The 57,671-nt window shown below is 44.4% G+C and carries 48 protein-coding genes (2 of these 48 running past the window's edge); 26 read left to right on the plus strand and 22 right to left on the minus strand.

Annotation, left to right across the window (positions count from 1 at the left end; genetic code table 11):
* Together UQ64_RS26825 and UQ64_RS26830 are read right to left on the minus strand one after the other, a co-directional pair.
* A protein-coding gene (locus UQ64_RS26825) for a sensor histidine kinase (protein ID WP_082651340.1) crosses the window boundary here: on the minus strand, positions 1 to 157 show its beginning. It extends 1,256 nt beyond the left edge of the window; the window shows 157 of its 1,413 coding nt (coding positions 1-157); it begins with the start codon at positions 155 to 157; its stop codon lies off the left edge, out of view.
* Positions 135 to 875, minus strand: coding sequence for a response regulator transcription factor (locus UQ64_RS26830; protein WP_060626525.1), 741 nt, complete (start codon positions 873 to 875; stop codon positions 135 to 137). The genes UQ64_RS26825 and UQ64_RS26830 overlap by 23 nt, the downstream gene beginning before the upstream one ends.
* 158 nt (positions 876 to 1,033) lie before the next feature.
* On the opposite strand from UQ64_RS26830, the gene UQ64_RS26835 reads away from it, so the two are divergent.
* Positions 1,034 to 1,696, plus strand: coding sequence for a hypothetical protein (locus UQ64_RS26835; protein WP_060626526.1), 663 nt, complete (start codon positions 1,034 to 1,036; stop codon positions 1,694 to 1,696).
* Between the two features lie 94 nt (positions 1,697 to 1,790).
* Here the strand turns inward: UQ64_RS26835 and UQ64_RS26840 are convergent, their stop codons facing one another.
* Positions 1,791 to 2,729 (minus strand): DMT family transporter, encoded by a 939-nt coding sequence (locus UQ64_RS26840; RefSeq protein ID WP_060626527.1) that lies wholly within the window; start codon positions 2,727 to 2,729, stop codon positions 1,791 to 1,793.
* A gap of 140 nt (positions 2,730 to 2,869) precedes the next feature.
* Between UQ64_RS26840 and UQ64_RS26845 the strand changes: the two genes are divergently transcribed.
* Positions 2,870 to 4,213 carry an aminotransferase-like domain-containing protein gene (locus UQ64_RS26845; RefSeq protein WP_060626584.1) on the plus strand — a complete coding sequence of 448 codons (1,344 nt, stop codon included), beginning with the start codon at positions 2,870 to 2,872 and terminating at the stop codon, positions 4,211 to 4,213.
* A 182-nt stretch (positions 4,214 to 4,395) separates the two neighbouring features.
* On the opposite strand, the gene UQ64_RS26850 is transcribed toward UQ64_RS26845, so the two are convergent.
* The 7 genes from UQ64_RS26850 to UQ64_RS26880 form a co-directional block, all read right to left on the minus strand.
* Positions 4,396 to 5,493 carry a polysaccharide deacetylase family protein gene (locus UQ64_RS26850; RefSeq protein WP_060626528.1) on the minus strand — a complete coding sequence of 366 codons (1,098 nt, stop codon included), beginning with the start codon at positions 5,491 to 5,493 and terminating at the stop codon, positions 4,396 to 4,398.
* A gap of 22 nt (positions 5,494 to 5,515) precedes the next feature.
* On the minus strand, positions 5,516 to 6,820 hold the full coding sequence (locus tag UQ64_RS26855) for a 6-phospho-beta-glucosidase (RefSeq protein ID WP_060626529.1): 1,305 nt from the start codon (positions 6,818 to 6,820) through the stop codon (positions 5,516 to 5,518).
* The gene (locus UQ64_RS26860) at positions 6,810 to 7,823 is read right to left on the minus strand and encodes an N-acetylglucosamine kinase (protein ID WP_060626530.1); all 1,014 of its coding nucleotides are present in this window, start codon (positions 7,821 to 7,823) and stop codon (positions 6,810 to 6,812) included. The genes UQ64_RS26855 and UQ64_RS26860 overlap by 11 nt, the downstream gene beginning before the upstream one ends.
* 6 nt (positions 7,824 to 7,829) lie before the next feature.
* Positions 7,830 to 8,843 carry a LacI family DNA-binding transcriptional regulator gene (locus UQ64_RS26865; protein WP_060626531.1) on the minus strand — a complete coding sequence of 338 codons (1,014 nt, stop codon included), beginning with the start codon at positions 8,841 to 8,843 and terminating at the stop codon, positions 7,830 to 7,832.
* A gap of 133 nt (positions 8,844 to 8,976) precedes the next feature.
* Positions 8,977 to 10,362, minus strand: coding sequence for an ABC transporter substrate-binding protein (locus UQ64_RS26870; RefSeq protein ID WP_060626532.1), 1,386 nt, complete (start codon positions 10,360 to 10,362; stop codon positions 8,977 to 8,979).
* Positions 10,363 to 10,414: 52 nt separating this feature from the next.
* Positions 10,415 to 11,293, minus strand: a complete 879-nt coding sequence (locus tag UQ64_RS26875; RefSeq protein ID WP_060626533.1) for a carbohydrate ABC transporter permease — start codon at positions 11,291 to 11,293, stop codon at positions 10,415 to 10,417.
* On the minus strand, positions 11,290 to 12,183 hold the full coding sequence (locus UQ64_RS26880) for a carbohydrate ABC transporter permease (protein WP_060626534.1): 894 nt from the start codon (positions 12,181 to 12,183) through the stop codon (positions 11,290 to 11,292). The genes UQ64_RS26875 and UQ64_RS26880 overlap by 4 nt, the downstream gene beginning before the upstream one ends.
* Positions 12,184 to 12,544: 361 nt before the next feature.
* Here UQ64_RS26880 and UQ64_RS26885 point away from each other — a divergent pair, with 361 nt between their 5' ends.
* Complete coding sequence (locus UQ64_RS26885) at positions 12,545 to 13,342, plus strand: ATP-grasp domain-containing protein (protein ID WP_156417688.1); 798 nt, start codon at positions 12,545 to 12,547, stop codon at positions 13,340 to 13,342.
* Here UQ64_RS26885 and UQ64_RS26890 read toward each other — a convergent pair.
* The 3 genes from UQ64_RS26890 to UQ64_RS26900 are packed head-to-tail and all read right to left on the minus strand — an operon-like array spanning position 13,337 to position 16,468.
* Positions 13,337 to 14,689 carry a bifunctional folylpolyglutamate synthase/dihydrofolate synthase gene (locus tag UQ64_RS26890; protein ID WP_060626536.1) on the minus strand — a complete coding sequence of 451 codons (1,353 nt, stop codon included), beginning with the start codon at positions 14,687 to 14,689 and terminating at the stop codon, positions 13,337 to 13,339. The two genes, UQ64_RS26885 and UQ64_RS26890, sit on opposite strands and share 6 nt — an antisense overlap.
* A gap of 14 nt (positions 14,690 to 14,703) precedes the next feature.
* Positions 14,704 to 15,789 carry a hypothetical protein gene (locus UQ64_RS26895; RefSeq protein WP_209445890.1) on the minus strand — a complete coding sequence of 362 codons (1,086 nt, stop codon included), beginning with the start codon at positions 15,787 to 15,789 and terminating at the stop codon, positions 14,704 to 14,706.
* A gap of 28 nt (positions 15,790 to 15,817) precedes the next feature.
* Positions 15,818 to 16,468: a hypothetical protein gene (locus UQ64_RS26900; protein ID WP_060626538.1), complete on the minus strand. Its 651-nt coding sequence runs from the start codon at positions 16,466 to 16,468 to the stop codon at positions 15,818 to 15,820.
* A gap of 355 nt (positions 16,469 to 16,823) precedes the next feature.
* Between UQ64_RS26900 and UQ64_RS26905 the strand changes: the two genes are divergently transcribed.
* The 5 genes from UQ64_RS26905 to UQ64_RS33035 all read left to right on the plus strand — a co-directional run bounded on the left by UQ64_RS26905 (position 16,824) and on the right by UQ64_RS33035 (position 21,535).
* Complete coding sequence (locus UQ64_RS26905) at positions 16,824 to 18,206, plus strand: ABC transporter substrate-binding protein (protein ID WP_060626539.1); 1,383 nt, start codon at positions 16,824 to 16,826, stop codon at positions 18,204 to 18,206.
* A 156-nt stretch (positions 18,207 to 18,362) separates the two neighbouring features.
* A complete protein-coding gene (locus tag UQ64_RS26910; RefSeq protein WP_060626540.1) occupies positions 18,363 to 19,205 on the plus strand; it encodes a carbohydrate ABC transporter permease in 843 nt (280 codons plus the stop codon).
* Positions 19,205 to 20,038, plus strand: a complete 834-nt coding sequence (locus UQ64_RS26915) for a carbohydrate ABC transporter permease (protein ID WP_042184128.1) — start codon at positions 19,205 to 19,207, stop codon at positions 20,036 to 20,038. Before UQ64_RS26910 ends, UQ64_RS26915 begins: the two co-directional genes overlap by 1 nt.
* 101 nt (positions 20,039 to 20,139) lie before the next feature.
* The gene (locus UQ64_RS26920; RefSeq protein ID WP_060626541.1) at positions 20,140 to 21,171 is read left to right on the plus strand and encodes a LacI family DNA-binding transcriptional regulator; all 1,032 of its coding nucleotides are present in this window, start codon (positions 20,140 to 20,142) and stop codon (positions 21,169 to 21,171) included.
* Between the two features lie 88 nt (positions 21,172 to 21,259).
* Positions 21,260 to 21,535 (plus strand): ArsR/SmtB family transcription factor, encoded by a 276-nt coding sequence (locus UQ64_RS33035; protein ID WP_082651342.1) that lies wholly within the window; start codon positions 21,260 to 21,262, stop codon positions 21,533 to 21,535.
* A gap of 290 nt (positions 21,536 to 21,825) precedes the next feature.
* Here UQ64_RS33035 and udk read toward each other — a convergent pair whose 3' ends face one another.
* Positions 21,826 to 22,452, minus strand: a complete 627-nt coding sequence (gene udk / locus UQ64_RS26925) for a uridine kinase (RefSeq protein ID WP_060626542.1) — start codon at positions 22,450 to 22,452, stop codon at positions 21,826 to 21,828.
* 157 nt (positions 22,453 to 22,609) lie between these two features.
* On the opposite strand from udk, the gene UQ64_RS26930 reads away from it, so the two are divergent.
* Positions 22,610 to 23,722, plus strand: a complete 1,113-nt coding sequence (locus UQ64_RS26930) for a threonine aldolase family protein (protein ID WP_060626543.1) — start codon at positions 22,610 to 22,612, stop codon at positions 23,720 to 23,722.
* Here the strand turns inward: UQ64_RS26930 and UQ64_RS26935 are convergent.
* From UQ64_RS26935 to UQ64_RS26950, 4 genes are read right to left on the minus strand one after another with little or no spacing between them, the layout of a single operon-like run.
* Positions 23,696 to 25,012, minus strand: coding sequence for a glycosyltransferase family 2 protein (locus UQ64_RS26935; RefSeq protein WP_060626544.1), 1,317 nt, complete (start codon positions 25,010 to 25,012; stop codon positions 23,696 to 23,698). The genes UQ64_RS26930 and UQ64_RS26935 overlap by 27 nt on opposite strands.
* A gap of 25 nt (positions 25,013 to 25,037) precedes the next feature.
* On the minus strand, positions 25,038 to 26,585 hold the full coding sequence (locus UQ64_RS26940; protein ID WP_060626545.1) for an MATE family efflux transporter: 1,548 nt from the start codon (positions 26,583 to 26,585) through the stop codon (positions 25,038 to 25,040).
* Positions 26,560 to 27,687, minus strand: a complete 1,128-nt coding sequence (locus UQ64_RS26945) for a polysaccharide pyruvyl transferase family protein (RefSeq protein WP_060626546.1) — start codon at positions 27,685 to 27,687, stop codon at positions 26,560 to 26,562. The genes UQ64_RS26940 and UQ64_RS26945 overlap by 26 nt, the downstream gene beginning before the upstream one ends.
* Positions 27,684 to 28,715: a glycosyltransferase family 2 protein gene (locus UQ64_RS26950; RefSeq protein ID WP_060626547.1), complete on the minus strand. Its 1,032-nt coding sequence runs from the start codon at positions 28,713 to 28,715 to the stop codon at positions 27,684 to 27,686. Before UQ64_RS26950 ends, UQ64_RS26945 begins: the two co-directional genes overlap by 4 nt.
* 299 nt (positions 28,716 to 29,014) lie before the next feature.
* Here UQ64_RS26950 and UQ64_RS33040 point away from each other — a divergent pair, with 299 nt between their 5' ends.
* From UQ64_RS33040 to UQ64_RS26980, 8 genes are all read left to right on the plus strand, one after another.
* Entirely contained in the window at positions 29,015 to 29,191 is a 177-nt protein-coding gene (locus UQ64_RS33040; RefSeq protein ID WP_425339623.1) for a hypothetical protein, read from the plus strand.
* Positions 29,192 to 29,243: 52 nt separating this feature from the next.
* Entirely contained in the window at positions 29,244 to 29,396 is a 153-nt protein-coding gene (locus UQ64_RS33045; protein WP_425339624.1) for a hypothetical protein, read from the plus strand.
* The gene (locus tag UQ64_RS33050) at positions 29,393 to 29,692 is read left to right on the plus strand and encodes a M20/M25/M40 family metallo-hydrolase (protein ID WP_060626548.1); all 300 of its coding nucleotides are present in this window, start codon (positions 29,393 to 29,395) and stop codon (positions 29,690 to 29,692) included. Before UQ64_RS33045 ends, UQ64_RS33050 begins: the two co-directional genes overlap by 4 nt.
* 268 nt (positions 29,693 to 29,960) lie before the next feature.
* Positions 29,961 to 31,094 (plus strand): alanine dehydrogenase, encoded by a 1,134-nt coding sequence (gene ald / locus UQ64_RS26960; protein ID WP_060626549.1) that lies wholly within the window; start codon positions 29,961 to 29,963, stop codon positions 31,092 to 31,094.
* A gap of 15 nt (positions 31,095 to 31,109) precedes the next feature.
* Complete coding sequence (locus UQ64_RS26965) at positions 31,110 to 31,388, plus strand: hypothetical protein (protein WP_060626550.1); 279 nt, start codon at positions 31,110 to 31,112, stop codon at positions 31,386 to 31,388.
* Positions 31,389 to 31,928: 540 nt separating this feature from the next.
* Positions 31,929 to 33,188: a PucR family transcriptional regulator gene (locus UQ64_RS26970; RefSeq protein ID WP_060626551.1), complete on the plus strand. Its 1,260-nt coding sequence runs from the start codon at positions 31,929 to 31,931 to the stop codon at positions 33,186 to 33,188.
* Positions 33,189 to 33,266: 78 nt separating this feature from the next.
* A complete protein-coding gene (locus UQ64_RS26975) occupies positions 33,267 to 33,995 on the plus strand; it encodes a hypothetical protein (protein ID WP_060626552.1) in 729 nt (242 codons plus the stop codon).
* Between the two features lie 441 nt (positions 33,996 to 34,436).
* Positions 34,437 to 38,177: an S-layer homology domain-containing protein gene (locus UQ64_RS26980; protein WP_060626553.1), complete on the plus strand. Its 3,741-nt coding sequence runs from the start codon at positions 34,437 to 34,439 to the stop codon at positions 38,175 to 38,177.
* Positions 38,178 to 38,289: 112 nt separating this feature from the next.
* Here the strand turns inward: UQ64_RS26980 and hflX are convergent, their stop codons facing one another.
* On the minus strand, positions 38,290 to 39,555 hold the full coding sequence (gene hflX, locus UQ64_RS26985; RefSeq protein ID WP_060626554.1) for a GTPase HflX: 1,266 nt from the start codon (positions 39,553 to 39,555) through the stop codon (positions 38,290 to 38,292).
* Positions 39,556 to 40,142: 587 nt separating this feature from the next.
* On the opposite strand from hflX, the gene UQ64_RS26990 reads away from it, so the two are divergent.
* On the plus strand, positions 40,143 to 40,946 hold the full coding sequence (locus UQ64_RS26990) for a hypothetical protein (RefSeq protein ID WP_156417690.1): 804 nt from the start codon (positions 40,143 to 40,145) through the stop codon (positions 40,944 to 40,946).
* A gap of 103 nt (positions 40,947 to 41,049) precedes the next feature.
* Here UQ64_RS26990 and UQ64_RS26995 read toward each other — a convergent pair whose 3' ends face one another.
* Together UQ64_RS26995 and UQ64_RS27000 are read right to left on the minus strand one after the other, a co-directional pair.
* Positions 41,050 to 44,070 carry a DEAD/DEAH box helicase gene (locus UQ64_RS26995; protein WP_060626556.1) on the minus strand — a complete coding sequence of 1,007 codons (3,021 nt, stop codon included), beginning with the start codon at positions 44,068 to 44,070 and terminating at the stop codon, positions 41,050 to 41,052.
* Positions 44,067 to 45,710 (minus strand): SWIM zinc finger family protein, encoded by a 1,644-nt coding sequence (locus UQ64_RS27000; RefSeq protein ID WP_060626557.1) that lies wholly within the window; start codon positions 45,708 to 45,710, stop codon positions 44,067 to 44,069. The genes UQ64_RS26995 and UQ64_RS27000 overlap by 4 nt, the downstream gene beginning before the upstream one ends.
* 460 nt (positions 45,711 to 46,170) lie before the next feature.
* Between UQ64_RS27000 and UQ64_RS27005 the strand changes: the two genes are divergently transcribed.
* The 4 genes from UQ64_RS27005 (at position 46,171) to clpB (ending at position 51,137) form a co-directional block, all read left to right on the plus strand.
* On the plus strand, positions 46,171 to 46,638 hold the full coding sequence (locus tag UQ64_RS27005) for an Hsp20/alpha crystallin family protein (RefSeq protein WP_060626558.1): 468 nt from the start codon (positions 46,171 to 46,173) through the stop codon (positions 46,636 to 46,638).
* A gap of 175 nt (positions 46,639 to 46,813) precedes the next feature.
* Positions 46,814 to 47,821 carry a DnaJ C-terminal domain-containing protein gene (locus UQ64_RS27010; RefSeq protein ID WP_060626559.1) on the plus strand — a complete coding sequence of 336 codons (1,008 nt, stop codon included), beginning with the start codon at positions 46,814 to 46,816 and terminating at the stop codon, positions 47,819 to 47,821.
* 219 nt (positions 47,822 to 48,040) lie between these two features.
* Positions 48,041 to 48,487, plus strand: a complete 447-nt coding sequence (locus UQ64_RS27015; protein ID WP_060626560.1) for a hypothetical protein — start codon at positions 48,041 to 48,043, stop codon at positions 48,485 to 48,487.
* Positions 48,488 to 48,494: 7 nt separating this feature from the next.
* Entirely contained in the window at positions 48,495 to 51,137 is a 2,643-nt protein-coding gene (gene clpB, locus UQ64_RS27020; RefSeq protein WP_060626561.1) for an ATP-dependent chaperone ClpB, read from the plus strand.
* Between the two features lie 88 nt (positions 51,138 to 51,225).
* Here the strand turns inward: clpB and UQ64_RS27025 are convergent, their stop codons facing one another.
* Positions 51,226 to 52,866, minus strand: coding sequence for a glycosyltransferase family 2 protein (locus tag UQ64_RS27025; RefSeq protein ID WP_060626562.1), 1,641 nt, complete (start codon positions 52,864 to 52,866; stop codon positions 51,226 to 51,228).
* A gap of 334 nt (positions 52,867 to 53,200) precedes the next feature.
* On the opposite strand from UQ64_RS27025, the gene UQ64_RS27030 reads away from it, so the two are divergent.
* From UQ64_RS27030 to UQ64_RS27045, 4 genes are all read left to right on the plus strand, one after another.
* A complete protein-coding gene (locus UQ64_RS27030; protein WP_060626563.1) occupies positions 53,201 to 54,817 on the plus strand; it encodes an ABC transporter substrate-binding protein in 1,617 nt (538 codons plus the stop codon).
* Positions 54,818 to 54,886: 69 nt separating this feature from the next.
* Positions 54,887 to 55,837, plus strand: a complete 951-nt coding sequence (locus UQ64_RS27035) for an ABC transporter permease (protein WP_042123467.1) — start codon at positions 54,887 to 54,889, stop codon at positions 55,835 to 55,837.
* Between the two features lie 4 nt (positions 55,838 to 55,841).
* Positions 55,842 to 56,687: an ABC transporter permease gene (locus UQ64_RS27040; RefSeq protein WP_060626564.1), complete on the plus strand. Its 846-nt coding sequence runs from the start codon at positions 55,842 to 55,844 to the stop codon at positions 56,685 to 56,687.
* A gap of 15 nt (positions 56,688 to 56,702) precedes the next feature.
* Positions 56,703 to 57,671, plus strand: the 5' portion of a protein-coding gene (locus UQ64_RS27045; RefSeq protein ID WP_060626565.1) for an ABC transporter ATP-binding protein. The gene runs 51 nt beyond the window's last position; only the first 969 of its 1,020 coding nucleotides appear in the window; it begins with the start codon at positions 56,703 to 56,705; the stop codon falls past the right edge of the window.

Raw genomic sequence — 57,671 nt, forward strand, 5'->3', positions numbered from 1 at the left:
TAGTGGCTGACATGGCGGAACTAATGGTTCGTAATTCCGCCTTTTGTGTTCCGACAAAATGATTGAGTAGCACAAAGTGGATCACAACAGCAGTAATTGACAGGAGTAGTACTAAGGCGATACTAAAGGCTAAATTAATCTGATGTGCTAGCTTCATCGATCTCCACTCCCTCCTCAATACGCATACGATAGCCATGTCCCCATACGGCTTCAATCGGCAGAAGATCTAGCTTTTTTCGCATCCGTTTAATTAAATGGTCCACGGCACGGTCGCTCCCGAAATAGTCATCTCCCCACACATGGGTTAACAGCTCATCTCTTGTAAATGCGCGGTTGGGAGAAGCTGCGAATACTTTTAGAAGGGTGAATTCTTTACTGGTGAGTTCAATTTCCTTCCCATGCCAGAACACACGTCTTTCTTCCAGTAATAACTGTAAGTGGCTGATTTCAATATGCGTCAGTGTGTGGGGGTTGCTACTTGAGGGCTCCACTGGATTACTCATTTTATACCACCGTTGTAGCTGGCGTTTAATGCGAGCTACTAGCTCCCGAGGGCTGAATGGCTTGACTAGATAATCATCACTGCCAAGCTCTAAGCCTAATATTTTATCCACTTCATTATCTCTTGCAGAGATCATAATAATCGGTACCTCGGCTTCATTGCGAATGCGCCGACAGAACTCGTACCCGTCCATGCCGGGCAACATTACGTCGAGCACCCACATATCCGGCGGGCTTGTCTGCCATAAGGTCCATGCTTCCTCAGCGCTGCCAAGGCCGATTGTGCGGTAGTTTTCTTTTTGTAAATAAGCCTCTACAAGATTACGTATATGTTGATCATCGTCTACTACGGCAATGAGATAGTTGGTATTCATTTCGTTACCTCCAGATTATTCTTCTGTAATTATATCAATCCGCAGGTGGGTATAGGGGTCTGCCATCGTTTTTCCACAAATTAACCAATGTTATGCCACACCCATTTTGTAAGCTTGGACTTGTAAGATCATTCAAATCGACGAGGAGTGTTGTATTTATGAATCAACAGATGATATTTAAAAAGTTAGCATTGTCCGCCCTGCTAGTGTCCGCATTGTCCGCACCGACTGCAGTGAACGCAGCTAGTGGAGCTAACGATCAAAGTGCGAAAACAACAGTAGCAGCCGTGGTTACTCCAGCAAATAGTGGATCACTTTCTGCAAGCTTAATAAGCTTTGATTGGGTAGATCCCCTGGAACTGGCTAAAACATACGCACCTAATACCCTAGAAGACTGGAAGAAGACCTTGGATCAATATTATAAGGCTGCTGGATTTAGTATTACCGCAGTTTCCGAGCTTGTACCTTCTGAGCAGGTGGAGGGAGTTCAATTATCGAAAGAAATTATATCAGCTGAAGCTCTGCCCGTGAGTTACATTGAAGCGGGTCGCAGCGTTGATATCCAATTACCTGAAGCTCAGAAGATGGAGGGTTTTGCCCCTACTTCAATTAAAGGTGTAGCTGCAATTCCTACTGTAGAAGCGACTGAAGCTACGATTTCAATTCAAGAACTTAGTGAGGCGGATAAAGCCTTCTTCAAAGCCCAAGAGGATCTGAATAGTGCGGCTAAAACCAAAGATTCCACTGTGATTAAGGAAGCTTTAACTAAGCTGTTGGATCAATATAAAGAGAAGATTAAGGCGTTAGAAACGTCGAAGTAACAGTGATAATCGCAGCTTGATATAGAATAGAGAGATTGAAAAGGTAAAAGCAAAAAGGCACCCCACGGGGTGTCTTTTTGCTACGTAAATGTATCTAGTCCAATCCAATCTCGCCCTTTACTTGAAGCTTTTCCTTCTTGCGCCAATTTACTCCGATCACCCCGGCGACGATCATCACCGTGCCGGTCCAATGGTACCATTCCAGCTGTTCATTCAACAGGAGTACACCGCCAAGAATAGAGACAACCGTCGAAAGACTACCGAAGATGCTCACGCGTGAAGCCTCCATCCGTGATAAAGCGTAGTTGGAGAGGAAGGAAGTCACGAGGGATGACAGTACGCCGAGATAGATCATGGAGAATATGAATTTAGGCTCCTGAAAAGGTGTGAAATATTGATTCAAGGTTCCTGCCGAACCATGCTTAATGATCGATAGTCCATTGAAAAATATAAATCCGAATAATGTAATCATATATGTGAGTTCCTTGGGACTCCAGGTACGTGTTAACTTCCGCGCCGCGACATTATAACCGGCAAGGGATAGCGCTGAGATTAGGATGAGTAAGACGCCCCACAGACTAGAGGAAGAAATACTCACACCCGGAATGGCAAAGATAAGAATGATACCTGCAACCGAGATTAAGGTGGAGATCTTCTGGAAGCCGCTCGTAGTTTCCTTCAAGAACATCGCTGCCAAAATGATGGTGAAGATGGGCATAGTCGCCTGAATGATGCCCGCTACAGCAGATGTTGTATGCAGAAGTCCAAAGGCTTGAAGTGTAAAGTACAACGATGGGTATAGTAGAGCAAGTGGGATTACCACTGCTGCCTTGGACATTCCGAACTTCACCCGCCCCCACCCTGGAAAAGTAAATAATGAAGCGGCAAGGAAAGATAACGTGAAGCGGTGAGCTAATGTATCGAATGGGTCCGAGACGGATAAAGCCATTTTTACAAATATAAAAGAAAACCCGACAATAACAGCATTCAAGACAGCAGCTACTATCGCTTTTTGTGTAGAAGATGTATTCATCAATAAGACCTCCAAAGTGTTGCGCGCATTTAGGACCGGTCCTGTTATGCTCCTTATTCTAAGGCTAGAACAGCTGTGCTACAATGTAATTATTGTTCATCTGTACTGGTACAAAATAGACTCGGAGGTAGGTGAAGGGGATATATAAGTATTCGGAGTTAATCAACGATCTGGAATTACAAATCGCTGAAGATACATATCGTGAGGGCGACAAGTTACCTTCTATTCGAGAGCTAGCGCTACGTTATGATTGCAATAAGAGCACGGTTATTCGTGCACTCCAAGACCTTCAGGATAAACACTTAATCTACGCTGCTTCAAAGAGTGGATATTATGTTATGAAGCGCAGTGGGGAGCGAAAAGAGGAGGGGGCGCACTGGATTGATTTTACGGCATCTGCACCGGACCCGGATATTTTTCCGTATCTGGATTTTCAACATTGTATTAATAAAGCGATTGATATGTACCGTAAGGATTTGTTTATCTATGGAACACCGCAGGGGCTGCCGTCTCTAATCCGTGAAATGCAGCGACAACTGGCCTCTTATCAAGTATTTGCGGATCCGAAGCAGATTTTTATCACCTCTGGTGTGCAGCAGGCGCTTGGACTTCTAACTCGAATCCCCTTTCCGAATGGCAGGGAGCGTGTGCTAATTGAACAGCCGAGTTACCCACTGTTTATGGAATATTTGAAGACTTACGACATCGAGACAGAGGGGATACAGCGTTCGGATAATGGGGTGGATTTGAATGAATTAGAGCAGTTATTTAAAACGGGGGAGTTCAAGTTCTTCTATACCGTTCCACGGTTTCACAACCCGCTAGGTGTTTCCTATACCCGCAATCAGAAGAAGGCGATCGCCCAGCTTGCAGCAAAATACGATGTGTATATCGTAGAGGATGACTATATGGCAGATCTGGAGCAGGATGCGAAGCAAGATCCGATTTATGCCTATGACAATACTTCACACGTTATCTATTTAAAAAGCTTCTCCAAGATTATATTCCCGGGTCTGCGCGTAGGTGTGGCTGTACTTCCTGAGGTGCTCTGTGAGTCCTTTAACCGATTCAAAAGACTGATGGATATAGATAGCTCTATGCTGTCCCAAGCTGCCTTGGAGTTGTATTTGAAAAGTGGAATGTTCGAGCGTCACCGAAAAAAGATGCGTTCCTGCTACGGAAAAAGATCTATGCTCCTCCATGATTCGATCGAGAGGGAGGTAAACGCAGTGAGTGAACAGCATTATTCCTATCATCCTGCTAGCCAGCTAGGCGTGCATACGTATCTGAAATTGGCGGATAACATTAGAACAGACCAGATGATCAAACGACTGCAAAAAAAATCCATTCGAGTGGAGATGGCGGATAGCGGTTACCTTCCCTATTTTGCGAAAAAAGAGAGAATTCTAAAGCTCAATGTATCCAGTGTAAAAGAGCTTGATATTCCCTCTGGCATTGAACAAGTCATTCGAGAAATACGCTGAATTAGCAGGAATAGAAGTGGTATCCTTTAATATTCCTCTATACCATTACTCATTGCTTCCGCTAATATAATAGGACATGGATGACAGAGCTACAATGCAAAAAAGCGATCCGCTGATGATGACGGATCGCTTTTTTTACCACAAGACGCACTATCTATTCAGTAGGTATGAATTATACCGACTTATTGATCTTCTAGAATCTCTGACTGCCAGCCTAACTGTCTGCACATCTCGCTCATTTTACGAATATTCAGCCTAGCCTCGATCCGGGTTAAGCCCAGTCTGATCGAAGTATCCGCAGCCCAGCGAAGTAAGTACACCAAGGTATCAGCCTGCGCTTCTTTAGCTGCATAATCTAGTAATACAAGGGTATTGTCCACGACACCGGCGCGTACATATCCCCAATAGCTGCCATCAAATTGCCGTATGGTAAACAACTCACGGTCTTCTGTAACCCCAACCTCTTCTAATGGACTCTCCAGATGCTCCAGCCACTCCTTTTCAGAAGTGAAATGCAGTGTATATTGCGGAATGTTCCACTCAGTAGTCTGGGTCGCGAGATCGGCAAGCTGCTTACTATTTTCTAAAGATACCCATTTTTCCACGGGATGATCTAACTCGGTTGGAACGTCCACGACTATTTTCCAAGGTCTGTAGTTTATTTCTACGCCAATGGACCCTAGGATCTCAGGTATGCCGACGCTTTCCAAGCCTCTTTGCTTGGCGATCCGAATAAGTGCTCTCAAAGCATCCGGTGAACCCTTTGCAACATCATTACTATGCATGACCACAATGGCTCCATTTTCAAGCGTAGGTTCTACTCTGGCAACGATCTCTTCTGCAGAAATACCTGACCAATCTCCGCAATCAACGCCTTCAATATCTAGATAATCGCCCCATTCTGTCAGCCAATCGAGATTTTCTTCCCGGTAGGAGCAGTATGGAAAACGCATGAAATTGGGAGAAGGAAGACCCGTTGCGTCCTGATAGGCCAGCTCAGTCAGCTTCAACTGCTCTAAGAATACCGCTTTTGGTACTTGGGCCATTCGCCGATGATGATACGTATGCGGAGCAAGCACATGACCCCGGGACAGGATCGATCTCGCCTTCTCTGGATACCGATCCATCCATTCCCCAGTGAAGAAAAAGGTGCCGACAGCACCTTCCTCCTCCAAAACATCCAGCCATAATTCAACGGGAAGTTGGGAAGGCCCATCATCAAATGTAAACGCGCAGATTGCTTGGTTCACATCGCCTTTCCAAACCGCTTTAGCTGACATATTTGACGCCTCATTTCTATGGTTATTTAGTAAAAAAGTTCGGCAAGAACTCTTTATTGGCTTCCAGCATTTCATCCAGCATACGAACCGCCACATCTACAGATGGAACGAGTGGGTGATGTACCATTGCCTGAAGGGCAAGCGCGCGATCACCGGTTACAGCGGCATCAATGGCTAGCTGCTCGTAAGTTTTGACAGCATGAATAAGTCCTTTAGCCATCGGTGGAATCTTAGTCAGTGGTAGAGGTAGTGGTCCATTCTTGGTGACAACACAGTTAACTTCAATACTTGCATCATCTGGCAAGAAATTCAGTATGCCACGATTAGCAACATTCAAGGTCTGGATGTCGTTTGATCCGTTATGGAGCGATCTCATGAGATTAACGGCTGCTTCTGAATAGAAAGCACCACCGCGTTGTTCTAGCTGTTTTGGCTTCTCGCTTAACTCAAGATTCGCGTATAGCTCAAATAGCTCTTCTTCTACGCGTTTCACGACTTCCGCACGGTTGATACCTTGCTTAAACGATTCCATCTGCTCTTCGAGCATGGCATCTGTCATATAGAAATATTTCAAGTAGTAGGAAGGCACGGCGCGAAGCGATTGTATGAATTCTGGATTCCACTCTCTAGCTGGCACGTTCTTGGCACTATAGCCATCTGTGAGCATGTCATCCAGCTTATCTTCGCCTTCAACGTCAATTCGAGTAATCCAGTGTAAGTGATTAAGACCAACAAATTCGGCATAAACACGATCGGCTGCTACGTTATATTTGGCGGATACTTGCTTGATCAAGCCGATAGGTGCATTACAGAGACCGATACTCTTTACTTTGGAGTATTTCAGAACAGCCTCAGTGACCATCCCAGCAGGATTGGTGAAATTGAGCAGCCATGCGTTAGGAGCCAGCTCTTCAATATCACGGCACACATCCAGAATGACAGGGATCGTACGCAGTGCTTTCATCATTCCGCCAGGGCCCGTCGTTTCTTGACCAATAACACCATATTTAAGAGGAATCGATTCATCACGTGCGCGGGCATCAAGCATGCCGACACGCATTTGAGTGCTGACGAAGTCTGCGCCTTCGATAGCTTTACGGCGATCTGTAGTGAGGTGAACTTCAATAGGAAGTCCGGATTTCTCAACCATACGTTTAGCGAGATTGCCTACGATATTCAGCTTGCGAAGTCCAGGCTCAATGTCTACAAGCCATAGTTCACGAACAGGAAGCTCCTTGTAATGAAGAATAAATCCCTCTACCAATTCGGGTGTATACGAAGAACCCCCACCGATAACTGCGATCTTTAATCCTTGATTAGTTGCCAAGATCAATCACTCCTGCCTTTTTTGTTTGTTGGATCGATTCATAATCTTGAAATTGCCGCATGTTCTCATACGCTTCACTACTAAGGGTCAAACCGCCTTGATCCATCGCGGACCAGACAGCACCTACTACAGGCTCTGTGGCGAGAGTCACGACAGTTGCTTGTGGGGCTGCAGCTTGTACAGCCTTCACAATAGGTCCGCGAATCCAGCCGCGATCCCCACGGGTTAGCAGACTTCCCGCCAGAACCACATCGAAGGTATCCTGCTCCATCCCAAGCTTGTGGATGACCGCAGCAGCGGACTTCCCTAACTCAACGCCTTGCCGATTTAGAATCCCTAAGGCTACAGCATCTCCTTCAGCTGCTGCTTCGAAGAGCAAACGAGCAGCGTGCACAGGCACCCGTTTCCAGTGATCGAGGAAATCATTAAACATATCTGAAACTTCCTTATAACCTAGCAAGTTGAGTAGAAGTCCGGTCAAGAGGGTTGGTTGTTCCCGTCCATCCCAAGCTCTTATGACAGAGCGAAAGACTTCAATGTTGAGTGCACCGCCCCCGCCGAAATCACCATACATGTAGTCAAAACCACCACACTGATAGTGCTCTCCCTGCTGGTTCCTTCCTGCTGTGTTGGTGCCAGTTCCACAGATTAGTGCGACTCCATAAGGGCGAGTCGTTCCTGCTCGCAGTCCGATCATGGTGTCACAATTAATGGTGTAATTGGTGAAACCAATCTCGCGAATCATTGGATGTAGAATGGCATAATCGGCCTCACGATCAGCACCGGCAAGCCCAAGATAGGTATGTTGGATGTCCTCCAATCGGAGTCCAGCCTCATCTAGCGCTCCGAATGTGGCCTCTCGAATGCTGTTGGCTGCCTCAAGGGCGCCTGTCTGGTGGTTGCCGTTACCGCTCCTGCCCTTACCGAGAACATTGCCATGTTCATCGCTTAGTAGAGCATAGGTTTTGGTGCCTCCACCATCGATCCCCAAGTAGTAAGTCAATGGTTGTCACTCCTTGTTTATATTATTTAATTCCTTGGAATTAGTAGATTCCCGTAAAATTAACTCTGGGTCAATCTTTACTCCAGCTCCGCGCTTCATCTTTCCAGAGATACGCTTTAAGAGCATATCGGCAGCTGCTAACCCAATTTTGTCCGAAGGCTGACGGATCGTTGTTAAATATGGATGGAGCTGTGAAGCAATATAATGATCATCATAGCCAATCACAGCTACTTGTTCGGGTACTCGAATGCCCGCTTCCATTAAAGCGTTGATGACTCCAAGGGCGATATTGTCATCGCCAGCGAATACTGCAGTAGGTAACTGTCCTTCGTTCAGCCAACGTTTGCAGGTTTCGTATCCCATTCCAATATCGAAATCGCCATGTATAATCTCAAATGGAGTAAGACCTTTTTCCTCAAGCGCTTGTAGGAATCCGGCACGCCGCTCCCGCGTACTACGGAACATCTCCTGTCCACACAGATGAGCAATTGACGTATGGCCGAGCGCTAACAGATGACTGGTAGCCATATAGCCACCTTTGAAGTTGTCGATCGTGATAGAGTAGGTGTCATTCTCGGGCTTTTGGTTATCAATCAGCACATAAGGGATACCCCGCCGTTTTAATTCCACAATATAATTATCCTCTTCCATCGGAGAGAGTAGAAACAAACCGTCTACACGATCCTCTTGGATTAAATAATGGCTGTCATCCGATTCGATGCCTGTTGAGATGGAGATGGCCAAAAAATAACCATGCATTGCTAAGACTTCATTCAGCTCTTTGACCACTGCGTCAAAAAAGGAATCCTGCAGGGTCGTGACAATAATTCCGATAATTCCCGTCTTACCGCTTGCCAGACTGCGTGCAGCTGCATTGGGGCGGTAATCCAGCTCTTTAATGGCCTCCAGCACCTTCTGACGATTTTTTTCGCGTACAGATTCGGCTCCATTTAAGACCCGGGATACAGTTACGACGGATAGTCCCGATTTTTTAGCTACATCAAAAATACTCACTTTCATCTCTAGTTCTCCTCGCGGCAGATTTTCCGATCCTGCTTTCTACCTTCAGTATACAGGGTTGGCAGACTGTCCGCTAAACGTATGATTTCAAACAGGCATACCGTCCCTAAAGGGACGGCATACCTGCCAAACATTAACGATGAATGATCTCTGTAACTTTTTTCTGAATCGTCGTCATCACTTCTTCCACAGTCTTATGTCCAGTTTCTACAGGCTGCAATTCATTAATGAACATGTCATTAATTTGCGAGTAGTTGGTAATCAAATGGTTGTATGATTCGAAGCCATAGTTCACAGCACCCTCGTAGACATTCTTGATATCTTGCGGATCGATACCGTCAAAATGTTTATAGTAGGCTTCCGCAGCTTCTGTATTGATCGGTGGGTTACCGCCGCTCAGGTCAATGGATTTCTCTTGCACTTCGGTTGTAATCAGGTATTTAATCCATTGGAGAGCTTCCTTTGGATGCTTGGAGTCTTTCAAGATTAGCAGCGGGTCAACATACAGAGTACTCCGTACCTTGTCATTTCCACCCCACGGTACAGCAGCAACGCCGATCTTGAATGGGAAGTCATTAGCGCCTGCGAGGTTCCATGAGCCTCCGATGGACATACCGATTTTACCTGCAACAAAGGGATCGCCGTTCTGACCGGCTACGCTTTTACTCCATTCGGTGGATGGAGATACTTTATCTTTGAAGACGAGATCGAACAGCTTGTTGTATGCGGCGATTACCTCTGGGGAGTCAAAATAGGTCTCGGATGGCACACCGCCATTGGTCCATGTATCCTCTGAATAAGGCTCAGCTCCAAAGTATAACGGCCGCATATCCCGTTCAGACCAGGTAAAGTCTACGCCGTATTGTGTCTTGGCAATATCATCGGATACCAGTGTCATCTTTTTGGCATTCTCTACCATTTTGTCAAAGGTCCAACTTTTATCTTCATAGTCGCTTGTTGGGTAAGGCAGGCTGGCAGCGTCAAACATGTCTTTGTTATAAAGCATCAAGGTGACATACATATTAACTGGGATGCCATAGGTATGGTCTTTAACCTTGTAGATGTTCATCAAATTCTCTGGGATGTTGTAATCCTCTGCCTTGAAACCATCCTCTTTCATAAGGTCGGTCATATCGAGTAGCATACCCTTGTTATAGTATTCTGCGAAGCCGCCATACCCCCAGTGACTTGTCACATCGGGCGATTTACCTCCAGCAATTAGTGTTTGCAGCTTGCTATCGAACTGTTCATAAGGTGCTTTTTCCACTTTGACTTTAATATTAGGATGTTGTTTCTCGAAATCAGGGATTAACTTTTCAACAAATGTGCGGTCTTCTGAATCAATCGTGTAATGGGTAATCGTTACCGTTTCCGCTTTGCCTCCGGCATTAGTAGAGCTGCCATTTTCCTCCGATAGCGTGTTACCTGCTGATTTACCTCCGCTGCAGCCTGATAATGCCAGAACAACGAGCATGGTTGTTGCGAGTAAACACGCAATGGTTTTCCTGTTCTTGTTCATAAGCTAAACCCTCCCTGATTTGAACTATATTTGGCCGCCTAGTGGCGGATTATTACTTGATTCCCGTAAGTACAATACCTTCAACAAATTGCTTCTGAGCTACAGCAAATAGCGTAACGATAGGAACCATAGCAAGTACGGACGCAACCATTAGCAGATGCCAAGGCGGAATGCGAAACCGTGAAGAGGTAAGGGAGGACATACCGACTGGAAGTGTGAACTTATCAGATGAGCTTAAGTAAAGCACCGGCGTCAGTAAATCGTTCCAGTTGTAGATGAAGGCAAAGATGGCCACAGTTGCAAGTGCAGGTTTGGAGAGTGGCAGAGCTATGGTAGCCCACATCCGTATTTCACCACAGCCATCAATGCGTCCGGCATCAAACAGCTCTTCTGGCAATGTGGAGAAGAATTGACGCAGTAGGAAAATATTATAGGCTGAGCCGAAGAAAGCAGGCACGATCAAGGGTAAAAAGGTATCGATCCAGTTCATATGCGAAAAGAGTACAAATTGCGGAATCATAATGGCCGGATAAGGCAACATCATGGTGCTCAGCAGCAGGATGAACCACATCTGATTACCTGTACCTCTGAATCTGGCGAATCCATAGGCAACCAGCGCCGAAGAAATCAAGGTTCCCACAACGCTAAAGCCGGCGATAATCAGACTGTTTTTATAAAGCGTACCGAACTGCAGGGTATCAAATATTTCTGTGTAATTGCTCCACTGCCAGCTTTCTGGAAAAAAGGTGGGTGGGAACTTCAGCATCTCACGTTTAGACTTAAGTGAAGTGGAGACCATGAAGAACAAAGGAAGCAGCATCAGAAATGTTGTGACTACTAAAGTAATAAAGCTGAAAATCTTAAGAGGCTCCGCTTTCCGGCGGCGTCTTGTTCCTTTAGTCTGGGGGCTTAGCGCTCTGACTGTACTCATTTGCGTCCGCCTCCTTCGTAGTGAACATAACGGTTAGACAATTTCATAATTAGTGCGGTACACAGCATAACTACGATGAGGAGCACCCATGCCAAGGCTGAGGAATAACCGGCACGATATTCTTTGAAAGCACTGGTGTAGAGATTATAGACATAGAACCAGGTAGAGTAATTCGGACCTCCTTGAGTCATGACAAAAGCTTGGGTAAAGACTTGGAAGGAATCGATCAGTCCCATAATTAGTTGAAAGAGCAGCACGGGAGAGATCATCGGTAAGGTAATGTTCAAGAAAATTCTGAAGCGTCCAGCACCGTCAAGGTTCGCGGCTTCGATCAAGCTAGCCGGTACGCCTTGCAGACCTGCGAGGAATAAAATCATTCCTGAGCCTGCTGTCCAGAAGGTCATGATGATCAAGGCATACAGTGCAGTGTCTGGGTTCATCAGCCAAGCCGGTCCATGAATACCGAACCAGGAAAGGATGTAGTTGAAGAGCCCGATCTGCGGGTTGAAGATCCAGTACCATAGGAGGGACATGGCCACGCCGGATACCATGCTTGGAAAATACATGGCTGTTCGGAAAAAGCCGCGCAGAGGAATGGTCTGGTGAAGCAATAGCGCAAATCCAAGACCGAGTGCAAGCTGGATAGGTACACCGATGAAGGTATATCTCAGCGTGACAACCACCGATTTCCAAAACAGGTCATTATGAAACATCTCTGTGTAGTTAGCGAGCCCGATAAACTTAGGCGGGTGTATGATGTCATAATCAGTAAAGCTGAAGTAAAGCGATGATAAGATAGGATAAAGGGCGAATACCAGGAAGCCGATAATCCAAGGAGAAATGAACAAATACATGAAGAACGTCTGCCGCCTGTTCTCGCGATTGATCATGACACACCAACCTCTCGTTTTAAAAGTATAAGCGCTTTAACTTTTAATTATGATAATACTATTAAATAACAATAATAATAGGAATATCGATATAAAAGTTTAACCGCTTTAACTTTTTTGAGTCGCTTAATAAACTTATCATAGTGGATGATCACTAAATAATCAACACTTATTTTTAATTATAAGAGCGCTATCAGTCATTAAACATAACATAAATCCTATTAATTTTGTGAGAAAAGTCCATGAATAAGATTTATAAGGTCTTCGTGTAAGTGATTATGACATGTAATTATTATTTTCGATTGAAATTTCTCATGCTATGATTAGGCTTGGTACTATTTTTTAGAATCGAGGAGACTGAGTGACCACAAGACCGTACTTGAAAATGATACAGCATTCCGTTAAATCTTTAGGCATTACCTTTGAGGAAATCACACCAAACTTTGTGTATAGAGCGACAGATGGTGCCAAATCGTTTGTGATGGTAGACGCTGAAATAGGTCTGAATAGCAGTGCCTCTACGATCATTGCGATGAGTAAATCTCTAACTTATGACGTTTTGCACAAAGGTAATATACCGGCTGTAGAACATGCATATTTAGCGCATCCTGACGCTAGATTTAATCATTCCAACCCTTACGAATTAGCTGAACGTTCTTTTTATAAGTTCAATGAGCAGGTAGTTGTGAAGCAGGATAACGGAGCACAGGGGAATCATGTGTACAAAATTAATGAGGTAGCCGATCTGCACGAAAAGCTGAATTTATTATTTTCTTTACAGCTTAATGGGGCGATAGGTCCTTATTATGAAGCGGAGATTGAGTATAGAATCGTAACCTTTAATCATCAGGCGCGTGTATTCCTTGGCAAAAAGAGAGTTCATTCCTGGAAGCATAATTTGATTAACGGGGCTGTTGCTATTGAGGTTAGCGATCAGACCAAACGAGCGGCGCTAGCGGAGCTTGCTTCCGAGACCTCTAAAGCAATGGGCCTTGATTTCTGCTCCGTGGATATCTTGGAGACAAATCAAGGCCTCATGGTGATCGAAGTTAATCATAAGGTTATGTTGGATGAGTATTGTAAGCAGAATCCAAGCGAAGTGCCAGCTCTAGCTGACCTTTATAGGAAAGTTATCCTCCAGCGCTTTGAGAAGCTATAAGCCGATATCGAGCAGCGATTGCCCGAATAATCTTTTCGCATTTCCGATAAAGGTTTGCGTGCCGACAATTACAATAATGTCGGAGGATGAGCGTGCTTTAATATGATGTGTAAGGGCATCCTTCAAATAGGGAAACTCGTAACTTTTTTCGATGAAACGTTTGGCAACATGGAGTGCATCTGTAGGAAAAGAAAGATGGCTGATATCTGGTCTTGTGACGATTAATTGATCCGAGACTGTACTCATCACTTCGATAACCCCTGGATAATCTTTATCTTTAGGGACACCGATAATTGAAGTTACAGCTCGGCTGCGGTCAGGATTCACCAGTTGAATAAGTTCAGCCAAATAGCGTGCCGATTCTTTATGAATCGCTCCGTCGATTATCGTTAATGGATCATGGCAGATCACTTCACAGCGACCCGGCCATTGCAGTTTTGCAAAACAATGGAGAACGAGTTCCTTATCCAGAGGACCGCCTGTAATATCCTCACATAGTGCGACTGCAGTGGCTGCATTTAGAGCTTGAAATTGTCCCAATAACGGAATCGTTAAGGACGGGTAAACCGCTTGATTTGTCTGAACATCAAAAGTAGTTCCAACGGGTGTTATAGTAATAGAATCAGCCCAGAACTGCTCCTCATAATACTCTACAGAATTTGAAGTAAGGTTCGCTTTTATAGTCGCAAGTACGCTCGATTTCTGTTTGCTGATATAGACGTTAGTGGCCTTGTTTTTGACGATGCCCAGTTTATGTAGTGTAATGCTGTTCAGGTCAGGTCCCAAATTAGCTACATGTTCTTCCATAATCGGAGTAATGACAGCCCAATCATTCTTCAGGACATTCGTGTCATCAAACCTTCCGCCTCTTCCGCATTCAATCACATTGAAATCGGTATGATTCTCCTTGAAGTACAACGTCGCAATCGCCAAACCTACCCCAACAGGACCTTGGTACTCATCAGCGGCAAGCTGATCTTCAATCGTTTGAAATCCCTCGCGAACTACATTTCCTAATCGTACAAAATCGTCTGTGGATATGGCTCGCCCATCAATCCGTATTCTTTCGTTGAAATCCACCAGATGAGGAGAGGTGAATAAGCCCACTTTATAGCCTAGGTGACTTAACAAAGAGGAGATAAATCTAGAGGTGGAGCCTTTACCTTTACTGCCTGTGACTAGTATGTATTGTTGACCTCGATCCGGACTTCCGATTAGATCCAGCAATGCTCTGGTTAATTTCGGTCTTCTAACTTGTTCATCCATAGTTTCTGTGATGCTGTTAATGGCTCTTAGATAAGAGCTGTAGATCATATCTTCTACCTGGGATTGTGAAGTGAATTCCACGATGATCGCTCCATTTAGTTAATTTTTGCTCGTTCTTCAGATAGCGTCGTATAAATAATTATCGGAAGTAGTACAAGAGAAAGAGCAACTGTCTGAGCGATGCTCCAGTTCAAATCCTTATACAGCTGTACTACTGTAAACAATAGAGCGATTACGGGCAAAACCAGCTTATTTAAGTGTTTTAAGAATAGGGAGTTCATGCTTCTCTTTACGGTAACTGATGTGCCGATACTGGGGATTTCTAGTTCGTTCCGTGACAAAGCCGTGATCCCGATAAATAAGTGGCTGTCGATAAATTTAAGCTGCTCATTCTCCTCATTTAGCTTGATCAGCTGGGCAATATGCTCAGTGTCTATATCTAAGATGGGGACGGATATTTCTTTATTATTATAGGTGATGATCATTTTATCGGTCTCTTCCATGCCCAGCAGCTTTCTAACATTTGGGTGAATTCGGCATAGATTTTGGTGCTCATCAAAAGGGTAGGGATGTCCTACTCTTAGCGTAAGCTCTCTTTTGCCAATAAAAAAGTTTCCTAATGCGGTTAAGGGCCGTTTGATTCCCAAATGTATAAGTTTATGTATGCCTGACGCAGACTGCGGACTTGTTCTTGCACGGGTAATGATTAGTTCATCATTCTCAGTGGCATGAGTCTCAAGTAACAACATGATATATCTGTTGAAATATAGCGTATTCGGCTTGGCTGTGTCATCCTCTTTTAACGTTAAGTTTACCCGAAAGCCGTTCTTAGGATTAATCAGCTCTACATGGTTTGAATATTTACGGACGAGCGTTGGACAGGCTTTGACAAAAGGTTTGGCAATCTCGTCTACTTTAGGAATTCCCCGAAGGATTGTGTTGTACTCAGGTTTAGTGATGGTTAATCCTGTTAGGGGGCAGTCTCCTAGCTTGTCCTTTGCTCTTTTAGATAATTGAATACTACCTCTTGGGATATCGCTTTTAGATAAAAGCAAACCGTTAACCTGAGCGCCATTCTCTGCTTTAAGCTCGATAAAGATATGTTGGACTAAGCCTAATTCGACCAGCTCATCGGGGTTCATCGTGATTTCTTCCCGGGCGGTATAGCTTTGTTTCTCCAATAGGGTGAAGGTCTGCTCGATATTTATGTTAGGCACCTCCCAATCGATTGATGATTTGTTCGAGGGAATGAATGGTTTTTTGGAATAAATCAAATGATTTCGGGTTACGATAATTTCGATTAATTTCAATCTGAATTCCTTGAACTAACAATTCTTTGGCGGAATACGAAGTGATCGTTCCGGGATGAGATGCAGAAAATGTATGGTCTTGATGAACATTGGTAATACCATTATTGAAAAAAATACGTACGACTTCATTTATATTATTTTCTTGTATGGATGTTCCGTGTAATGTACCTAAATCAATATCGAATTCTCTATCCTTAGCAGCACCATGCAGATCTATAACAAAGTTAATTTGATGATCTTTGACAATTGTTCCAAGCGCAGCTTTATATTCTCCACCAAGGATGTAATTGGGGTCTTCTTTGGAGAAGCTATTGGAATAGATACAGTGACAATTTGTGAGCTTTTGTAACATCAGCGCAAGAGAACCTGTATACATGTCTGCAGGTTTTACAGCATGTTCTCTATAGTGGTTAATGGCATGCGGAGCAGATACAAGTACAGGAAGAGTACCTTCTACAATGGAGTAAGAAGGCTTTACCCCGATATCGCCAAAATAATTATTATTAGAGAATTGTAACTCATACTTTTCGATCAGAGATAAGATATGCAATCACCTATTCATAGTTATTTTTAAAAATATAAGAAATTATAATTTTCACCCTATAGCTTATATTTTATATTTCTCGCTTAAACGCTCACCGTCCTTAATAGGACGCATGAGGCGTTTATACTTGTCTATTATAACGTTTGAAGATTTGTAATGGCGAGTTTCTGCAATAAAATGGTTATTGAAATGTTCAAAATGGTGTGCTAATATTTCAATTGAAAACGTTACCGATAAGGATACCGAAAAAATAAAGGTGAATACTTAAGCGAAATGAAAACGCTGACATATTCTCGGTAGGTAATTTCGGAGACGTCTTTAAGCGAAGTAATTTAATAACAAAGTACGAGGGGGAAGAAAAATGAAGAACATTAAAAAATATCTAGGGCTCATGTTGGTAATGTCTATGGTAGTAGTCTTGGCAGCAGGGTGCGGGAATAAAGAGAACAATACAGCATCCAATGATGGAAACGCTTCATCTGGAAAAAAAGGATCGGTTTACTTTTTAAACTTCAAGCCTGAAATTGCAGAAATATATGAAAAAATCGCTAAGGATTACGAAGCAGAGACAGGCGTTAAAGTAAAAGTCGTCACAGCTGCTGCAGGTACTTACGAAACCAAATTGAAATCCGAGATTTCTAAGTCCGAAGCACCTACGATCTTCCAAATCAACGGACCTGTTGGTTTTCAATCCTGGAAAGATTATACCTTGGATTTGAAGGATACTAAGCTGTACAGCTATCTGTCCGACAAAAGCTTGGCTGTAACGGAAGGTGAAGGTGTATATGGTATTCCTTACGTAGTTGAAGGCTACGGTATCATCTACAACGAAGCAATCATGAAGAAATATTTTGCCTTGGCTGATAAAGCTGTATCCATCTCTTCCACAACTGAAATCAATAACTTCGAGACTTTGAAAGCAGTAGTAGAAGATATGACTGCTAAAAAAGATCAACTAGGTATTAAAGGAGTATTCGCTTCCACTTCCCTCGCTGCCGGTGAGCAATGGAGATGGCAGACTCACTTAGCTAACTTGCCGCTGTACTATGAATTCAAAGACAATACTGAGTTTGATAACACCGTACTTGCGGGTTTAGCTTCTAAAGAAGTTGAATTCAAATATAACGATAAGTTCAAAAACATCTTCGATCTTTACATCAAGAACTCTGTGACTAAAGAAGCGCTTCTAGGCAGTAAATCTGTAGCTGATTCCATGGCTGAGTTCGCACTGGGTAATGCAGCGATGGTTCAAAACGGTAACTGGGCTTGGTCACAAATCAATGATGTAGATGGTAACGTAGTTAAAGCTGAAGACATCAAATTCTTGCCTATCTACACAGGTATGGAAGGCGAAGAAAAACAAGGTCTGGCTGTAGGTACAGAAAACTATTTCGCAATCAACAGCAAAGCATCTGCTGAGAACCAACAAGCTTCTATCGCTTTCTTGGAATGGTTGTTCTCCAGTGAAAAAGGTAAAGCTTATGTAACGAACGACTTAGGTTTCATTGCTCCATTCAACACGTTTGAAGAAAGCGAAAAACCAGCAGATCCACTGGCTAAAGAAGTATCCGCTTGGATGGAAAAAGATCTGACTTCCGTAGCTTGGACATTTGCGGCATTCCCAAGTGAAGAGTTCAAAAATGTCTTTGGTGATGCGCTCTTGCAATACGCTCAGGGAAACAAAACTTGGGATGAAGTTGTAACCATCTTCAAAGACACTTGGAAGGCTGAAAAGGCAAAATAATAAATGCATGGAAAGATGATTGAATAACTCTCAGTTGTCATATAGATACAAGCTTAGTGCCGCTGGGCTCCTTCAAGGACTTCAGTGGCACTAAGCAACAATTCGAGTGAATTTATCTGTTTCATCATTTTCCATACTGAGATAGGAGAAGACTCCATGGAAAAATCGATAAGAAAATATTTTGCTCTTTTTGCATTACCGACCATAATAGCCTTTGGGATCGCTTTTGTTGTACCGTTTCTTCTGGGAATATATTTGTCTTTTACAGAGTTTACTACAGTTAATGATGCAACATGGATAGGGTTTGGCAATTACGCTAAAGCTTTTTCCAATCAAGAATTTTTAAATGCACTGGGCTTTACGGTTAAATTTACAGTTCTATCGGTGCTTACGATTAATGTGTTCGCATTCATTCTGGCGATGTTGTTAACAAGAAAGCTAAAAGGGACTAACGTATTTAGAACGATCTTTTTCATGCCTAACTTGATAGGCGGTATCGTATTAGGGTACATCTGGCAGTTAATCTTCAATGGAATTTTGTATAAATTTGGAGTTACTTTGACCTCTGATGCAACTTATGGATTTTGGGGATTAATCATCCTTATGAATTGGCAATTGATAGGGTACATGATGATTATCTATGTTGCAGGTATTCAAAATGTTCCTAAGGATATAGTAGAAGCCGCAAGAATTGATGGAGCTTCACGTTCTAAGATTTTACGTAATGTGACGATTCCACTAGTAATGCCGTCCATTACCATTTGTTTATTCCTAACCTTATCGAATTCATTCAAATTGTTTGACCAAAACTTAGCGTTGACCGCGGGAGCTCCTTCCAAGCAGACCTCGATGCTAGCACTGGATATCTACAATACATTCTACGGAAAAACAGGATGGGAAGGTGTCGGTCAAGCGAAGGCCGTCGTATTCTTTGCACTGGTAGCCTTAATCGCCTTAGTACAACTTGTCATTACTAGAAGAAAGGAGGTTGAGAACTAATGCAACAGACTAGAGCAAAAGACTATTCTATCTTCACTATTTTGTTGGTCTTGGCCATTGCGTTCTTATCTCCGATCTTTATTGTTCTGATGAACTCCTTTAAAGGTAAGTTCTACATTAGTGATACACCTTTCTTATTCCCTAATGGGACTACTTTTGTTGGTTTGAAGAACTATACTAGTGGTATAGCGAAGATTGATTTCTTCAGTGCTTTCGGAATGTCCTTGTTTATCACCGTATGTTCGGTTGCTGTAATCGTATTATTCACTTCCATGACTGCATGGTATATTACTCGGGTGAAGTCCAAATTCACGAACTTGATGTATTACGCATTTGTGTTTTCTATGATCGTACCGTTCCAGATGGTTATGTTCACAATGACTAAAACTGCCAATGTACTGCATCTCGACAATCCGATTGGGATTATCCTGATCTATCTGGGATTTGGTTCAGGGCTATCGGTATTTATGTTTAGTGGATTTGTGAAGTCTATCCCACTTGAGGTTGAAGAGGCGGTTATGATTGATGGATGTAATCCACCGCAGGCGTTCTTTAAAGTTGTATTGCCTATCCTTAAGCCTATAGCTGTAACCGTAGCGATCCTTAATGTTATGTGGGTATGGAACGACTTCCTGTTGCCTGACCTGCTGATCGGTACTGAATACAAAACCATTCCTATTGCGATACAGTATCTAAAAGGTGGATACGGATCTATTGATATGGGAGCTATGATGGCCATGCTGGTCCTAGCTATTGTACCCATCATCATTTTCTATCTGACCTGCCAAAAATACATTATCGAAGGTGTCGTTGCAGGAGCCGTTAAGGGTTAAATAGAATATGTATGTAGAAGCGAGTAGGGTGTCTTTCTTGGTGAGATTATCTCATCAAGAATCCCCTGCTTTCTTATTTAACGTGTAAAGGAAAGGTAGAAATGGAGAGATTGACTATCATAGATATCGCCAAATTATGTGGGGTTGGCGTGACTACAGTATCTAGAGCCATAAATAATCATCCGGATATTAATGAAGAAACGAAAGCGATGGTTATGAAAGTCATCAAAGAGAACCATTATGTACCGAATAACAGTGCCAGGAATTTAAAACGATCCGATTCGAAAACGATTGCAGTATTGATTAAAGGGATTTCTAACCCCTTTTTTAGCCCGATGATTAAAGTGTTTGAAAAAGAGATCCAGCGAAAGAAGTACTCCTTCATCCTACAGCGAGTTGATGAGAATCAAGATGAGATTGAGGTAGCGATTGAGTTGGAGAAAGAAAAGCGTTTGAAGGGAATTGTGTTCCTGGGGGGATTATTCTCACACTCTCAAGAAAAATTACAACAATTAACGGTTCCATTTGTCCTCAGCACGATCGGAATGACGGAAGAGATTGATCTAAGTGACTATTCTTCTGTATCTGTGGATGACTTTAATGAAAGCCTTAAGATCGTCGATTATTTATGTGATTTGGGACATCAAAAAATAGCAGTCATTACTGCGTCTGAAGATGATGTGAGCATCGGTAAACTGAGATATGAAGGGTATAAAAAGGCTCTTTCTGATCATGGAATAGCTTATAATGAACGGCTAGTACGGCGAATGAAAGAGGATATTGATAGCTATAGTATGGAAAACGGATATGCGGTTACAAAAGAACTGCTGGAGTCAGGGGAAGAGTTTACTGCTATTTTTACCTTATCAGATAGTATGGCTATCGGAGCTTGTAAAGCAATATTTGAAGCGGGCAAGCGGGTTCCAGAAGATTACTCAGTGGCTGGTTATGACGGCCTGGATATTTCCTTCTATTATAATCCTTCCATCACTACCATCAAACAGCCAGTAGTTGAAATTGCGGAAGCGACGATTAAGATTCTTTTTGATCTTATTAATAAGAAGGTAAATCATGCGCATCAGATTTTCCCTGCAGAATTAATCGTTAGAGAATCTACGAGGTCTATATTGTAGTTTTAAAAGGTTTATATGTTTAAGTTTATTTACGAATTGGGGTGGGGAGATAGAACCGCAAGAGATTAAACTTAATGATATCGGCAGCATTACACGGTTTCTCACCGCATTCGGTGACCCTACTCGGATTCGGATTGTTTCGTTGTTAGGCAATAAAGGTCGCCTGAACGTTGGGGAAAGTGCAGGAGAATTCGAAATAAGCAGACCAGCGATTTCGCACCACCTTAAAATCCTACGGGATGCTCGCATTGTTGACTATAAGAAAAGGGGGCAGGAGGTGTATTACTGGTTAGCTCGTGAAAGGGTTACAACGAATTTTAGGACGCTTGCTGATTTGGCGTCGTCGTTTCACTATGGGGACTAAGCCAGCTCAAGGTATTGGCTTAGTTCTATTTAATTTCGAGATTTCAAGTCTTTTCGCAGTGCACTTCGAAACATCCCCACACTTAACAATACAAAGGGTAGAAATAACCCGAAGGTTATAATATAGTATACCCAATAATTATCAAACACCGCGTTGTAATAGGAGTAATTCGGGGCAATAAGAGGTGTTAAAGGAAAGAGACTCCAGAATGAAATCCTGAATAGCTTTAAACGTAAAAAAGCTGTCGAGAGAATCTCGACAGCTAAGATAAACAGGATTAATTAAGTACTCTAAGACGTCCAATCGTTATATAGGTGCTTCTCAGTTAGTATGGACAATAACTGGATACCAACCTCATTATGCCCACCTTCGGGGATGATCAAATCGGCGTATTTTTTGGATGGTTCAATAAAAGCTTCATGCATCGGTTTAACCGTGCTCAAATATTGGTGATGGATCGACTGAATGCTCCGACCGCGTTCCTCGATATCCCGGAGTACCCGGCGGAGGATACGTACATCAGGGTCAGCATCAACAAAAACTTTGATGTCAAGCATATCGCGGAGGTTCTCATCGGATAGAACATGGAGTCCCTCGATGATTACAATATTGTTTGGTTTTAGCTCTACTGTCTCCGTCGTGGAGCGGGCATGTACTGTGAAGTCATACACCGGAGCATATGCAGTCTTGTCCTCTCGCAGACATTTAAGATGCTCAATTAGCAGCTCATTGTCGAAAGCGAAAGGATGATCGTAATTGATGGATTCACGTTCAGCGAAGCTGAGGTGTGAATGATCTTTATAGTAGTTATCTTGAGATATGAAAGTTACCTTTCCCGTTCCAAGACGGTCAATGACGGAGCGGGCTACGGTTGTTTTTCCGGAGCCGGTGCCGCCGGCGATACCAATAATGAGCATGTGATTCAATAACCCTCCCTAAGATTGCCGTTGCAATTCCAATATTGTAGCACAGCGCTCATGTTTTTTCACCTTAGATCAGGTAAAATTAAGATGGGATTTTTTGAAATTCGTCGATATTAGGGACAAGGCAAACACGGAAGGGGTAATTCTACCAATGAACGGAAAAAAATCAGTGCAAGAAGCCTTTAATGAAACGACTTATCGAATCGTAGGACATGGGAATAGAGATGTTCAAGTCTTGAAGGAAGCCTTTGAGGCTGTAGAGAACAATACAGCATCTGATATTTATGGAACTGGAAAGGTTATTGAGGCATTCCAGTCGGAGATGGCGAAGCTTCTGGGAAAAGAAACAGCAGTCTTCTTTCCGAGTGGAACGATGGCACAGCAAATCGCTTTAAGAATATGGTGTGATGAAAAAGGACTCAAGACAGTCGCCTATCACCCCTTATGTCATTTGGAGATCCATGAGCAGGATGGGTTGAAGGAATTGCATCATATCGAGCCTGTCCTACTTGCGGATAAGGATCGACTAATCACTTTGGATGATGTATTACAAATGAAGGAGGATATTGCTTGTCTGCTGCTTGAATTGCCGCAGCGTGAGATTGGCGGACAGTTACCAGAGTATAAAGAGCTTGAAGCGATTTCTGCACATTGCCGTGCTCACGGAATTAAGCTGCATTTGGATGGGGCAAGACTGCTTGAGACGCTTCCCTATTATGGAAAGACAGCTGCTGAGATTTGCGCGCTCTTCGATAGTGTCTATATCTCACTGTATAAAGGAATCGGAGGAATTGCTGGCGCGATTCTTGCAGGCAGTGAGGATTTCACGAAGCCATCGAAGATATGGAAACGCCGGCATGGTGGCGACCTAATCAGTCTGTATCCATACATTATTTCCTCTGATTACTACTTCCGGCAAAGAGTAAATAAGATGCAGCAGTATTATGAAGGGGCTAAGGAGCTTGCCGCTTTAGTTAATCAATGTCACGCCGTGACTACGTTACCTAATGAACCAGTCTCTAACATGTTTCATATGCATTTTCAAATGTCTAGAGAGAGAATAGAACCGATTCTGTCTTCTGTATATGAGGCAACAGGAATCGGTTTAAGCGCAGCAATAAGACCAACGGGAGAACATACTTCTTATTGTGAGATCAGTATTGGTGACAAGTACGCCGACATCCCTAAAGAAGAGGTGAAGGGTTTCATACTGCTGCTTGATAAGCTAATGCGTGAATCATCTTCCGAGCAGCGTTCGAAGTAAAGAAATCCGTAATAATTGTTTTTTAATAAGCTTCGTACGGAATTCATTTCTTAATTGATTGTAGATCGGCGGGCAATGGTTAAGGGCCCAATGATACATGAATTTAAAGTCTGTAGCGTCTTTCGCAGAATTTAATAAATAGTATGAAATCGTATCATAAGCATTATGGTTAAACCATTCTGTCATTTCCTGCTCGCTATATCCATATTTCTGAACGGCCATATTCTTAATCAACAGCTTTTCCTCCAGATTCTCAATTAAGAATCCCTGGCTCAGATTAAAGGTGATGTTGTTCCCGTGTAATCTGTACACACCTGCAAGGGTATCTATGAAGCCAGCATCACCGACCAACAAGGAGCGCAGATAAATAGAAGCATCGTTAACCATGTTCATATGCAGGATATCCATAGCCATTAAAGCCTCACGCTTAAAGACAGTTGTTAAGGTGGAGGACGGCTTCGGGTATCCTTTTTTCTCGAAATTCATGAAATAATCTTGCTTCTTAATAATCCTACTTAGCTGCAGGCTACTAATCTTCAGTTGCTTGGCCTTTGAAAATTCAAGAAACACATTAGCGGCCACAAATGATACTTCGGGATGAAGATTGTGAAATTGTACAGCTTTACTTAAATAATTCATGTCAATCAGATAGTCATCATCATCGAGAAAAAGAACATAGACACCATCACCATGAGCGGCAAAAGCTTTACGGCGATTATTTCCAGGACCGCTATTCTTTTCGTTCCGCATGTAGATTACTTGCGTCTCGTCTCCGAAGTTCTGATGCATCAACTCTGCCGTACCATCTGTAGAACAATCGTCGATCACTATGATCTCTTTATAGGGATAGTCTTGCTTTAAGACACTTTGGATCGCTTGATATAGGAATGCTTTTCTATTGTAAGTAGTGATAATGACACTGACCTTGGGATACGCGGTTAAGGAATCGATGGCTGGGTATGAAGTGTTCGTATCTGCAGACTGGTTTTTGAATGTAACTAATCCATGAATCAATCCGTCGATCTCATCGTTCACGATGCTGAATTGCTCTGACAAATAGAACCTTAATGCATCCTCCGAAGCTCTCCCTGTGAGATAAGCATGAATCACCTCAGATAAGGTCTCTAGATAGGGTTTAATTTGTACGTTCGGTTCTTTATCTATAATCAGGCGGCATCTTTGGAATAGTTCTTTATCATCCATTTGAAGGGCAGATGAATGGTTCATTTCATCATTAAGGTCATTTAGAAAGACGTAACAGGCTTGCTGTAAAACCTCACTATGATCCATTTCAATTCCTCCTGATACTAATGTGTTATTTGGATAAACTACTTACCTTAGGTTTAGCTGCCATTTTACTTTTGAGTTTATATCGATATTTTTTGAGATGCCCCCATGTATATAGGAAGACTTCCCGTTCCATCAAAGAGGCGATCAGGAAATATACAGGTAAGATCACAAGCCCTAGAAGTACGCCCCAGATCATAAGCCCCAAATAGGAGTGGATGGGGATGTCGATTGCGGTGGTGATTAGAATAATGCCAACAAAAACCACTGCATTCGTGAGCCATCTTCTAATGGTGATCCAAGGACTGCGGTTCAACAGATGTCTGCTGGCATAGACCACAATATCTATGGATCGGTATAAAAGAGCGGCTATCGTTCCCATCAATACACCGTAAATCCCCATGAAGATAACGAAGACTATAGATGCCACCAGATTAATAGCGGATTCTAAAATGGAACGGTTCTGTGTATTCTTGAAATGCCCGGCGATGGTAATCACATTATTAGAAGAAGCTCTGGCATTAGTTAATAATTTGATAACTACGAACAGGATCGGCAGCCACATATCGATATAATTCACATCGTTTACCCCAGCGGTATACAATTTCATAAAAGGTAGAATTAGAATGTAAGCCACCGTTAGAATTGAGAAAATGAGCCCCATAAAATAAACTTCGTAAGCATCATAAAATTTAATAAATGCTTCTTTACTCTCATGATAGCTTTGCCCGAGGGCAGCCTTCACACTTCCGTTTACGGTCTGGACGATGTTATCTACAATCGTAAAAATCATGTTGTACATGACATAAATGCTAACGATTTTTAGATTCGTAAAGATGGTTAATATAAGCACGTCGGTATTTCTAAACACCAAGTAGGAGATCTCATGGACTAACACGGAATTTTTTTGACCAATGGCTTCATAGTCCGGTTTGAGGTTTAAATTGATCCATTTGTAATGCTTGTTGATATAAATATAGAAGACGACGATTTGAAGTATGGTCAATATGAAATAGGAAGCTTGCACAGCAATGATATTTACGCCTTGAAGTAATAACAGAATCCGAATTACATTGTTCAGAATATTTGCCATGGTGACAATAGAAGTCTCTATATAGCTTTTGCCCTCGGCAGCGAGCAGAACCTTGAATTTCCCTTGAAAATAATAATTGACCGCACCGCCCATTCCTGTAAGCAAAATAATGACCATAATCGATAACTTATCGATTTCAGACGAGATCACTAGCGGGTAGACGATGGCGAGTAGCAGTACGGCGAAGAAATAATAAATGCCTGTTTTTTTATAATAGCTGGAGGTGGCGGCCAGAATAGAGTTGATATGGTTCTTATTATCCGAAGCTACCGGCTTATAAAGTGCTTGAATAGAGGCTGCCCCAACACCGGCTTCCAGCAGGGCCAAATAACTAATGATCTGTACAATTGAAGCGATTAAACCATTGGCTTCAGAGCCATAGTTGACCATAATCAGTCTGGGGATAAAAAAACCGAGGATGATCGTGATGAGCTGGCTCCCGAGTCCAAAGGATAAGTTAAGAATGCTCCGCTTGGCTCTCATAACGTATCCTCCTTTCGTAAAGCGATAAATACGTATCCAGATGCTCGAAATGTCTTTCGGCATGTTTGGCTTGCGGCGTGACATCCATGTAGTGGGTAGTCATACTTTCAAAAACCTGCGCAGGCTGGAGATGCTCCAGTGTAGTGAAATCGGTAAATAACCCTTTGAACTGAGCATCTTCCATTACATTGATCATTTTTTTGCTGTAAGCTACAGGAAACACTGGTTTACCCAACACCCAGCCTAGGATCATCGCATGGAATCTTGAAGCTACAATAAAGCTGGAGTTGGCTAGAACGGACAAGACCTCTTCAATATTCGTTTTATATAAATGCACTTGGATAACGTCCTCATAGGAGGAGCCCATAAGATTCTGGATTTCTTCAATCGCCAGCTGATCGCCTTCGTGTTCGCAAAATGACATAAAATGAACAGCATAGCCTTTTTCAATGAAATAAATTGCGAGTTCTTTCATTTTTTCATAATAGAGGTTGTCAAAACCGTTCAGATCTTTAGCAGAAGGTTTAATGACGGATATGACGATGTAATCCTCGGGTTCGGTTTGAAGATTTGGCGGGTCAAGCTGAAAAATAATATCTGGCGCTAAACGGACATTATCCAGATCCTCGAATAAATCATAAGAGTGCTGTTCTCTGAAGCAGATATCTGTATAGTCTTTAAAAATCCGCCTGTGTTCCTCATAATATTCTTTATCTGTATAAGGGCCGAAATTAGAGCCTAATAAATAGTAGGGCTTATTCTTATTCCGGATGGCTTCTGCGTTCTTGAAATGCTCTTTCCAGTGATCTGCCTGCATAAAGATCGAGCCGCCGATATGAACAACACCGTCGGAGCGGTCTGCCATATATTTTTGCGCCAAATTATGTATCTTTAACCTTCTGCAAATAAAGGCAATGCCTCTAAAAAAAATAGAATCGGAAGGATACACTTTGAGGTTCTTGATCTCTTTGAAGATTCGCTTGTATAGGCTTGGAGCGCAGATTCTGAATTCGGTATCCGGATATCTTTCACATAGCACCTTAATGAATAAATCATCGCCCAAATTGAATTCGGTATAGGCATAGATCAGCATCTTTTTCATAGTCTAGATTCCTTTCGCTTGAACCTGGATAAGCCTCTCTCCACAGAAATGAATCTGTGATATAGAAGCGGGGAGATTAAGAATGCTCGGATATAAAGGGCTAATCTTCGGTCATTCCCTCTATAACGTCTTATGAGTTCATACATTTCTTGGTTTAGTTCCGGATAGGTATGATCGATGTCGCGAAGTAACTTCTGAATACTTACGCCTTCTGTCCCATTTAGACAAGTCTTTAGGTTGAAAAAATAATTCTCGATCAACTCGCGATTTCTTATATAAGGAGATATCATATCCAGCTGCTCAAAGGGATGGGCCTCGAAATAGGCATCAACCCGTTTGAATACGGCTACGACATCAAATTTTTTCACATTATAGCTATTGGAAATCGACGTATTTCTTTGTAAATAAAACGATAATATATCCGGTAATGTGATGACTCTAGCGGCTCTGGATAAGGCTTTGTAGATAAATTCCTGATCTTCTCCATTCACACAGCGTTCCGTATATTGGAGTCCATGAAGGAGTAATATCTCCCGTTTATACGCTATGCTCCCTGTCCATATTCGTAAGCTTTTGTTCACGAAAATATGAGTCAGCGCTTCACTGCCTGTGATGTCGCTATATGCAGAGGCGTAGCTCAAAGTAGTGACTCCATCCTCTGTGACATGGCTATATCCCCAGCAAATAACCTCGGGGTCAGATGGTTGAGTATAGGTATGAATGGTTCGTACTAAGTCTGTAGAGATATAATCATCACCATCCAGAAACAGCACATATTTCCCTGTAGCTTCTGTTAAGCCTCTATTTCTAGCCGCACTAACCCCCTGATTTTCTGTTCGAATGACTTTGCAGGAAAGGGTGGGGTGAAGTGCGAGAATATTTGCTATCACGTTGTAGGTGTTATCCGTAGATCCGTCGTCCACGATAATGACCTCGAAATGCGGTTCACTTTGGGTAAGGAGTGAATCAAACATAGGGGTTATATAATGTTCAATATTGTATACAGGGACCACAATGCTTAGATTCATGTGCTGCTCCTTTCCTTGATAGAACTGGATAAATAGCTATCTTTAGCTTACCCTTCGTATCAAAAGATTGTATATACTACTTTAGTTTACTTATTGCTACCTCTATTTCGTTGTAACATCACGCGAATAATAATTATTACAGTATGTAAAATGACAATCATATCGATTGGTTTAACATATATAGAAAGCCAATTAAATCATGAACGCTCGAAGCGGAGGGGAACACCTTTGAAGAAGCACTGGAGAAGAGTGGGTGCAAGGGAGAAGCGAGCAATCGTATTACCGAAGCCGCTGCTTATTTGGAGCTTCATATTGAACAAGGTCCCGTACTAGAACAAGAAGATCTGTCGATTGGTCTGGTGGACTGTGTAGTCGGCATGGTTTGTTATGAGATTGAAGTGACCGGTCAATCGGATCACGCAGGCACCACACCTATGGCAATGCGCAAGGATGCCTTGTCATTGCCACGGATTTGATCCGGAGCTTAGAAGCAAGCTTTGTGCGCTCGACTCCGAGCTGGTGTATACCATGGGCAGAATGAATGTACTTCCTAATATTCATACCGTCATTCCTAATAAAGTGATCTTCACAATTGAGGCTAGACATAAAGATATGGTGATAGTCCGTGAGGTGAAGCCATTATCCATGGTTTGCCGGAGAGGCTACTGGACTGTGAAGTGAGTAAGACCAAGCTTTGGGGCAGAGAGACCATATGGTTTGACCGTGGTGTATGTGATTTAGTGGAGCAAGCGACACAAGCCTTAGGTTATTCTAATCGAAAGATCGCAAGTGGCGCAGGGCATGATGCTCAGTTCGTAGCGAGCTTTCTGCCATCCGCGATGGTGTTTGTACCTAGTGTGAATGGCAAAAGCCATTGTGAAGAGGAGCTTACCTCCTATGAGGACTGTGAAAAAGGGGTAAATGTATTTCTTAGAAACGGTGATGTTATTGTTGTCAAAATAATACGCGTCACTTAATGTGACATTATGTAATGGCAGTAGTGCTTTAATTTCCTACAAAATCGTCAAAAAGACACTTTAAGCAGTGTCTTTTTTTATGAGATAATGAAGAGGGTTGTGTTGGGTACCAAATGAACCCAAAGTTATTGGGCGATCTGAGTCGAATCCTTTGTGTAAAAACACAATGATGATAGATAATATTTTAATTTTTTACCAAAATGGGAATACTAAACGTATGTTATCATTCTTTACATAAGGGATCTACATTAGACGGGAGAGATGAATGATGATTATCGGAGTACCTAAAGAAATAAAAAATAATGAGAATCGTGTAGCCATAACACCTGCGGGTGTAGTTAGCCTTATTAAAGAAGGACATCAAGTGTTAGTGGAAGCTGGCGCTGGTGTGGGAAGCGGATTTGCGAACGAAGAGTATGCTTCTGCCGGAGCAGGACTGATTCAGGATGCAGCCACGGTCTGGAACTCTGCCGAAATGGTGATGAAAGTGAAAGAACCGCTGGAAAGCGAGTACCCCTATTTCCGTCCAGGCCTTATCTTGTTCACGTATTTGCACCTTGCACCTGAGCCTTCTCTAGCCGCTGCACTTAAGGACAATGGTGTCTTTGCCATCGGATATGAGACGGTTGTTCATGAACGTACCTTGCCGTTATTAACACCGATGAGTGAGGTAGCAGGCCGGATGTCTGTTCAGTTGGGTGCTCAGTTCTTGCAAAAAAACTATGGCGGACAAGGGATTCTTCTCTCCGGTGTACCCGGGGTTAGTCGTGGCAAAGTTAGTATTATCGGCGGTGGAGTAGTAGGTACCAATGCTGCAAAAATGGCTATCGGTTTGGGTGCCGATGTTACGATTGTTGACCTCAGTGCAGAAAGATTACGTCAATTGGATGATATTTTTGGGACACAGATCAATACGCTGATCTCTAACCCTTACAATATTGCCAAAGTGGTAGCTGAGGCAGATCTGTTGGTAGGCGCGGTGCTAATTCCGGGTGCGAAAGCACCGAAGCTGGTTACAGAGGAGATGGTCAAGACTATGAAGCCGGGATCGGTGATTGTCGATGTGGCCATTGACCAAGGTGGTATCGTAGAGACGATTGACAGAGTGACAACACATGATAATCCTGTGTTTATCAAGCACGGCGTACTGCATTATTCTGTTGCTAATATGCCGGGTGCTGTTGCCAAAACTTCGACGATTGCTTTAACCAATGTCACCGTTCCATACGCCCTGCAAATTGCTAATAAAGGCGTGATCAAGGCGATTCAAGATAATGCCGGTCTAAGAAGCGGCGTAAATGTCGCCAATGGAAAAATCACCTGCCAAGCCGTGGCTGAAGCACTTGGTGAGAAACATTTTACGGTAGAACAAGCCATGGAGCAGACATTCACGATGAGCTAAATAGATGCGTTCCAAATGAGTGATAATATTTGGGAACCAACAAACAGCAAACTCCCGCTATGGGAGTTTGCTGTTTGTCGTTTCTGGGCGGAATACTTTCGACTCAGTTCGGTGTTAAAGGCTGTAGGACTGTGTTATGAAGATGGTTGGATCGGGTGGATGTTTGTTGGTGTGTTGCTAAAAGTAGCTAAGTTGTTTGTGGTGTGGTTAGGTACATTGGATGTTGCCAGCGCGACGCTAAAGGTGGATAGACACTACGTAGAAGTCGGTTTATATTCGGTCAAAACTAGCTAGTATTGACTATATGGAGCTTGATTTGGCTAGTTACAGTTTGATTTAGTTGAATTTTGGTTTTTGCTACGGAGCGAGGTTTGTTGGAGATGATTTTTAGGGAAATCCCCCCTGAAAATTACGACAAAATAGCTTAAAACACTATTTTCAGGGAATTTCTCCCTAAAAATACGAAGAAAATGTCCAATAATGACCAAATCGGATGAATTATAGGGAGTTTTTCCCTAATTAGTAGTAAACCAAGCCTTAACCACAGAATTTTAGGGAGGAATTCAACTAAAAACTATAAGGGCACTCTCTCAAGTAGCGGTTTATGTGTTGTCGCGCCACTCCGTCACCTCGCTCCCCGTAACCCGCATCAACGCAACCTGCAACTCCGTCCCGTGCAACTTGATAACCTCGTAACTCCTCCACCCGGCGATCTCAAGGTCCCGCCATCTCACCGCCCATCACATTATCCTATAGTCAGCTGAGAGCACGCATACTATAATAAAATCACTCTAAGTACAAGAATCGGCTATTTTTCAGATAGGGGTGGGGCTAGTGACGGATAAGGATCCATTGTTTGATCGTTTCTTCGATAGTATGGAATCGTTGGCGGATGCGATTAGCGAATCTCTTCAGTCCCAAGTTACGATTGAGGACAGCAATCACCATGTGATCGGATACAGCTCCCATCAATTTGAGAGTGATTCTGCGAGAATTTCAACCATTATCGGAAAGCGCGTACCTAACGCTGTCATTATTGGCTTGCGTAAGAAGGGGATTATGCAGCAGCTTGAGAGCGCTACACGTCCGATTCGGATTCCTACGGTCATGGAGGTTGGTCTTGGACCCCGACTCGCTATTTGCATCAAACATCAGAAGGAAATTCTCGGATACATCTGGATAGTGGATGCAGGCAATCTAGTTGAAGGACACGCAGAGAATATTGTAGAGAAAGCGGCGGCCATCGTTGGTCGTTATTTATTGAAGCAGCGGGGTTGGAAGACGAAGCAGGAGAAAACGCAGGAGGATTTTTTCTGGAAGCTGCTCACCTCCCATTATGACAATGAAGCGAATATAAAGCAGGATGCGGAAGTTTGGTCGATTCTTTTGCCGGACAAATATTATATTAGCGTGTTTGAGAGTGACAAGGTCATTAATGATCACTTCGTACTTCGATTTCGGCAAATAATGGCCTCCTATCCGGGGCTGCAATTATTGTTTCTGACTGCTGAGCACAATCGGTTGATTATATTGTTTTCATTCAGCTTTCGCATGGAAGGGACAGGTGATCTGTCTTCGTTCATGCACAAAATTATTGAGGATATGCGTAAGAGTGAGAGCTGTATGCTGGCTGCTGGCTGTAGCCTCGATTACACTGAATATATGTCGGCAGCCATTGCGTACTGGGAAGCGGGGTCCATTCTGGAGATCAAGAAGCTGCTGCCTTTTCATGGCAGAGAGTTACTATTATACGAGGATATTGGATTTTGGGCTTATATTCCGGCTATTATGGAGCAAAAACGTAGCCGAACCCGTAAAAGTCCTTTGCTGTATCCGCTTAAAGAGCATGATCGCGAGCATAAAAGTGATTTTCTAAAAACGATTGCCGTTTATTTATCACTCAGTGGAAACTTGAAGGAATCCGCCGCTTTTTTACATATTCATACCAACACATTGCTGTACAGATTAAATCGCATAGCAGAGATTACGGGGAAAAGCTTAAAGGATACGGGATACCGCACTTCTATATATTTGGATATTTTGACGGAAGAGACAAGGCAGCTTAATCAGTGGTTTGTTGAGTCACCGGAATAAAATGAATTAAGCACCAACTGGGCAGCGAACACGTACAATAACCTATATTTAGAACCTATAACATTGGAGGGACTAAGCATGGTGAAGGAAGTTCGTTCACCCGATGCCCTTGACTTTGAACGGAAAATGAGAGAAAGCATCGTGGATTCGGCTGAAGCATTAAATAACAGTGGAGCTGATTTTGCAACATTTGATGAGTCCCGCGGCAATCCGCAGTTTTGGACGCGTACAGATATTGGAGGACTACAGCTAAACGCTGGTGTGGCGCCTTCAGTGGGAGTTAAAGACATTTTTCGGAACGGACATTTATATGCCTTCGAATGCGCGACAGCCATGGTCATTGTTTTGTACAGGGCGACAATTGAAGCTATAGGTGAAGAAGCTTTTAATAGGTACTTTAAGGATTTGTTCTTATGGGACTGGAACTACGACGAGAATCTACGCTTAACTACGAACTATAATAAGGATCGAATGCTGCGGGGAGATATTGTGTATTTCAGAAATCCAGATCATGCGCCCAGCAAGCCAGAATGGCAGGGTGAGAATGCTGTTAAGCTTGAAGAAGACCTGTTCTATGGCCATGGCATCGGGATAACTACTGCAGAAATCATCATAGACTCTCTTAATGGGGAAAGAGTGCCCGGAAGTAATATCTCAGCTTTTCTTACGAATGAATCCATTCATCCTGATTTTAACTATTTACAGAGATTATCTTCAGGTTCTGTCTTACCCGGAGAGGAAAATAGAGGCTCTGAGTGTACTGTTTTTTCAAGAATAGGGGTTCGAAGCTACATTTATAAGATCTAGCAGCTAAGAGAGTACCAAGAAGAATAATCTGCCTAAAAAAAGGGCTGTCTCATAAATAGATGTTCTACAAAAGAAACAGCCAACAGCCCCGATTATTCTTCAGTTGTCCATAACACGAACGAGGTGGTGTTCTGGAATCGCTTCACCATCCGCTTGTCCGTCATACGTAGTTTCAGTAAAGACACCATCCAGGGTGTCTTTTTTTCGTGGATTCAATAGTTCTAGTTCGTAATCATGCCTTTGAAGCTTGAGTAGCTGTAATGCCGCCTCTTTGTGACTCTAGCATCTAACGTCATAAATATGCTAGCTATCTATGCGCCAAGTAAGAAATTTTTGCGCATACAATTTAAATCTTTAATAGTAGCAAAGGTTTAATTTTACATTGAACTGTTATAGTACTCATTGATCAATACTTTACTAACAGGGGGAAGGATAAGCGCTATGAATACATTACGCAAGACAATAGTGATTGCATCAGTGATAACGTTGCTAGGAGGAGGGTTTAATACAGGCTTTAGTCAAAATAATTATGTCTACGCAGCAGATGATGCTACGCCATCCTTCGTGGTTGAAGATTTTGAAGATGGAATCAATGATGTGAAATTTAATCCTAAACGTATGTATAATGCTACGCTGCATTTGGAAGATAACAAGAAGCTTGTAAGAAATGGACAATATTCGGCTAGAATTGATTACGATATGATCGGCATAGTAGATAACCCCTCTCAAATTGAAGTCGGGTATAAAACGGGGAATATCCCGGTAACAGGTTACCCTACTAAAGTAGGCATGTGGGTTTATGCAAACAATGAAGGACATTTGCTGACGACAAAATTTAGAGATATAGGCGGATCTTCTTTCCAGGCAGAATTTTATGATGTAAATCAAGTGGGTATCAACTGGTCCGGCTGGAAATATATCGAGGCAGATATTCCGCAGGGTAAACCGGGTCCGATTGTTCTCGAATTGTTTTTCCAATTGAAACAATCGAATATGAGCAAGAAAAACAAGGGCTCTATTTGGGTAGATGATATTACCTTTATCTATGATGAAGTTGATGAGGATAAGGACGTTCCTGCCATTAAACCTATAGCCCCTGTTGAAAATGAAGTCTTAAACACTCCACTTGATGAAGTGACGGTTGAGCTGACCGATAACGGATCAGGCCTGGATTTGAGTACCTTATCTGTTCAATTAGATGGTACGGATATTACGGATGAAGTGCACTATTCTCCAGATACAAATGTATTAACTTATCCAGGAGAATATGTAGATGGCGGTTATCATGAGCTTGTTATTGAAGTGAAGGACAAGAATGGTAACCCGGCAGCCCAAAAAATCACCTTCACAATAAATGCAGGAGAGCGTTTGTTCATGGCTGCAGACGAAGAAGCAGTAAGTAATGAAATCTATCCTGTTCATATTAATATCAAAGATTACTTGAAAGCAGAACAGGCAAAATTCACCTTAAATTATGATGCAAGCACCCTTCAAGTTGAAAACATTACTCAGGCGGCTGGAGTTTCCCTAACCTCAGATATTGATAATGAGCACGGCATGGTTCAAGTAGCACTTGATAACGTAATATCAGCTGCTCAAAATGTCGTTACTGTTAACTTCAGAGTGAGCTCTCATGCCGTGCTAGAGCGTGGTGAAGCGTACAAAACCATAACAATGAGTAATGCGAGTCTTACTACGGGCGGTGTTCAGACGAGTACACCATTAGCTACGCCTATTCATTATACAATCGGTTTCCCCTATCAGCTGAAAATGACGGGAGTTGGTTTGGGCACAACTTCTACCTTTACAGTGTTAGACCATGGAGGCAAGCCGTATGAAGGTGCGGATATTGTTTTCACCGGATTATTAAAGCAAAGCTCAATAGTGACAGTAAACACTGTAACATCTAATGTATATGAGGATGATGATACATCTTCTAATGTAATCATGGTTGCAAAAGCTGGTGAACGTTACTATGCTTCAGCAGCAGCTGACGATGGGTTATACGAGGTTATTCTGGTAGACGGACAAACAACAGGTTATATCTCGGAAGCTGATGTTAGTAGTCAGTTATTGAGCGGCAGTCTTGGTAAAACAGATGCTAAAGGACAGTTAACGACAGACATCACTACATTGGCGCTTGGAACCTATCAGGTTCAAGCTGTCATCGGTGTTCAGAACAGTAAGGTTGTCAATTATGAAGTGGTGGAGCAGTATGGTACCAATGAACCGCAATATATTCAAACTTATGTCGCAGAGGATATGTCTTCACAACTGAGTGCTGCCTGGCAAACAAAACCAGATCAAACCTCTACTTATATTCAATACATTGAAGCTGGTGAATGGGGGGCAGGAGCAAGCCCAGACATTAATGAAGTAAGGCAACAGCAAGCCGAGAGTGAGCTGCAGGTGCTTAGTATGAAGGAAAATGGAACGAAAGGCGAAATCCGGTTTCATAATGCCCTGGTTAAGGGCTTGAAAGCAGATACCACTTACAAATATCGTGTAGGCTATGAGGACAAATGGTCGGGGTGGCATGAATATTCTACTGTCGATCAGGATAAAACAACACCGACCTCATTCTTGTTTATTACGGATTCCCATACGAATCAATTACCAGGATTACAAATCTATCAAGAGCTAATGACTAACGCTTTGACACAATATCCATCGACGCAGTTTATTATGCATGGTGGAGATATGGTTGATGTAGGCGGCGCATTCGAAGAATGGCAAAAGTTCTGGCTAGCATCTTCTGTTTATGCAACAAAACTCCCGACTGCACTAACACTGGGCAACCATGATGTGAAGAGTGAAGGGAAAGATGTGTTCACCAAAGGTGCGAATTTCCCAGAAAACGGACCAGAATCCCAACTGCAATATGCTTACTCTTATGAGGTCGATGATACTCATTTTGTCATATTGAACTCAGAAGGCACAGAGGAACAGATGATTGATCAAGCAGCATGGTTAAAAGACGATTTGGATCAGAATGATAAAAAATGGACTGTCGTTATGTTCCACCGTCCAGCTTATCATACAGAAAATGGTCGAGAATCCCTTGTTGAGTATACCCAAACCTATTTTGCACCCATATTAGAAAAGAAAAAAGTCGATTTGGTTCTGGTTGGTCATGATCATGTATATGCGCGCACCTATCCAATGATGGATGGAAAGCCAAATAAAGCTACCAATGAGGGTACAGTATACCTTGATGGTGGTGCTTCAGGCTGGAAATTCTATGATGGCACCCAATATAATTATTTGAATTATATTTTTGATGAAGACGTTCCTGTATACTCCGCTATTAAAATTACTGAGGATGCGATTCATGTGGAGGCACGTACAAGTGCGGGTACATTAATCGATGAGTTTTCTGTCAAGAAAACAACGGAAACTGAGACACCAACGCCAACACCGACACCAACACCGACACCGACACCGACACCGACACCAACACCAGCATCGACACCAAATTCTACAGCAACGTCACCAACATCAACGCCAACGCCACCAACACCAACACTGAAGCCAACAGTAGCGCCAACACCGCCAACATCGACATCGAAGCCAACAGCGTCGAAGCCGGTATTCAACGACAAGGTAAATGTAGATGCAGTTAAAGCTATCGTGGAAAAAGAGAAATCTGCTCCCGCTATAAACTTTACGGATGTTCCGGCATCTTCGTGGAGTGCCTCTGTAGTGGAGCGTGCAGCGAAGATGGGGATTGTAACGGGTTATAGTGATGGTTCTTACCATCCGAATCAAAAGGTAACTCGCGCCGAGTTCGCCACAATGGTAGCAAAAGCTTTTGGTCTATCGAATTCAAGCGGTTCATCCTTCTCTGACACGCAAGGACATTGGGCTTCAGAATCGATTGCAACATTACAAGCTAAAGGCGTAATCACGGGTTATAGTGATGGTTCTTTCCATCCTAATCAAGAAATTTCCCGCGCTGAAATCGTGGCAATGCTTGCTCGTCTGACAAACTATGTTCCTAGCACATCCAATCTATTTCTGGATGTAGCTACGAACTGGGCTTCTGAACAAATCAATGCTTTTGCAACTGCTGGCATAGTAACTGGTAAAGGCAACGAATTGTTCAAACCGAATGATGCTGCATCCCGTGCGGAGTCGGTTGCGATGATCATTCGCTTGTTGGATAAATTGCTTGCACAATAAGTGAAATCTTTCGGATAGTTAACCGGATTCACCTCCACCAATAAGTAGAAGAAGGGGCTGTCCCTGAGTCATTTATGACTTATGGGACAGCCCCTTTGCTGTGTCTAATAGCCTAAAGTTCAATAAAATCTTTGCGGAATTTCTCGAAATCAGATTTTCTGCATTCCAGCGCAAGCCGTGTGCCTGTTTCTTCATAGCTAGTGGATTGAATATGGGCATGCTCGTTAAAATAGGAGACCACATTTCCACGATCAAATGGAATCAGAATTTCACACTGTACATAATCCGTAAACACATGACTGCGGATCAGGTCCGTAAGTTCAGACATTCCGCTATTTTGTTTCGCGGAGAGATAGACGTTGTCACCTTCAATGTGAGGGTAAGGCAAGTCAGTTAGGTCTGCTTTGTTATAGGCATAAATCGTCGGAATTTGGTCCGCGCCGAGTGCTTTTAACGTCTCATCGGTGACGGTCATATGCTGCTGATGCTGCGGATCGGAAATATCGACTACGTGAATCAATAAGTCAGCTTCGGTTACCTCTTCGAGTGTGGAGCGGAATGCTTTGACCAGGTGATGGGGAAGCTGGCTGACGAATCCGACGGTATCCGTTAATAAAAAGGTTTTGTGATCAGGTAGCTCAATGCTCCGAACGGACGTCTCCAGCGTAGCAAATAACATATCTTTGGTGAACACTTGCTTATTAGAGCCTGGATGGTACGTCTCCACCATCACATTCATTAAGCTGGATTTGCCGGTATTCGTATAGCCGACGATACAGACAACAGGAACCTCATTCTTATGCCGCTGCTTCCGCTGAATTTGGCGTCTTGCCACTTGCTGTTGAAGCTCAACCTGTAACGCTGAAATCCGTTCTTCAATTCTTCTGCGATCCAGCTCCAGCTTCGTTTCACCAGCGCCTCTGTTCTTCAGCCCAGCACCACCGCCTTGTCTGCCGAGTGATTCTCGAAGCCCTGTCAATCGGGGCAGCATATATTGCAGTCTGGCTACTTCTACTTGCAACTGTGCTTCTTTGGTCTTCGCTCTTTCTGCGAAAATATTCAGAATCAGAATCGTCCGGTCAATGACCTGACGATCCAGAGAGGACTCCAAATTGCGAATCTGTGAAGGGGACAGCTCATCGTTAAAAATGACAATGTTAGCATCATGCGCTTCTAAAAGCGCTGATAACTCTTGGATTTTACCTGTACCGATATAATGGGAAGGGTTGATCCGGCTTGCCTTTTGACTGAGTTCTCCTACAACCTCTAGGTCACAGGCGACTGCCAGATTGCTCAGTTCTTCCATTGAATAAGCGAAGTTTGTTTCGTTCTGAAGCTGGACACCGACCATAATTGCTTTTTCTCGTAGTTGTTCCATATATATTTATTCATCCTCCAGTAGTAAATAGTAAACGCAAAAAAACACAGGCCATCTGCCTGTGCTTACGGTTCGTTAGAGGACATCAGAACAAATGTGTAAGGAGAAATCTCCGTTACGACATAGGGTCTTCCATAGATATATCGAAGTAAACAACGGCTCGGTCGTAGGGGGGATAACTATAATCCCTTACGAGTAGCGGTTAGTTTAAATTATAAGAAAGTATAAGTTTCACGATATACTTTATCCTTATAATTCTCGCATAAACGCTACCGTCCTTATAAGGACGCCGAAGGCGTTTTAGCTTGTTGGCTTCTATGGAGTTAAATGGGTAGACCTATCCTGAGTCCTCTGCACAAGGGCAGAGCTTTAGCGCTATTTAATTAGTCGCGCAAAGTTCTAACTCGGATAAAGTCTATCACACGTAACCCTCCGTTCATAAAAAGTTAAGTCGAGTTTACCACATCCTTTATTTGGTGGCAAATCTGTATTTATACGCTGTATAGCATTTCTCTATTTTATATCATCCAAGAATTCTAAAAAATGAATGCATATCATACATATATAATTTGATATGAATAGGAGGTGTGAAGACATTGCCTGTCCTCTCCACGAACACCATTATTAATTTACCCGTCGATGGTACTCGGCCAATAGATCAAGTGGTGATCAAAGTGGTCAACAATGGATCAGCTGGCGCGACTTGTTATGTAACGGGCTTATCCAATAGTGCAAGTCCTCAGACAGTCTTTATTGAAGAATTATTTGAACTGCAATATCGGGAAACGTTAAGCAAGACCTACGCTATGGTAGAGGATGTATTCCAATTTAATTTTGTATATTCACAGGAGCAATTAAAGATTCAGGTTTTTCTTGTGGATGTGAACGGTGTCTGGACGGCTGTTAATCTGGAATTGTTTCAAGTAAGCCGTATAACCTCAGAAATACGTGATAACGTATCAGTTGCATCGACTGACTTTGCATCGATCAGCTTTATGAGGAGTCCTGCATTTACAATTCCGCAAGGTCTTGCGGCTGAGATCAGACCGGCTGCTTTAGATATTCTATCCAAAAGACCGGTGCGTTATATGGTCGTCGCAGGTGGGACGCTGGATGGGACATTCGAGAATTTCCCTACGCCAACTACGGATATTCCTGTCACGGATACGGCACTGCTAGTGAATTACACTTGCACTACAGTCACTGGTGGAAGGGTGATTATGCAAGGTACAGGATCAGGGATCTCTGGTGCGTATGCGAATCTGGCCGTTAATTTGCTTAACGAGCGACTTTCTTATGAGCTTCAGCATGAGCCGGTTACTTTGGTGGTTAACTCACTTTCAGGTGATGATGATCTTGCAGTCACCTTTAAGATGTCCGAGCAATGGTGAGCACACTACAATCTAGTTCTGAAGAAAAAATTCGGGATTAAAAAAAGGAGCATTCGCGTAGATACGAATGTTCCTTTTTTGATGGTCTTTGCAAGCGGTAGGGTTATTCTGTTAAGCCTCGCCGTAATGTAAATAGGTCTTTCAGAGCCTCAGTAGACAGCTCGGTAATCCAGCCTTCGGAGCTGGAGATGACATTATCGCTTAGCTGCTGCTTACTCTCCAGCATCTCGTCTATCTTTTCTTCGAGCGTCCCGAGGGCGATGAATTTATGCACCTGTACATCACGTGTCTGGCCCATCCGATAAGCGCGGTCCGTCGCCTGATTCTCAACGGCTGGATTCCACCAGCGATCAAAGTGGAATACGTGGTTGGCTGCGGTTAGATTCAGACCGACACCTCCAGCTTTGAGTGAAAGGATGAACACATTCGGCTGATCAGACGGTGGTGCATCTGGATGTCTGGACCCTTCGTCCGCGGAAGGTGCGGGCGTCTGGAATCGCTCAATCATTCGGTCACGCGCCTGTTTAGAGGTGCTTCCGTTCAAATAAAGGACAGGCTCCCCAAGCTCCTGCTGTAGAACAGCCTGAAGCATTTTTCCCATCCCGACATATTGCGTAAAGATGAGACAGCGCTCATCCTCTGCACGCAGCTCCTTCACCATATCCAGCAGTCTTTCAAGTTTAGAGGAACGGTTAATGAGTAGACTGGTATCCAGTTTATTGTCCGAATCGGTCTCAGGGAGGGCCTCCTTGGTCACAAGCATCGGGTGATCACATAGCTGCTTAAGCCCGGTTAAAGCCCCAAGAATGGCACCCTTACGCTCAATACCCTCTAACTTCTGCATACGTTCCAACAGTCCGTTTACGGTCTGGTCGTAGAGCGCAGCTTGTTCAGCTGTCAGATGAACATAGGTTTTCATCTCGTTTTTATCGGGAAGATCGAGCTGTATGTTAGGATCCTTCTTCTTACGGCGTAGCATGAACGGCTTCACAAGATTCTGAAGGTCCGCTGTACGCTTCTCGTCGCGTTCCTTCTCAATAGCATTACTGAATCGGTCGTTAAAGGCTTTGGCGCTGCCCAGATAACCTGGGGTTATAAAATCATAAATGGACCACAGCTCAGATAGTCTGTTCTCTATAGGTGTTCCTGTTAGCGCAATCCGGTGTAAAGCCGGGAAACTGCGCACAGCTACCGACTGCTTCGTTTGAGCATTCTTGATGTTCTGTGCTTCATCAAGACAAATCGCCGCCCAAGTGAATTCCTTCAGCAATTCCTGATCAAGCGCCGCAGTTGCATAAGAGGTTAGTACCACGTCAGCTTGCGAAGCAGCACCATAGAAGAAACCAGCGTCCAGACGGCGACTACCGTAGTGAAGCATCACATTCAAGGAAGGCGCGAAGCGCTGTAATTCCTTCTGCCAGTTGCCCAGCACGGAGGTAGGGCAGATGATCAGAGCAGGCCAACCCGGAGGATCGGTCTGGCGACGGGATGAGCTAGGATTGGTATTTTCTTTAATGTGAAGTAAATATGCGATGAGTTGGACGGTCTTACCGAGCCCCATATCATCGGCTAGACAAGCCCCCAAACCGAATTGACGCAGGAAAGTCAGCCAAGCATATCCTTCATGCTGATAGGTGCGCAGCTCTGCCTGGAGTCCTGCGGGCACCGGAGGCTTCGGCCACTGTGAGCGCTGGCCGAGCTGACCAATGAGGCTGATCAAATGTTCGTTTAGCTCTACCTCGAGCCGGAGGCGCGCAGCATCCTCTTGAAGCTGCTCCTCTGTAGCCTCAGCATCAGCTTCCTCACTCGCTTGCAGCAAATGAAGCTGAAGCACATCTTGGAAAGACAAGCCTTGCGACTTGTCCATTCCGGCCATGGCTCTTTGAATTTGCGCCAACAGCGCGGGATCGAGCGAGACCCATTTGCCCTTGAAGCGGACGAGCCGTTCTCCTCTTGCGACCAGCTCGGCAAATTCAGCCTCGGTGAGGTCGACGTCGCCGATGGAGATTCGCCAATCGAAATTGATGATCGAATCGAGGCCGAACAGCGACTCGCCGCCGCTGCGTTTGTCCTCGCCGGAGCTGATCTTGGCGCGCAGGCGCGGTTTTTTACGACTGGCGGCTTCCCACCATGCCGGCAGCAGCACTTGCCAGCCTGCTTCCAGCAGCCGCTGGCTCTCGGCCGTCAAGAACCGCCAAGCGATGGCATCGCTGAGCGGTTCGGCGAGCACGTCGCCGCCCGCCGCGAAGCGCTCGGGCGGCAGACTGCCGCGGAGGCGCTCCAGCCATCCCGCGGCGCGTTCGTGCACGTGGGCCGACCATGCTGTCGGCCATAAGCCGTGCGGCTCGCCGTCATCGGCGAGCCTGATGGGTACAAGCGCGGATTCATCGCGCTTGTCCTGAAGGATCAGCTGCAGCCGCCAAGGGGATTCATCCCCCTCCGGCTCCAGCAGCTGAAGTGCTGGCCGGAAAGGCGCGGTATCCGCCTTCCAGCCAATGGCGATAAGCCATGCAGCGGTATCCATGCCCGCTGCAAGGGCCCCGCTTCTATCGAATAGAAGCGGGAAATCGCTCCGGAGGTCGCCTGCCTCGGCCTCCGTGCTGTAATACCTCTGCGATGCGGCGGCGGAGAACGCCGCGCGTAATCCCCTGCTAAATTCGCTGCCGCCATTTAGCGCCTCAAGGGCACCCTTGGCAGTGTCATTCTCCACTGCCACCTGTGCAATAGCGCCCTCATCCCAGGTCCATTGCAACTTCCCGGCGCGATAAGCGGTGATATCGGGAATATACTGTTTGTTCTCCAGACATATAGCCAAAAGTGGCGCGAGTTCAGTGAGATGAGCCGCATCGCCCTCCCAGTTCCATTCGATATGCGCCAGCAGCTTCTGCTCTGCAAAGAAAGGGATGACCTGCTCTGCAGGTAGAATCACTAGCTCCACACCTTCGCCAGCTGGTTGAACCGTTAACTCCGTTCCATAAAAAGACGCCTCATGCCAGGCGAATAACCGCTGCTTAAGCTGCAGACCGGGCACGAGATCTTCTCTTTCATTCATTCCATATATTAAAGCGTCGCCATACTGGCTTAATGCAAGCCGGATGGTCAGCGTGCGCAAATGCATGTTCATGGTATTAGCTTTCCTTTCCGAAGCTCCTCTTGTAGCGCGCGGAGCCTGCTATGCCTAGTGGTGAAGGCTTCCAGGAACGCTTCCCACCGTTCTTCTTGTTTCATTTTTTTGTACAGCTTGGATAATCGCTTCAATAGTTTCACAGCCGCCTTGTAGCTATGCCTATTCTTATCCAGCACAAATCTTTCGACGGCCTGATGGTAGAAGGGCAGTAGAACTTCGGGTGCGTTTTTCTCCATAGGCTGGAGGTCTGTAACACGAAATTCAGAAGGTAGTTTACCGATGGACAGTTGATAATCCATCCATGTCTGCCATTTTTCATAAGTGATTAACTTCTCTTCGTATACTTCACCAGAGATAGGTAACATAGTGGCTAATGTATTCCACATCTGCGGCTCCGCTTCAGGAAGGTGGCGCACGGCTTCTTCCCAGCTGTTCGAATAGCTATTCAGATTATAGAGTCTGCTGCTCAGCAGTGGGCCGATCTGAACAAGCCAACCCACCAAGCGTGACCATTCACCTGCATCCAGAAGCGGGGAGGTGAAGCTCATAAGCTCATCGGGATGGAGACCTGGGCGCTCGGCAGCCTTATTCAGCAATTCCCAAGCCTTTTGGTCATCCTTGAGATAAAAATACATGCGGCTCTGGGCTAACAGCCAAGCATGTCGTGACAGGGAAGCGCCTAATTCACCTTCTGCCTGCTGAAGCTGTTTGATTTCATCCAGATAAAGCTTGGTTCCACCAGTATTCGGATAAATCCAGTTTCTCCATAGCAGGTCATAGCACAGTGAAAAAGACGGCTGGTCCCGCAAGCGATCGCGCGACTCCGTCAACATCTCGCGCCGTAAGTATGAGAGTGTCTCGACGATATGCGGCCACAGATCGTATTCTTGCTCTTGCTCGGGAGACAGCGGGAGTGTGCTTTTTAACAGACGTGTGATTACTTCCTGTAGTTCTGAGACCGCTACTTGCGTGTAATAGCCAAGTGATGAGGTAAAGGCGACCTGACCGGGCAGATTGGCAGAAGGCTTAGCCAGCTTTTCTAGAAGGAAAAGATGGGCATGCAGAGTGAATAACTTGTCCATCTCCGGTGATAACTTAGGCTTAAATTTAGTAATTGAAGATAATGCACGATCCACATATTCAGGGTTCCGAGTGGTATGCGCTAAAGGCGTGATGCAGAATGCAAAATACTCGCGCCACTCTGTGATGCCTCCGTCAGCGATCCGGCTGGCATGTTCTTTTAGCTGCTGCTGGTGCTTTCCATCGGCTCCGACAGGGGGACTACTTGATGTTTTTGGGAGAAAAGATGCGGCCTTGGCATTAGCTAGAACTTGTACAGACCTATTCTGTTGTTCAGCATAACTAAGCAGCACGGCGGCCATATGCTTGCAATGACCTGAAACAGGGCAGTTACAATGACACCGAGTGAAGCTGTCCAGATCAATAGTAACGCGGTAATCCTCTCTACCTTCAACAAGAGCATTTATCTTAGATGGCTCCGTCATGGAGAACGAACGAATACGGCTTTGTTTATAATATTGGAACCCTCGTTTGAGGGTGAGGTCATCGAAATAATAGGCGACATTCTGGATGAGCTTACTCCACTGCGTATCATCCATAGTATAGGTTGGTTGCATACAATTGGTCTCCCGTAAGAAAAATGGTCGTTATTTGACTTTCATTATATCATTTCTTTTTGAGTAGGATGTTTTGGTGTTGTAATGATTGTGAAGTTGCTGGCTTGTATGGAACGTAAGACCTAAACATATAATAATCGTACTGTATTTTGAAATATAAGATCGTATACGTTACAGCTATACATTATCCTTCTAATTTCCGGAGAAATGATCATCGTCCCTGAGAGGACGACGAAGGCGTTTTTTCTTAGATGGAGGTAACAGTGGATTTTATGTAAATCAAACAAAGGTCAAAAAAGGTCAAATCATTAAAAATATTTAAATTTGTAGCATTAAATCAGCTGATTTGCCTGAATTCGGCCGGAAATTGGCTTAGATCGATTTTGTTATTCCTTTGGAAGGGGACTATAATAAGGTCATAGGTCAAATAAAGTCAAAGTCAATGAGAGGAGAATGGATAATGTTTGATTTGGTTCCTTTTGGTAAACGTAGAGATGATGCTTTTGGTATGCTGACTAAGTCTTTGTATGATGTTTTTAATGATGATTTTTTTGCACCGATCAAGAGCTCTACGATGTCCTTTAGAACGGATATTCGCGAGAGTGAGCAGGCTTACCTGATTGAAGCTGAACTTCCTGGCTTTAAAAAAGAAGAAATCGACATTGATTATGCCAGCCCTTACTTGACGATTAAAGCGGTGCGGAAGGAAGAGAATGCGGAGGAGAACAAAGATCATCAAATTGTACGTAGAGAACGTCGATATGGTGAATATGTTCGCAGATTCTATGTTCAGGACATTGCAGAGGAAGAGATTCGCGCGTCGTTGAAAGACGGATTACTGAAGCTGGAAGTTCCGAAGCGGCAAAAACGGCAAGGGAAACGCATCGAGATTCAAGACGGAGATTCTGGCAGTTCGCAGTCTGAATAAGTATAGTTTAGGCGGAATTAGTTTCCGCTCAGCATCTTAGTGCTAGGTAGCGAGCTCTTAATATAGAGTTATGAATAAAAGGCGCATTGTAGTGGAGGATTCCGGCTATGGTGCGTCTTTTCTCGGAATGGAATGATGAGTTGTATTTGATAAAGCAATGAAAGGAGGAATCCAAGTGGCTAACAAAAGCTATTATGATGCTTTGGGCGTGAGCAAAACAGCAACTAAACAGGAAATTAAAAAGGCTTATCAAAAGCTGGCTAAGAAGTGGCATCCCGATGTGAACAAGGCCCCTGAGGCAGAGGCGAATTTCAAAGAAGCGGCTGAAGCCTATGAAGTACTGGGCAACGAAGAGAAACGGAAGCTTTACGATGAGGAGCTGCATTATGGGGCTCAGCGTGGTAGAGCTGGTGGAAGTACGGCGAGCGGGGCCTCTTCATGGGATTCAAACTTCGGTGGTAGCTGGAGCGGTGGGACTTATTCTGCAGGAGGTTCTGGCATTTCGGAGGAAGATTTGTTCGGAATGTTTTTTGGGAATCGGGGATCGGCGGATCGAGCTGGCTTTGATTTCTTTTCTAGTAGTGGTAGTGGGCGTTCGAACAGCAATCCATGGGGTGAGGCGCGCAGTACAACGCAGGCGCAGCTGGATATTACGTTGGAGCAGGCTTATAAGGGAGCAACAGTAAGAGTACAGATCGGTGATAAAACTGTGGATGTTCACGTTCCGGCGAGATCTAGTGAAGGCACGATTTTAAAAATCGCAGGGACCGCTCAGAGTGGTATAGCTCCAGGTGGCGATGTACTGCTGGCACTTCATATTCTTCCTCATGATATATACGAGCTTCGAGATGGCGACTTACGCGGCGTGGTTGAAGTTGCTCCATGGCAAGCGTTATTGGGTGTAGAGGTGAAGGTTCCATTACCGGGTGGCGGTGCAGTGAAGTTGAAGATTCCAGCAGGAATTCAGAGTGGCAAAACGCTGCGCATCCCCGATAAGGGGTTGAAGCGTGAAAATGGTGCGAATGGAGATATTTTATTTGGTATAGAGATTGTTGTCCCTGAGCCAACCACTGAAGCGGAGAAGGATTTGTACCGTAAACTGGCTGAATCCAGCCGTTTTGAGGCCAGAGCTAAACACCAAAGCGCAAGTGCGCAGCGCCGTAAGGCTAAAGTGGGTAATTAATGAGGTAGAGGTAGAGGTAGAGATAAAGGTAAAGATAAAGATAAATTCGTGTATTCGAGGTCAACTCTGGCTGGTGAATAGGGGAAATGGAATGCTAGTTGTAGAAAAGTAACTTGATTAGAAACTAACTATAGAAGAGACTTATGCTGAAACGAGTAGTGTAGGCACGTCGGGTAAAAGAAAGGCAAAAATGCCTCGGATTGCGTGGATTTTGGCTCGATGAGCGAAAAGAAAGGCAAAGATGCCTCGGATTGCATAGATTTTGGCTCGATGAGCGAAAAGAAAGGCAAAAATGCCACGGATTGCACTGAATGTGGCTCGATGAGCGAAAAGAAAGGCAAAAATGCCTCGGATTGCACTGAATGTGGCTCGATGAGCGAAAAGAAAGGCAAAAATACCTCGGATTGTGCTGAATGTGGCTTGATGAGCGAAAAGAGGGGTAAAAATACCCTAGAAAGCGCCGAATTCGGCTCGATGAGTGAAAAGAGGGGTAAAAATACCCCAGAATCGCAGAATTCGGCTCATAACCCGAAATTAACGGTATTAATCCCGCAGATTACGCCAAATGTGGCCCATCCGCCCCAAATCAGCGGTATTAATCCCGCTAAATTAATCTACACCGGCCAAAACGGCCGATCCTATATATCATTCCTAATAGAAAGGTGAGAGAGCTATGGATTTCAATAAACTTACTCGAAAACTGCAGGAAGCAGTGGCTGCGGCGCAGTCGCTTGCATCGGGCAGCGGACATCAGGAGATCGATAATCTCCATCTGTTAAAAGCGTTACTCCAGCAGCAAGAAGGCTTGCTGCCAAGATTGCTGCAAAAGATAAATGTCCCAGTAGCTGAGATGCTGCGCAGAACGGATGAACTGCTTGGGCGGAAGCCGAGTATAAGCGGATCAGGAGCAAGTACGGTACGGCGTTATGCCTCGCAATCGCTGATCCATCTGTTGGAACAGGCGGAGAAAGAAGCGGCGAAGATGCAAGATGAGTTTGTTTCGGTAGAGCATGCCGTACTGGCCATGGTGTCGGATTCGAGCAGGGACAATCGTGAGCTGCGTGATCTTTTTGTTAGTCGTGGACTAACACGCGAGAAGCTGATGTCTATACTTGCTGAGATTCGTGGGCATCAGCGTGTAACGAGTCGGGAGCCAGAGGCTACTTATGAGGTGCTGGAGAAATACGGACGTGATCTTGTGGCAGAGGTTCGCGCGGGCAAGATCGACCCAGTCATCGGACGTGACGCAGAGATACGCCGCGTGATCCGAATTCTGTCCCGCAAAACGAAGAACAACCCTGTGCTTATTGGTGAGCCAGGTGTGGGTAAAACAGCGATTGTGGAAGGCTTGGCTCACCGGATTGTACGCAAAGACGTACCGGAGGGGCTGAAGGACAAGACGATTTTCTCGCTGGATATGAGTTCTCTTGTAGCAGGCGCGAAGTTCCGTGGTGAATTTGAAGAACGTCTGCAGGCGGTACTGCGGGAAGTACGTGAAAGTAACGGCCGCATTATTCTTTTTATTGATGAGCTGCACACGATTGTAGGCGCAGGTAAAACCGAAGGCTCGATGGACGCGGGTAACATGCTGAAGCCGATGCTGGCCAGGGGCGAACTGCACTGTATCGGTGCCACAACGCTCGATGAATACCGCAAGTATATAGAGAAGGACCCTGCGCTGGAGCGCCGTTTCCAACAGGTGCTGGTCAGCGAACCGGATGTAGAGGATACGATCTCCATCCTACGCGGTCTGAAGGAACGGTTCGAAGTCCATCACGGGGTCAAAATCCATGACAGCGCCCTCGTCGCTGCAGGCGTTCTGTCTAACCGCTACATTACGGATCGTTTTTTGCCGGATAAAGCGATCGACTTAGTGGATGAAGCTTGTGCCATGATCCGTACGGAGATAGACTCCATGCCGGGTGAGATGGATGAAGTGACCCGCCGTTTGATGCAAATGGAGATTGAAGAAGCAGCGCTCAAAAAAGAAACAGACGACGCCAGCAAACGCCGTCTGGAAATCTTACAACGTGAACTCGCCGACCTCAAAGAGAAGCAGCTTGGGATGACGGCGCGTTGGGAGAAGGAAAAGTCAGCGATTCAAGGCATTCGCGACCTCAAAAAACGTCTGGAACAAGCACGCAAGGATCTGGTCGATGCTCAGGAGGAATACGATCTTAATAAATCGGCCGAATTGAGCTATGGCATCATTCCTGATCTGGAGCGTCAATTGAAAGCGGCGGAAGAAGCGGCACAGCAGGATCAAGATACAAGATTATTGCGTGAAGCTGTAACCGAGGAGGAAATCGCAGATATTGTGTCGCGTTGGACGGGCGTTCCAGTTAGCAGACTGATTGAAGGCGAACGGGATAAGCTGCTGCGTCTGGAAGAAACGCTGCATGAACGGGTTGTGGGCCAAGATGAAGCTGTCAGCTTGGTGGCCGATGCGGTGCTTCGGGCAAGAGCTGGGATCAAAGATCCGAATCGGCCGATTGGTTCCTTTTTGTTCCTCGGTCCGACTGGAGTAGGGAAGACCGAGCTGGCTAAATCGCTCGCGGTCTCTCTCTTTGATCGCGAAGATGGCATGATCCGTATTGATATGTCGGAGTATATGGAGAAGCATAGTGTTTCCCGCTTAATCGGTGCGCCTCCGGGATATGTCGGGTATGAGGAAGGTGGACAGCTCACAGAAGCCGTGCGGCGTCAGCCTTATACAGTAGTGCTGCTCGATGAAGTGGAGAAGGCGCATCCCGATGTATTTAATATTCTGCTGCAGCTGCTTGATGATGGAAGGCTGACCGATTCTCAGGGCCGGATGGTTGACTTCAAGAACACGATCATTATCATGACCTCAAATATCGGTTCACCACATCTGATTCAAGGCACTGATGAGAAAGGTCAGCTTACGGAGACTGCCAAGGACAGTGTAATGAAGGAACTAAGCGGTCATTTCCGTCCAGAGTTCCTAAACCGGGTTGACGATATTGTGATGTTCAAGCCGTTGACCCTGGGTGAGATCGAGAAAATCGTGGACAAACTGGTGGACGGATTACGTTTACGCCTTGCTGAACGGGAGATTGGTCTTGAGTTAACTGAAGCTGCGGTACGTTTTATCGCTAAGGAAGGTTTTGACCCAGTGTATGGGGCGAGACCGCTGAAACGCTTTATCCAGCGTAGTCTGGAGACCCGTGTGGCACGTGCGATCATTGCTGGTGAAGCCGCAGAGGGTTCAGTGATTCAGGTAGACGAATCCGGCGGCGGCCTGACAATGAGTATTATGAAACCAGATGTTGATGAATCACAGCGTAATGAATAAGAAGAAGTTAGCAAAACAGCTCGTACAATGAAAAAAAGGCGTCCACAAAGCCGTTAAGGTTTTGCGGACGCCTTTTTTTGCTGTACCCTCACTCCACCCAAGGTATTAAATGAGGATGTTCATCCAGGATGGACAGGTATTGCTCCTTCCAGCCGTATTGGCCATCGGGATCAAGGAGCATGTAACGTAGATATTTTTCTAAACGGAATTCTGCCTTCGACCAACCTAAGTGTTTGAGTCGCAAGTTGCTTAGCTGGTGGGGAAGCTCGAAGACATTCTCCGGGAATCGCCCACAGTGCTGTGGGGATTCATTCCATACATAGTTGAAGTCTTCTTTATAACGAAGCAAAAAAGGACGGTAATTCAAATGAGAGCGCCAGTAAATATCTTCTCTGTAATGGGTGGCGTTCCATAAATCGTAGAGACGGAAACAGAATAGATCGACCTCGTCAGCGTACAGCAAGGGTTCGATATTTGCCGCAAAGCTCGTTTCAAAGATTTCGTCTGCATCCAGACTCAGAATCCACTCGGGCTTCGTCTTCAGAACCTCTTCCCACTGCTGCTTTCGCAGCTCGATTTCATTGCTGAATTTGGATATGGTATTGTGCACGAGATGAACGGGAATGCCTTCAAGCGCCTCCAGGCAGATAGCTGCTGAATTATCGGTGCTGCCATCGTCAATAATGACGGCCTCGTCGATGTATTTGCGATGCTCCTCCAGAACCTGTCGCAGAAAGCGCCCACTTTCATTTTTCACAACCATGGTGAGGGTTAGCTTGGGCCGCTTTCTGGCTAGGGGGACTATTTCTTTGGGACTTTCATTGTCTGGATTGTCCGGTGTGGATGTCGGCTCTGTCGATACAGGTACTTCCTCCGTAGATGAACCGCTCTCAGTATTAGTGGCTTCAGCTGTGGCCTCCGTAGTTTCTTTGATGAAATCCTCAACTTTACTCAGATCACTGTCCCTATATAAGTGTAGCGCCGGATAATGGGTATCGACGAACAGAGGGATGCCAAGGGCTGCGGCACGAATGCAGAAATGACGGTCTTCTCCCCAGTATGAAATGTTGCGAATTTGATTATAGCTAACCCCAGCTTTTATCGCATGCTGACTAATCAATGTACAAGCCCCGAGTCCGCCCACCTCATAGATTCCGGGAATCCGCATCTTAGCGATGAATTCATGAAATCTGCGATTAATCTCCTCTGGTTGCAGTTTTTCACCGGGCAGTAGCTCCCACTGATTGTATTCGTCGTGCATCCATACCTGCGGCTGAAACATAGTCCCTGGCTGCCACTGCGTCCAGAACACCTCTGAAATAATATCCTTATTCGTACCTATTAGATGTCTGAGGGTATCGGGATGGAGAAGGAGATCAGAGTCGATCAGGAACAAATAGTCATAATTCAGGGTCTGGGCCCGGTTGATCATGAGATTCTTAAAATTGGCTACTTTCCAGACCAAGTTGGTATTCCAAAAGTGGGTAGTATCATTGCGAATATACGCATCGTGAAAGCCGGAGCTCTGAAGATAAATATGATCACCCATACTTTTGAATTCCTGGAGCAGCCGACTTGATTCCTCATCATCATTATCATCAACCAAATGGAAATCCAGCTCGATATTGGCTACGTTCAGACGAAGCAGGGAATTCAGGAATTCTTTTAAAACCATAGGCTTCTGGTGAATTGGACTGCCGATCAATACGCGAATCTTGTTTTCCGTCATTGCCGCCTCCTTGGGGAACGCCCCTCTTTCCTTGGATGATCCTTATGTTCTCAATATATTTACAGGAGAGCGGCAATAATCCTTATTTTTCAAAGTTCTGTAACTTAAATGAGTGTTAGATATATTAATTCGTAACGATCTGCTGTACAATAACCGAATAATTAGATACAGATGACAAAATGAACAGCAAAGGATGAGCGCTATGGATAAATCATCGATCGATTCCCTCAATATTACATTAATGTGAAATGCTATCCATTGTAATTCCTAGTATTCCGATATACAATATAAAAAACACAAGCAACGCAGAACATAGAATACGGGGGAGAAACTTATGCGAAAAGGATTATCTGGAGTTATTACTTTGATTTTGTTAACATTTTTGATTAGTGCGTGCTCCGGAGGGAACACCGCCACTTCTACAAATACAAATCAGACGCCTGCTACTAATGATGGAACGACAGCAAGCACTGAGCCTAAAGATGGAGGCAACTTGATTATTGGAGTCGCTGCTGATCCTGTTATTCTAAATCCGAACTATGCGGGTGACCGTGTCAGTCTTACGATTGACCAAGCGCTCTATGCTCCACTGTTCCAAGTAAATGAGGGTAAGAAGACCTTCTACTTGGCAGACAGCCTGACACTGTCAGAAGATAACCTGACTTATACTTTGAAGCTTAAAGATGGTCTTACATGGCATGACGGAGAAAAGCTTACTGCTGACGATGTCGTGTTCACGATTGATAGCATCCTCGATGAGAAGCAAAACAGCATGTTGAGAGCAAACTTATTCATCGGTGATAAACCCGTTAAGGCCGTTAAGGTGGATGATCTGACCGTAGAGTTCAAGCTTCCGCAGGTCAGCCCAGCTTTTGAAGCTACACTAGTGCAAGTATTTCCGATTCCAAAGCATATTTTTGAGAATGAGACGGATCTAGAGAAAAGCACCAAGAATGCTAATCCTGTTGGATCTGGACCATTTAAATTTAAAGAATATAAAGCGGGCGAATATGTTACACTCGAGAGATTTGATAACTACTTCGGCGGCAAGCCACATCTTGATTCTGTAACGTACCGGATTGCTAAAGATACGAATGCTGCGAATCTCGCACTTCAGAGTGGTGAGATCAACATTAAGTATCTAGATCCACAGGATGTTGGAACGATTGAAGCTTCGAACAATTTCGAGATCCTTCCTTATAGTGAAGGCCGATTGTCCTACCTGTTGTTTAATGCGAACAGCGATAGAGGCGCTCTTGCTAAAAAAGAAGTTCGTCAAGCCTTGTCTCTAGCACTAAGCCGTGATGAAATCATTCAGGCTGCTTATACCTCTAGCGAGTATGCTGACCCGGCGAAGTCATTCTTGACTCCGGATGCATTGTTCTATACTAATGACGTACCTTCTTTCGATAATGATGTGGAAAAAGCAAAAGAGCTTCTGCAATCGGCAGGGGTTAGCGATCTGAAATTGAGATTGATTGTATCGAGCGGTAATAAAGCTCAGGAAGCCATTTCACTATACGTGCAGCAAAAGCTAAAGGCCATTGGCGCTGAAGTTGAACTGCAAAATATGGATGCCTCGGCATATGGTCAGAAGTTCAGTGATATGAATTCAACAGACTTTGAACTTGCGATTGCAGGTTATATTATGGGTTACGATCCTGATGCTTACAGAATTTTGTATACTTCTACTGCTGACTCTAACTACTCGCATTATAATAATGGTGAGGTTGATAAGTTGTTCAATGAAGGTGCAGGAGAAGCAGATGTGACTAAACGTGGTGAGATCTATAAGAAGATCCAAGAAATCATTGCTGACGATGCACCGATTTATCCAATCGCTAATACTAAGACTATTGTAGCTGTCTCCAAGAACTACGGCGGTCTAGAAGAAGCAGTCTTGAAGCCTGTCGTTATTTTTGAAGATTTATCGAAAATCTACCTTAAATAAAAACGGGAAAAAGTAAGCTGGGTTATCCAGCTTACTTTTTTACCGATACAGAACTGGGAGAATAAACGTATGAGACAACTTATCGTCCGAAGATTACTGCAAACCCTGCCGATGTTGTTTTTTGTTTCGGTTGTGTGCTTTGCGATGATTAAGCTGGCTCCGGGGGATCCGGTATTATCCTTCGTTACGCCGAATATGCACGCGGATGATATTGAGCGCATCCGGCATAACCTTGGGCTGGATAAGCCAGCCTACATTCAATATTTAATCTGGATTAAAGAAATACTGCAGGGGAATTTCGGTTATTCCTTAGTGAATCATCAGCCAGTATTGGATCAAATTCTAGAACGCCTGCCTGCAACCGCAGGTTTGATGGGTTCTGCAATCGGTCTTGCTGTGTTACTGGCGATTCCACTCGGTCTTATTGCTGGAGCAAACCGGAACCGCTGGGTGGATAAGCTGATTAATTTCTTATCCTATGTCGGAATATCCGTGCCTTTGTTTTGGCTTGCCATCTTACTGATGTACTTATTCGCGATTAAGCTGCACCTGCTCCCTATTATGGGGATGCGAACGATTGGTGTGGAATCGGCGTTTGATGTATTCAAGCATGGTATCCTGCCTTGCACCGTGCTTGCTTTTGGATTCCTGGCTGGTTATGTGCGATACATTCGCTCTAGTACCATTGGACAGCTAAAAGAAGAGTATGTGCAGATTCAATATGCTTTTGGATCTAACAAGACAACGATTCTCTTCCGTCATGTAATGAAGCATGTATTGCTTCCTGTAATTACATTGCTCGGGATGTCTATGGGTGATCTGGTGGCAGGTGCAATTGTTACAGAAACAGTATTTTCATGGCCAGGGATTGGCTCTTTGGGGATGACTGCAGTTAAAGGGATGGATTACCCCGTAATTATGGGAATTACTCTGTTCTCCTCTTTAATGCTGATCATCGGCAATCTGGTCGCGGATATTCTATATAGCTTCGTGGACCCACGAATTAAATTAACGAGGTGACCTCATGAATCGCAGTAAATGGAAAAGTGTTGGAGATGAGCTATTTACGAATAAATTGGGCGTCCTTGCCCTCATTACTTTAATCATCTTCACACTGGGCTCTATATTTGCTTTTGTATCTGGACATGATCCGAATGCGATGGATGTTCTGGCACGTCTGAAATCTCCAGGAGCCGATCACTGGTTCGGAACGGATGACTATGGCCGGGATTATTTTGCCCGCGCATTGTATGGTGGTCGGGTGTCCTTGCTAGTTGGCTTTGCTTCAATGATCATTGCTACAGGCATAGGTGTGACGGTGGGCGTAATCAGTGGATTCTTTGGCGGATGGGTTGATAATCTTCTCATGCGGATGCTTGATGTAGTGCTGTCTATTCCTTCTTTCTTAGTTCTGCTGCTGCTTAGCGTATTTCTGAAGCCGAGTGTTGGGAATATCATCATTATTATTGCACTATTAATGTGGATGAATATCGCCCGTGTCATTCGGGCAGAGACGATGACGATCAAAGAACGGGAATATGTACTCTATGCAAAAGCCTCTGGACAGAGCAATTTCGGAATTATTTGGCGTCATATTCTTCCGGGGTTAGTGCCTGTTGTCATTGTGGGTGCGACGAATAATATCGCTTCGGCGATTATGATGGAGTCCTCCCTAAGTTTCCTCGGGTTTGGGGTACAACCTCCAAATGCCACCTGGGGTAGTATGCTTAACAATGCGCAGGGATATATCGCGCAAGCGCCATATCTGGCTTTATTCCCTGGATTACTGATACTATTAACGGTACTGAGCTTTAATGTTTTGGGTGATATTTTGCGGGTAGGCTTTGAACCGAAGCTGATCCGAAGATAGGAGTGTGAAGACATCATGACGGAACGGCTATTGTCTGTCGAGGATTTGAAGGTTTCGTTCCATACAAGGGACGGAGAGAATCAAGCAGTTCGCGGCGTTAGCTTTCATATAGATGCTGGTGAGACGGTAGGAATCGTCGGAGAATCTGGTAGTGGGAAGAGTGTGACTGCCAAGGCGATTATGTCGTTAATTACACCTCCGGGTAAAATTATCGGTGGAAATATTAATTTTCGTGGTGAGAATTTATCGAACCTTTCGGAAAAAGAGTGGAGAAAGCTGCGCGGTAACCGCATAGCAATGGTGTTTCAGGACCCCATGACCTCTCTTAATCCTGTAAAAAAAATCGGCCAGCAGCTTACGGAAGTCATCCGTCGCCATCGGGGTTTAAATAAGCAAGAAGCGCTTAAAGAGGCGGCAAGCATCCTGCGTCAGGTAGGTATTAATAATCCTGAACAGCGGCTGCAGCAATATCCGCATGAATTCAGCGGCGGGATGCGCCAGCGGGTCATGATCGCCATGGCTCTTTCTTGTAAGCCAGAGCTATTGATTGCAGACGAGCCGACAACTGCGCTCGATGTAACAATACAGGCGCAAATTCTCGATCTTTTTAAAGAGTTGAAAAATAATACCAGTACAGCTGTAGCGCTTATTACCCATGACTTGGGTGTGGTCGCTCAGGTATGTACACGGGTTATCGTAATGTATGGTGGACTTGTGATGGAGGAAGGCACGGTGGAGGATATCTTTTATCGCCCGCAGCATCCTTACACGAAAGGTCTGCTTCGGTCGATTCCGAAGCGTGACGGCAAGTCGCGGGAACGCCTTATTCCTATCGAAGGTACACCTCCGGATTTGCTGAATCCTCCTTCGGGCTGTCCATTTATGGAACGTTGCCCTAATGCTTTTGCCCGTTGCAGCGAACGTCCTCCGGTCATCGAATTATCGCCTGGTCATCGTTCGATGTGCTGGCTGGCAGACGGTGTG

Source organism: Paenibacillus etheri (assembly GCF_001012825.1).
GTDB lineage: Bacteria > Bacillota > Bacilli > Paenibacillales > Paenibacillaceae > Paenibacillus_AQ > Paenibacillus_AQ etheri.

What these genes read in the sequence shown, in the direction of transcription:
- UQ64_RS26830 (WP_060626525.1), bottom strand. Translation starts at nt 875, where the DNA reads ATGAATACCAACTATCTCATTGCCGTAGTAGACGATGATCAACATATA.
- UQ64_RS26835 (WP_060626526.1), top strand. Translation starts at nt 1,034, where the DNA reads ATGAATCAACAGATGATATTTAAAAAGTTAGCATTGTCCGCCCTGCTA.
- UQ64_RS26840 (WP_060626527.1), bottom strand. Translation starts at nt 2,729, where the DNA reads ATGAATACATCTTCTACACAAAAAGCGATAGTAGCTGCTGTCTTGAAT.
- UQ64_RS26850 (WP_060626528.1), bottom strand. Translation starts at nt 5,493, where the DNA reads ATGTCAGCTAAAGCGGTTTGGAAAGGCGATGTGAACCAAGCAATCTGC.
- UQ64_RS26865 (WP_060626531.1), bottom strand. Translation starts at nt 8,843, where the DNA reads ATGAAAGTGAGTATTTTTGATGTAGCTAAAAAATCGGGACTATCCGTC.
- UQ64_RS26870 (WP_060626532.1), bottom strand. Translation starts at nt 10,362, where the DNA reads ATGAACAAGAACAGGAAAACCATTGCGTGTTTACTCGCAACAACCATG.
- UQ64_RS26875 (WP_060626533.1), bottom strand. Translation starts at nt 11,293, where the DNA reads ATGAGTACAGTCAGAGCGCTAAGCCCCCAGACTAAAGGAACAAGACGC.
- UQ64_RS26880 (WP_060626534.1), bottom strand. Translation starts at nt 12,183, where the DNA reads ATGATCAATCGCGAGAACAGGCGGCAGACGTTCTTCATGTATTTGTTC.
- UQ64_RS26905 (WP_060626539.1), top strand. Translation starts at nt 16,824, where the DNA reads ATGAAGAACATTAAAAAATATCTAGGGCTCATGTTGGTAATGTCTATG.
- UQ64_RS26910 (WP_060626540.1), top strand. Translation starts at nt 18,363, where the DNA reads ATGGAAAAATCGATAAGAAAATATTTTGCTCTTTTTGCATTACCGACC.
- UQ64_RS26915 (WP_042184128.1), top strand. Translation starts at nt 19,205, where the DNA reads ATGCAACAGACTAGAGCAAAAGACTATTCTATCTTCACTATTTTGTTG.
- UQ64_RS26920 (WP_060626541.1), top strand. Translation starts at nt 20,140, where the DNA reads ATGGAGAGATTGACTATCATAGATATCGCCAAATTATGTGGGGTTGGC.
- udk (WP_060626542.1), bottom strand. Translation starts at nt 22,452, where the DNA reads ATGCTCATTATTGGTATCGCCGGCGGCACCGGCTCCGGAAAAACAACC.
- UQ64_RS26930 (WP_060626543.1), top strand. Translation starts at nt 22,610, where the DNA reads ATGAACGGAAAAAAATCAGTGCAAGAAGCCTTTAATGAAACGACTTAT.
- UQ64_RS26935 (WP_060626544.1), bottom strand. Translation starts at nt 25,012, where the DNA reads ATGGATCATAGTGAGGTTTTACAGCAAGCCTGTTACGTCTTTCTAAAT.
- UQ64_RS26940 (WP_060626545.1), bottom strand. Translation starts at nt 26,585, where the DNA reads ATGAGAGCCAAGCGGAGCATTCTTAACTTATCCTTTGGACTCGGGAGC.
- UQ64_RS26945 (WP_060626546.1), bottom strand. Translation starts at nt 27,687, where the DNA reads ATGAAAAAGATGCTGATCTATGCCTATACCGAATTCAATTTGGGCGAT.
- UQ64_RS26950 (WP_060626547.1), bottom strand. Translation starts at nt 28,715, where the DNA reads ATGAATCTAAGCATTGTGGTCCCTGTATACAATATTGAACATTATATA.
- UQ64_RS33045 (WP_425339624.1), top strand. Translation starts at nt 29,244, where the DNA reads ATGGGCAGAATGAATGTACTTCCTAATATTCATACCGTCATTCCTAAT.
- ald (WP_060626549.1), top strand. Translation starts at nt 29,961, where the DNA reads ATGATTATCGGAGTACCTAAAGAAATAAAAAATAATGAGAATCGTGTA.
- UQ64_RS26965 (WP_060626550.1), top strand. Translation starts at nt 31,110, where the DNA reads ATGAGTGATAATATTTGGGAACCAACAAACAGCAAACTCCCGCTATGG.
- UQ64_RS26975 (WP_060626552.1), top strand. Translation starts at nt 33,267, where the DNA reads ATGGTGAAGGAAGTTCGTTCACCCGATGCCCTTGACTTTGAACGGAAA.
- UQ64_RS26980 (WP_060626553.1), top strand. Translation starts at nt 34,437, where the DNA reads ATGAATACATTACGCAAGACAATAGTGATTGCATCAGTGATAACGTTG.
- hflX (WP_060626554.1), bottom strand. Translation starts at nt 39,555, where the DNA reads ATGGAACAACTACGAGAAAAAGCAATTATGGTCGGTGTCCAGCTTCAG.
- UQ64_RS26995 (WP_060626556.1), bottom strand. Translation starts at nt 44,070, where the DNA reads ATGAACATGCATTTGCGCACGCTGACCATCCGGCTTGCATTAAGCCAG.
- UQ64_RS27000 (WP_060626557.1), bottom strand. Translation starts at nt 45,710, where the DNA reads ATGCAACCAACCTATACTATGGATGATACGCAGTGGAGTAAGCTCATC.
- UQ64_RS27005 (WP_060626558.1), top strand. Translation starts at nt 46,171, where the DNA reads ATGTTTGATTTGGTTCCTTTTGGTAAACGTAGAGATGATGCTTTTGGT.
- UQ64_RS27015 (WP_060626560.1), top strand. Translation starts at nt 48,041, where the DNA reads ATGAGCGAAAAGAAAGGCAAAGATGCCTCGGATTGCATAGATTTTGGC.
- clpB (WP_060626561.1), top strand. Translation starts at nt 48,495, where the DNA reads ATGGATTTCAATAAACTTACTCGAAAACTGCAGGAAGCAGTGGCTGCG.
- UQ64_RS27025 (WP_060626562.1), bottom strand. Translation starts at nt 52,866, where the DNA reads ATGACGGAAAACAAGATTCGCGTATTGATCGGCAGTCCAATTCACCAG.
- UQ64_RS27030 (WP_060626563.1), top strand. Translation starts at nt 53,201, where the DNA reads ATGCGAAAAGGATTATCTGGAGTTATTACTTTGATTTTGTTAACATTT.
- UQ64_RS27035 (WP_042123467.1), top strand. Translation starts at nt 54,887, where the DNA reads ATGAGACAACTTATCGTCCGAAGATTACTGCAAACCCTGCCGATGTTG.
- UQ64_RS27040 (WP_060626564.1), top strand. Translation starts at nt 55,842, where the DNA reads ATGAATCGCAGTAAATGGAAAAGTGTTGGAGATGAGCTATTTACGAAT.